Source organism: Streptomyces sp. N35 (genome assembly GCF_016464295.1).
GTDB lineage: Bacteria > Actinomycetota > Actinomycetes > Streptomycetales > Streptomycetaceae > Streptomyces.
Genome location: NZ_JAEIMH010000037.1, coordinates 1 through 55,553, shown reverse-complemented (window position 1 = coordinate 55,553; position 55,553 = coordinate 1). Strand labels below are relative to the sequence as shown.

Sequence of the window (55,553 nt, the reverse complement as noted above, 5' to 3'; positions counted from 1 at the left end):
CCGCGCAGGCACGCGAGGCCGAGGCCGGCTGAGCCGGACTCCGCTTACTCCGGGGCCCGCACGGTGAGCTGGGCCCCGGGGCTGAACTTCTCGAGCAGTTCGGCCAGTTCCGCGCCGGCCTGCTCCAATTCCGTACGGCTCATCGGCGCGAGGGATTCCAGCAGGAAGATCGCGCCGGTGGACTCCTCGGTCAGCCGCGTACGCGGCCCCTGGCGCCAGTTCCAGCGCCGGCAGGTGACGCCTTCATCGTCGCACCAGACGATCTCGCCGGAATCCGGGTGCTCGACGATCCGCTCGCCACCCGCGACCGTCACGAAGTCCTCGTCGCCCGTGGCCCTCACGAGACGCATCCCGCCCTTGATCCGCGCCAGGTCCTCGCCGCCGACCGGGATGAGGTGGGCGACGCTGACCGCGTTGTAGAGATCGACGAGCAGATTGATCCTCGGCAGCCCGCCGTCGGCGAGCGCCCTCTTGGCCGGCGCTTCCGCGGAGTTGCGGGTGCGTGACGGCTTGGACCCGAAGGCCGTGTACGCCGCCCGCCAGGCCGTCATGTGCGGGTCCTCGTGCGGCGCCTTGCCGTCGAGCCGCTCGGCGAGCCGTCGTGCGGCTTCGTCGAGCAGGGCCGAACTCGCTTCGGTGGACGGCCCGTTGACCAGGCCGTGCGCCTCGATGGCGAGATGCGTGAACCCGGGCACGAGGGCGCGCACCTCGTCCGACACGGTGAGCTGGAGCGTCATGGTCCGCCTTGGATCGTGAGCCTGGGCGCGGTCACAGCGCCTCCGGGAGCGTCTTCCACAGGTACGGCCGGTCGGGGGCAGCCTTGAGGGCCGCGAGAACAGCCGGGTGCGGTTCACTGAACAGTACCGGATAGTCCACCTCAGTGAACTCCGCGCGCGGTGTCCACTCCAGCCGCTCCCCGTCGGCCGAGAACTCGGCGCCCAGTCCGGGCCTGTTTCCGCGCGGGTCCTGCCGATGCCAGGCACCGTCGAGCCGCACGGCGATCAATCCGTGCACGACGAAGCCGGTGTCGGGGGTGTCGCCGAGCGTCAGACGCTGATACGCGAACGCGGCAGGGATGGAGGCAGCCCGCAGCAGGGCGACCAGGGCATGGGACTTGGCGTGACAGATACCGGTGCGCTTCTCCAGTACGTCGGATGCGCGCCAGGTGACGCGGAGATCACCCACGTCGTTCGAGTGCGGAATGGTGTCGCGTACGAACTCATAGGCCGCCTTGGCGTATGAGTATGCATCAGTGTGGTCTTCACGAAGCCGGGCCACCGTCGCACGGACCAGCGGATGCTCATGGTCGATGACCTCGTCGACAGCGAGGTACGCGGAGAGTTCGGGGTTCTGCTGGATCAACTCCATGATCCGAAGCGTAGGTATGCAGCCGGGCGTAGTCAATGCATTTACGCCCGGCTGCATACCCATGCACCCCTATTCGTGCAGGCTGCTGTCTGGTCTCAGCGCGCCATCTCTTCCTTGAGCGCCGCGAGGAAGGAGTCCACGTCGTCCTCCGTGGTGTCGAAGGCGCACATCCAGCGGACGTCGCCGGCGGCCTCGTCCCAGAAGTAGAAGCGGTAGCGGTCCATCAGGCGCCGGCTGACATCGTGCGGCAGCCGGGCGAAGACCGCGTTGGCCTGGACTTCATGCAGGATCTCGACACCGTGCACGGCGCGCACACCCTCGGCCAGGCGCTGCGCCATCTCGTTGGCGTGGCGTGCGTTGCGCAGCCACAGGTCCTTGGCGAGCAGCGCCTCCAACTGCACGGAGACGAAACGCATCTTGGACGCGAGCTGCATGGACAGCTTGCGCAGATGCTTCATATGGCTGACCGCGTCCGGGTTCAGGACCACGACCGCCTCGCCGAAGAGCATGCCGTTCTTCGTGCCGCCGAGGGAGAGGACATCGACGCCGGCCTGCGAGGTGAAGGTGCGCATCGGGACGTCGAGGGAGGCGGCCGCGTTGGCCAGCCGGGCACCGTCCAGGTGCACCTTCATGCCCCGCTCGTGGGCGTGGTCGCAGATCGCGCGGATCTCCTCGGGCGTGTACAGAGTGCCGAGTTCGGTGTTCTGCGTGATCGAGACGACCTGCGGCATCGCCCGGTGCTCGTCGTCCCAGCCGAACGCCTCCCGGTCGATGAGCTCGGGGGTGAGCTTGCCGTCGGGCGTCGGGACGGTGAGCAGCTTCAGCCCGCCGACCCGCTCGGGCGCACCGCATTCGTCGACGTTGATGTGCGCGCTCTGCGCGCAGATCACCGCACCCCAGCGGTCGGTGAGCGCCTGCAGCGCCGTGACATTGGCGCCGGTGCCGTTGAACACCGGGAAGGCCCCGGCGCTCGCGCGGAGGTGGCCGGGGACCAGCTGCTGCAGATGCGCGGTGTAGTCGTCCTCGCCGTAGGCGCCCTGGTGGCCGCCGTTGGCGAGGGCGTGGGCCGCGAGGACCTCGGGGTGCGCACCCGCGTAGTTGTCGCTCGCGAAGCCGCGTATCTCGGGATCGTGGTGGCGCTTGGCGTCCGTTTTCGGAGGGTTCGCCGGGGTCACGGCTGCTCGGTCAACCACAGGCGCTTTCCGTTCACTTCCTGGGCGGGCCGCTCCCAGACTCCGGCGATGGCCTCGGCCAGCTCCTTGACGTCCGTGAAGCCCGCGAACTTCGCGTTCGGGCGCTCGGCGCGCATCGCGTCGTGCACCAACGCCTTCACGATCAGGATGACAGCCGCCGCCGACGGGCCCTGCTCGCCCCCCGCCTTGCGGAAGGCGTCACCGAGGGCCAGGGTCCAGGCTTCCGCGGCCGCCTTGGAGGCGGCGTACGCGGCGTTGCCCGCGGTGGGCTTGCTAGCGCCCGCCGCGCTGATCAGCACATAGCGGCCGAAGTCGCTGCGCAGCAGTCCGTCGTGGAAGGCGAGCGAGGTGTGCTGCACGGTGCGGATCAGGAGCTGGTCGAGGAACGCCCAGTCCGCGAGGTCGGTCTCCATGAACGACGAGCTGCCGCGCCAGCCGCCCACGAGGTGCACCAGACCGTCGATCCGGCCGAATTCCTTCTCGGTGCGCGCGGCCCAGTCCTTGGCCGCGTCGAGGTCGAGCAGGTCCACGGTGTCACCGGTGACCGTGGCACCGCCGTGCGCATAGCGCGCGGCATCCACGGCCTCCGCGAGGCGGCTTGCGTCCGCGTCGGAGGCCACGACGGTCGCGCCCGCCTCGGCGAGGCGCAGCAGCGTGGCGCGCCCGGCCGCTCCGGCGGCTCCCGCGACGGCGATCACGGCGCCATTGAGTGCTCCGTTACCGTTCATGGCCCTCACCTCCGGCCGATGGCTCACGCGGCCACCCGCTCAGCGCTCTCCGCGGTGATCCCCCGGGTCGAGGCGATCACGTTCTTGAGCTTCTTGGACAGCGCCTCATAGAACATGCTCAGCGGAAACTCGTCCGGAAGCACCTCGTCGACGAGCTTGCGCGGCGGCAGGCTGGTGTCAAGGGCGTCGGGACCCTTGGCCCAGCGCGAGCCCGGGTGCGGGGACAGATAGCGCGAGACGAGCTCGTACGCGGCGAACCAGTGCACCAGCTTCGGACGGTCGATGCCGGCCCGGTACAGGTCCTCGATCTCGCCGCACAGCTGGTTGGTGATCTGCGGGGCGCGCTGCCAGTCGATGTGCAGCTTGTTGTCGGTCCAGCGCACCACGTCGTGCTGGTGCAGGTACGCGAAGAGCAGCTGGCCGCCGAGGCCGTCGTAGTTGCGGACGCGCTCGCCGGTCACCGGGAAACGGAACATCCGGTCGAAGAGCACCGCGAACTGTACGTCGCGGGCCTGCGGGACACCTTCGGCCTCCAGCTTCACGGCCTCCTTGAAGGCGGTGAGGTCGCAGCGCAGCTCCTCGAGGCCGTACATCCAGAACGGCTGCCGCTGCTTGATCATGAAGGGGTCGAAGGGCAGATCACCGTGGCTGTGGGTGCGGTCGTGGACCATGTCCCACAGGACGAAAGCCTCCTGGCAACGGGCCTGGTCGCCGATCATCTCCTGGATGTCCGCGGGCAGTTCGAGGCCGAGGATGCCGACGGCGGCCTCGGTGACCCGGCGGAAGCGGGCGGCCTCACGGTCGCAGAAGATGCCGCCCCAGCTGAACCGCTCGGGGGCCTCGCGCACGGCGATGGTCTCCGGGAACAGGACCGCGGAGTTGGTGTCGTAACCCGAGGTGAAGTCCTCGAAGGTGATGCCGCAGAACAGCGGGTTGTCATAGCGGGTGCGCTCGAGCTCGGCGAGCCACTCCGGCCAGACCATCTTGAGGACGACGGCCTCGAAGTTGCGGTCCGGGTTGCCGTTCTGCGTGTACATCGGGAAGACGACCAGGTGCTGCAGACCGTCGGCGCGGTGGGCCGCGGGCTGGAAGGCCAGCAACGAGTCCAGGAAGTCCGGCACTTCGCAGCCGCCGTCGATCCAGCGGCGCAGGTCGCCGGTCAGGGCGGCCAGATACGCGGCGTCGTGCGGCAGCAGCGGGGCGAGCTGCTCGACGGCCGAAATCATCCGGTCCACCTGGGAGTTGACCTCGTCCTTCGAGGGCGCGCCCTCGGCGGTGAAGTCGACCGAACCGTCCGCGGACTGCCAGACCCTGAGCGTCTCGACCGCATCCTTGAGCATGGGCCAGGCCGGGTGGTCCACCACCCGGTCCACGGGAGGAACAGCTCCCCCGATTACGTCCTGCACAAGAATTTCCGTCATGCCACTTCCTCCACGGGAGAACCTCGCGTAAAGACACCGTATGCATGCGAGGTTCTCCACCACAAGGGGGGCCTCGGGAAATTATCCTGCGTCACCCCCGTGTCCACCGGAATTCTTCCTGTCCGTCACGGTCGAGGCGATCGCGGTCACGACGCCCGCCAGTGCGGTACGGGCGTCCTCGAGCACCTCGCCGAACCCGAAGAATCCGTGGAACGCCTGCGGAAAGTGCGCTTCCGTGACCGGTACGCCCGCCGCGCGCAGCGCCTGCGCGTAGGCGAGCCCCTCGTCGCAGAGCGGATCGCAGCCCGCGGTCACGACGTGCGCGGGCGGCAGACCGGCGAGCTCTCCATGGAGCGGCGAGATCCGCGGATCGGCCCGGTCGGCCGGCGCGATCGCCCCGACGTACTGCTCGTCGAACCACCGCATATGCGCTCGGGTAAGGAAATATCCGTCACCGTTCGTCTCGTACGAGGGCCACTCCCGCGACATGTCGACCACCGGGTACACGAGCACCTGCAGCGCCAGGGCCGGTCCGCCGCTGTCCCGGGCGGTCTGGGCGGTGACGGCGGAGAGATTGCCGCCCGCGCTGTCGCCCGCGACGACCAAGGCGTCCGGGTCACCGCCGAGTTCGGTCACGTGCTCGGCGGCCCAGAGCAGCGCGGCGTACGCGTCGTCGACAGCGGCCGGGAAGGGATGCTCGGGCGCGAGCCGGTAGTCCACCGAGACGACGGCCGCGCCCGCTCCGCGGCAGATGCCGCGCGCGGTGCCGTCGTGCGTGTCCAGATCGCAGACCGCGAAGCCGCCGCCGTGCAGGAAGACCACGGTGGGGCGGGGGCCCCGGGCCTCGACGGGGTCGGGCAGATAGATGCGTACGGGTATCTCGGGAGCGCCGGATGGACCGGGGATCGTGCGGTCCTCGACCGATCCCACCGCCGGCGGCTCCCACGGGGGCTTCGGGTTGGCGGCCAGGATGCCGCGGGCCTCCGCTGCATCCGTGACCGCGCCCCCGAGATCGGGGAAGACCGCGGACATCAGATCGGCCAGGGCGCGGGCCTCGGGGGTCAGGCGGTCCTGCCCCGGAACGGCTTCGGTACTCATCGGCTCTCCTCCAGGCGCTGCTCGCGCTGCTCGTCGCGCGGCGCACGCCGCTCGTCGCGGAAGTGCGGGATGACCTTCTCGCCCCACTGCCGGATGGTCTCCATGCAGGCTTCCTGGGGCACCGTGCCCATCTGGATCAGGCACATGATCTCGTCGGCGCCCGCGTCACGGAGCCGTTCGACGTAGACGATGGCGTCGTCGGCGGTGCCGTAGGCGTGGTCCGCGTTGAAGGTGGCCGTCGCGGTGGGGCGCACCGGGATGTGGTGCTCGTGCAGCCGTGCCACGACCTGTTCGGCGGCCTCGCGCATCGCAGCGGCCTCGTCGGCCCCTTCCACCACGGCCTCGTCCGGGATCCCCGCTCCGCCGTACCAGTGCCCGATGGACTGCGCGAAGAAGCGCTGCCCTCGGATGCCGATGCGCTGCGCCGTGGCGCGGTCGTCGAGCACGATCGTCGGACACAGTACGGAGAAGTGGTCGTTGACGACAGAGGAGACGAAGCGTCCGCCGTCGCGTCCGTCCACGGCGGCGTCGTAGGCCTGGCGCATCTCCTTGATGGACTCGGGTCCCGCGAACCCCATCACCAGGGCGCCGATGCCGAGTTCGGCCGCTTGACGGAGGGTTTCGGTACGGCTGCACGCGAGGAACAGCGGTGGGTGCGGGGTCTGGCGCGGGCGGGGCAGGATCGGGTGCGGGTCGATGTCGATCAGCTCGCCGTGGTATTCGAGTTCGTCCTCCTGCCAGGCCTTGCCGATGATCCTGAGCGCCTCCTCGACCTCCTGGGTGGTGCGGTCCTTGTCGACGCCGCACAGCGAGGTCTCCTGTGCGGTGCCGCCGCGCCCCGCGCCGAGGTCGAGCCGTCCGCCGGAGAGCAGATCGAGCATCGCGGCGCGTTCGGCGACGCGGGCGGGGTGGTTGAAGTTGAACGGCATGCAGACCACGCCGTGCCCGATGCGGATGGTGCTGGTCTTCGCGGCGACCCAGGTGAGGAAGATCTCCGGGGCGCTCATGTGCGCGTACCACTTGAGGGAGTGGTGTTCGACGGCCCATATCCGGTCGAAGCCCATCTCCTCGGCGTAGACGGCCTGTTCCACGCAGTCGCGGATCACCTGGTGCTCTCGCTCCACGGTCGGGTCGGCCAGCTGGGCCTCGAAGATCACGGAGAACTTCACGGTTCCTCCTGGGAGTTGGGGCTTGCGGGAAGCCGGGCACCATATGGCTAATAGCTATATGACTAGCCGTCAGGTCTCGAAGTGACAAGGGATACGGCACAGGCATTGCATCCGGCGTCACGCCCCTCTTGAATGCGCGCATGGCTGATCAGCACACATCCGCCCCGCCCCCTGCGGACCGCGCCCTGCCGGCGACCGCCTGGGCGGTGCTCGGGCTGCTCTCGTTCCCGGGCGAGCGGACGGGCTACGAGCTGAAGAAGTGGGCCGACGCCTCGCTGCGGTTCTTCTACTGGTCCCCGGCGATCAGCCAGATCTACGCGGAACTCAGGCGGCTGGAGTCCCTGGGCTACGTCACCTCGCGGCGTTCCGGTCCCGAGGAACCGCGGACGAAGCGCACGTACGCGATCACCGCCTCGGGACGCGGCGCACTGGCCGACTGGGCCGGCTCCGCTCAGGACGCGGGCGCCGCGGTGCTCAAGCATCCGCTGCTGCTGCGGGTCTGGCTCGGGCATCTGACCTCGCCGGAGCATCTGCGCGAGCTCGTGGTCGAGCACATCGCCCGTACCAAGGGCGAGTTGAAGGAAGTCGTGGACGCGAGCGCGCAGGCCGAGGGCGTCGAGGCGTGGACGCATCCGCAGATAGCGCTGCGGTGGAGCGAGCGGCGTCTGAAGTCCGAGCTCGAGCTGGCCGAGGCGATGCTGGCGGACCTGGACGAGCTCCCGTCGTAACGCCGCCGCGTCCCGGAGGAGCCCCCTCATGAACCGGAGGAGCCCCCTCATAAAGCTGCCGCGTCAAAGCTTCCAGGACTCGCCCACGCGCGAGTGACAAGGATTCGCCGCGCGGGGTCGTGCAGCGCTAGGACAGAGGGTCCCGACCCGCTCTCCGACGGAGTTGCCGACCTGTGAGTACCCGTGCCGTTCTTGTCGCCGCCGTGATCACCGGCCTCATCCTGGGCATCGCCGGAGCGCGAGCGGACGCCTCCGTTTCGCCCCGCGCATCCGGGTACATGTCTGTAACGGGCCGTTAGGCTGCGGGCTGCCGTGTGGGGCGTGGGACCGCAACCACGCGGACGAGTACAGACAGCTTGAGAGCCGCCCGTCGACGGAAGCGAGTGAACCTTGAACTTCGTCACCATCGGTCATCGCGGAATCATGGGTGTGGAACCCGAGAACACTCTCCGCTCCTTCATCGCCGCGCAGCGTTCCGGGCTCGATGCCATCGAGCTCGATCTGCATCTGAGCAAGGACGGCGCACTGGTCGTCATGCACGACGCCGACGTGGACCGCACCACGGACGGCCGCGGCCCGATCGCCGAGAAGACCCTGGCCGAACTGCGCGAGCTCGACGCGGGCCAAGGTGAGCGCGTCCCCGTGTTCGAGGAGGTCCTCGACGCGGTGCGGGCTCCGCTGCAGGCCGAGATCAAGGACGTAGCGGCCGCACGGGCACTCGCCGAGGTGATGCACCGGCGTGATCTGATCGGGCGCGTCGAGGTCAGTTCGTTCCACGACGAGGCCGTCGCGGAGATCGCCAAGCTTGTTCCCGGGGTACGCACGGTACTGATCGCCAGCCGCTACGGCCCCGACGTGGTGGACCGTGCCGTCGCCGTCGGCGCCCAGTCGGTCGCCCTGAACATCCGCCGCGTCACGCTCGAGACGGTGGAGCTGGCCCGCAAGGCGGATCTGCGGGTGATCGGCTGGGTGGTCAACACCCAGGACCACCTGCGACTGGTGCGCGCACTGCAACTCGACGGCGCGACGACGGACTACCCGGACATCAAACGGACGGGCCGTTTCACCGCCTGAGCAGGAGCCCGGCCGTCACCGCCGCTCCAGGCCATCAGGCGAGCGGCTTCACCAGGAGTTCGAACTTCAGGTCCGGCCGGAGCGGCACACCGAAGCGCTCATCGCCGTACGGGAAGGGAGTGAACGTGCCCGTACGGCGATAGCCGCGCCGCTCGTACCAGGCGATGAGGTCCTCACGCTGGGCGATCACCGTCATGTGCATCTCGCGCACCCGCCACTCCTCGCGCGCGAACCGCTCCGCCTCGGCGAGCACGGCCTTGCCGAGGCCCCCGCCCTGCAGCCCGGGCCGTACGGAGAACATGCCGAAGTACGCGGCGTCGCCCCGGTTCTCGAGCTGGCAGCAGGCCACGAGCTCCTCCCCGCGCAAGGCGACGACCAGCCGGCTGCCCGCCGCGTCGATGACATCCCGGACCCCGTCGGGGTCGGTGCGCTGACCGTCGAGCAGATCCGCCTCGGTCGTCCAGCCCGAACGGCTCGCGTCCCCGCGGTACGAGGATTCGATCAGCGCGACGAGCGGGTCGATGTCGGCGTGGGTGGCATCGCGGAAGGTGAGTTCACCGGCGGCGGGGCGGGCGTCCATCGGGTGCGCCTTTCACGGGTTCGGATCCATGCGTGGTCGGGCGTGAGCGTAACCCGCGCGCGCTAGCCTCGACGAGCATGGTCCATGTACTGAGCAGCCGTGTGCTTCTGCGTCCCACCGACCCGGAGCGCAGCCGCGCGTTCTACGGGGACGCGCTGGGTCTGGAGATCTATCGCGAGTTCGGCACCGGGGCCGAGCGCGGGACCGTGTACTTCCTCGGCGGCGGATTCCTGGAGGTGTCCGGTCGTGCGGACGAGCCGCCCGCCCCGGGGATGCGGCTGTGGATCCAGGTCGCCGATGTCACGGCGGCGCACGAGGAACTCCGCGGCAAGGACGTGCGGGTGCTGCGCGAGCCGAAGCGGGAGCCGTGGGGCCTGATCGAGATGTGGGTCGCCGATCCCGACGGGGTGCGGATCGCGATGGTGGAGGTGCCGGCGGAGCATCCGCTGAGGTACCGGCCGTGACCGGTGCCACCGCTGAGGTACCGGCCGTGACCAGTGGCACGCTGAGGCACCGGCCGTGACCGGTGCTACGCGCCGCCCGCGAACGTCCAGTCCTCAGGCAGCTCGCCCTGCTCGATCGTGAACGTGGCCAGGAAGTACTCCGCCTGACCGCAGTTCACGTTCTCGGCGCCGGTGAGGTCCGCCGATACGACGCCGTCGTGCACCTCCAAGCGGGCCCCGGTGTTCTGGCAGCCGGGCAGGACGAAGGCCAGGCCGGTGTCGCCCTCGGACGGCCGGGCGGTCAACTCCTCGCGCGCCTGCGGCAGATGGGCCGCCTGCGCCGCCTCGAGTGCCGCGTACATACGGTCCGTGTCGCCCTCGGGGCCGAGGCGCGTGGGCCGCAGGTTCTCCCGCAACGGTGCCTGGAGGGGGCCCAGCTCGACGAATCCGGTACGCGTCCCCGGACCGTCGCCCCCGTCGAGGAACCCGCACCCGCACAGAACGAGCGCGAGGGCCGCCGCAGGGAGCGTGCGTGTCAGTGAGCGCATGCAGAGTTGACGCGGACGGGCGCGAGAACGGTTCCGATCGCGCGGGCCCACGGCCAACACGTGGCGTCTTGGTCTACACCAATCACCGTCCTCCCCGTATCCTCGTCCGTGGCCAGTAGCACCTCCCCCCACCCACGTTGCGTGCTGGCACGGGCGATACCGCCGCACACTGCCCCGAGCAGCCGGGTACCCCCATCGTCGCCTCGCCTCCAAGGAGGATCACGGTGAACGTTCGCACCAGAACCTCGGCGATCATCGGCACCATCTGCCTCGCCGCTTCTTTAGCCCTCTCCACGGCCTCCGCCGAGGAGCCCGCCGCTCCGGCCCAGGCACCACCGGTCGCTCTCACCGAAGTGGCCAAGGCCCAGAATCCGATCGCCGGCACCGCCGGTCCTGGCGGCACCCTCTGGGTGGCCGAACGCGCGGGAACCGTAAGGGTCCTGGGCAAGCAAGGGCTCGGCAAGACCGTGCTCGACATCTCCGAGGAGACCACCACCGACGGCGAACGCGGCCTCCTCGGCATCGCGTTCAGCCCCCGGTTCACGCACTTCTACATCTCGTACACGAATCTCGAAGGCACCAGCACCGTCGACGAGTTCGCCGTGCGCCGCGGCAGGATCGTGCCGGACACCCGGCGCACCGTCCTCACCCAGGTCCAGCCGTACGCGAACCACAACGGCGGTGACATCCGGTTCGGCCCCGACGGCTATCTGTACATCGCGCTCGGCGACGGCGGCGCGGGCGGCGACCCGCACGGCAACGGACAGAACCTCGACACCTTGCTCGGCAAGCTGCTGCGGATCGATCCGCGGGGCGGCACGCCGTATGCGATCCCGCCGGACAACCCGTTCGTCGGCGACCCCGCCGCCAGGGACGAGATCTGGGCGTACGGACTGCGCAATCCTTGGCGGTTCTCCTTCGACGCCGACAAGGGCGATCTGCTCATCGGCGACGTCGGCCAGAGCGACTGGGAGGAGATCGACTGGGCCCCGGCGAGCAGCAAGGGCGGGGAGAACTACGGCTGGTCGCAGATGGAGGGCACGCATCCCTTCCGCGGCGGCACGGAGCCCGCGAACCATGTGCCGCCGGTTCACGAGTACGACCGCACCGGACTCGGCTGCTCGGTGACCGGCGGGTTCGTGTACCGGGGCGAGGCCATCAAGGCCCTGAAGGGGCAGTACGTGTTCAGCGACTACTGCGACGGCACGCTGCGCACCCTGCGGATCGAGAACGGCAAGGTGACCGGTGTCGGTGACCTCGGTGTCAGCGGCGGGGAGGTCATCTCGTTCGCGGAAGGCTGCGACGGCGAGCTGTACGTGCTCGCGCAGAGCGGCAGCGTGTTCCGCGTCGATCCGGCCTGACCTCTGGACCGGCGCTCGGGGACGCGTCGCCCGTGGGCGGCGCGTCCCGTCAGCGGTTGAGCAGCAGCAGCCGCTCTGCGGACGAGCAGGACTCCTCAGGGCCGAGCAGGACCGCTCAGCGGTCGAGCAGTTCCGCGAGCCGTGTCAGGAAGACCGTCTGCGCCTTCACCAGCTTCGCCGGTGCCTCGTCGAGGGGCCACCAGGCGACCTTGTCCAGCTCCGGGAACTCCTGCATCCGACCGGAGCCTTTGGGCCACTCCATCGAGAAGGTGCCCGGCACGACGCACGCCGGGTCGAGGTCCGCCCCCACCGCCCAGACCGTGACGATCTTGCCGTTCGCCTGCCGCGTCTCCCCCAGCGCTTCATACGGTCCCGTGGGCGGCGGCACCCCGAGCTCCTCCTGGAACTCCCTGCGCGCCGCGTCCATCGGGGCCTCGTCCGGTCCGTACTCGCCCTTGGGAATGGACCAGGCCCCGGCATCGTGCCGGGCCCAGAAGGGTCCGCCCATATGCCCCAGGAGGACCTCGGTCCGCCCTGCCGTGCCGCGGTGGAGCAGCAGGCCTGCGCTGCGCTTCTCGGTCATCGCCTCAGTAAAACAGCCGGTCGCGGTCACCGCCGCAGCTTCGCCTCCAGCCATCGCACGCCGAAGGCCGTGAGGTCGCGCGCGTCGAACACCTGACTCACTGCCGCCCCGACGTGCCCTTTCACTCCACCACCTGCGGCGAGGAAGTCATCGGCGATGACCTCGAAGGCGTCCCGCTCCCCGCCGACCACAGGTACGTAGTCGAAGGCGCCCTCGGACGAGTCGATGTCGTGGAAGCGACGCCAGACCCTGCGGCCGTCGACAGCGATCGGCTGCTCGTAGTCCACGAAGCGCTTGCCTGGCGCCTCGGCCAGCGCCTCCGCGTGGTGCAGCAGCGTCAGGGAGTCCAGCGGGGCGCCCAACAGCAGGACCTTTCCGCCGAGTTCGACCAGACGCGCGAGCGGGGTGTCAGGGCCGTGCGGGTCGTCCCACGGGTGGTCGTCCATCAGCCGGTGCGCCGCCGCACCGAGCGCGGCGAAACTCGCGTCGGGGTGGCGGCTGCGCACGGCGCCCGGCTGCAGGCGCAGCGCTTCGGGCAGCCTGCCGTACGAGTGGTCGGCCTCGGAGCGTTCCGGGTCGAAGGCCGGATGCCCGGCGCGGATCTCCTCCTGCCACTCGGCCGGCCAGGTGGTCCACTCGTACGGCGGCGCGTCGTTCCAGCCGCAGGTCACCATCAACGTGCCCTGTCCGCCCACGACTTCACACAGGGCGTCGATGACCGTCTGCGAGCCGCCGGTGACATAGCCGAGGGCGGAGAGCCGCGTATGGAACATCACGGTGTCGCCGGCGCACAGTCCGAGCGCGCTCAGGTCGCGCACGAGGCGGGTGCGGGTGACCGGGCCTCGGGAGCGTTCCAGAAGGGTGAGTTCGTCCACGGCCACAACGTAGCCGTACGGTCTGTCGCGGGCGAACGCTTACGCCGCCCGGTGCGGGCGAGCGCTCACGCGGTCCAGTCCGGGCGCCGCCCCAGGTACTTCAACAGCTCCTCCACCGCGTCGTCACCCGGCTGCGCCGGCACGACCGGGGCGAAGGCGAAGGCCCGCAGCGGCTCGACGAACTGCCGGGCCGCGTCCAGGAGTTCGGCCGCGAGCTCGACGGTCAGCGGTGACTCCTGGCCGGTGGCGACCGCGATGTCCCAGGCGTGCACTGCGGCGTCCAGCGCGCACGCGTTCGCCCCGAGCGCCGCGGTCATCTTGTTCGGCGGCAGCGGTACGGCAACTTCCGCCTGGTCCACGGGAATCCGCGACCACGCCGTGGCGGCCGCGCGCACCGCCGCCTCGGCCACCGCCGCCGGCTCGTCACCCAGTTTCCCGGAGGGCGCGAACGGGTCCTCGGCCGGACCTGAGCCCTCGCCGAGGAAGGCGGCGTAGCCGAGTTGGTCACCTGCCGCGTGCTGCAGGACCTGGGCGGCGTTCCACTCGCTGCACGGCGTGGGCCGGTCCCAGTCGCCCGGGGCGACGCCGCGGACCGCGGAGAGCAGAGCTTCGTGGGACTGGGCGAGGACGGGCCAGTTCGTGGATGCGCTCATGGTGCCACCTCTCCGATTCCGGGCAGGAGAGGTCACCTTGGCAGAAAGGCGACGTCCGGACAACGGATGCGCGCGAGTGCTCCGTCAGTCGAACGCGTCCGTCAGGCAGTCCGTCCGGCAGGCGCCGGCCTCGAAGCGTTCCCGCAGGGCCTGCGCCGCCAGTTCGCGCGGAACGGGGTGGTGGCCGAACTGGGCGGACATGACGCGGATGACGTCGTCGACGCGGATGATGGCCGGTTCGTCAGGGGCGGCCTGGCGCCGGGCCGCCACGATCGCCATATCGGCCGCTCTGCGCAGGCGTTGGGCGAAGAGACGTTCCTGCGCGAGCCGCGCACGGAGCGGATCGAACGGCCGGCGGAGCCTGCCCCGCCAGAGCAGGCCGAACAGCATGAGCACGACCCCGGTCGCCACGACCAGCAAGCCGATCGGATCCGTCGCCACCGCTTCCCCCACCACCGCTCACACCCGCGCCCCGCTCCAGGGCTCCCCCATTGCGCTCCCCTGTGTACACCCGTGCGCCGCGTACGACCCCACGACTGCGGGCATCGACCTCACGACACCGTCGAACGGGGAGGTGCCCGGTGCACGGACCGGCGTCGGCAGGCTGGCTGCTCGTCGCGTTATGTCTGGCGATGGGGGCGTACTGCCTGCTGCGGATGCGCAGTTCACTGGACGAGCAGCGCACGGGCGCGGGCGGTGAGGCGCTGATGGGGTTCGCGATGGCACTGATGGCGGTCCCCGCCGCGGTCCTCACGCCGCCTGCCGAGCTGTGGTGGGCGTATGTCGCCGTCTTCGGTGCGGCGGCCGCGTACGAAGTGATACGGGCGCGCAGAGCCGCGCACCATGTGCACCACCTGGTCGGTGCGCTGGCGATGGTCTACATGTCCTTGGCCATGGCCTCCGGCGGCGGACATCACGGCTCGGCGGGGGTGCCGCTGCTGACCGGCGCGCTGCTCGTGTACTACGCCGCGTATGTGCTGCGCTCGGGACTGCGGCTGATGCCTGCGGGGACCGGCGGGGCGTCGGTCGCGGTGACGGTCACGGGGTGGGGCGACCGGACCGAGCTGGCGATGGCGTGCCGGCTGTCGATGGGGATCGCGATGTTCGCGATGCTGCTGACGATGTGAGGCGGTGCGTGACGGAGGGCGCGGGCGGTCACAACGGACCTTTCCGGCATACGGTTCGTGGCGTCCGTCACTTGCCTGTGTGGCCCGTACCGCCCGGTAGCGAGCCCAAATAGGCTGAGCGGCATGATGGTCCCTGCCGCCCTGCTGGTGCTCGGCGCGCTCACCGCCGTTCTGGCACCCCGTCTGCTCGCCCGCGCCAAATGGCCGGAGCGTGAGCCGGTCGTGGCGCTGTGGATGTGGCAGTGCGTGATCGCGGCGGTGCTCCTGTGCTGCCTGCTTTCGATGCTGCTCAGCGCCGCGGGAGCCTGGCAGCAGGTACGCGGACACGTCTTCGCACCCGCTCCGCACGGCGTCGTCGAGGCGTACGCGCTCGGGGCGGGCGGCCCGTGGGCGGCCACCGTCGCCGTACTCCTGGCCTGCGGGGGCCTGTGGTCGGGGGCGATGCTGACCCGCGAGGTGCTGCGCGCCCGGTCCCGTCGCCGCACCGCCCGTGACGAACTGCGCTCGCGCGCCCCCCTGCTGCCCGGCGAGGAGCCGGGCGCCGACCGGCTCGTGGTGATCGAGGGCGAGCGACCCGACGCCTGGTGGCTGCCGGGCACGGCGCCCCAACTGGCCATCACCACGGCCGCGTTGCGCCGCCTCAAGGGCCGCCAACTAGATGCCGTACTCGCGCATGAGCAGGGGCACGCCGCGGCGCGGCACGACTGGCTGCTGCACTGCTCGTCGGCGCTGGCGCATGGATTTCCGCAGGTGCCGGTGTTCGCGGCGTTCCAGGACGAGATGCACCGCCTCGTCGAGCTCGCCGCCGACGACGTGGCCTCCCGCCGCTTCGGCCGGCTGACCATCGCCCTCGCCCTCGTCGAACTCAACGAAGACCGTGGCGTGTTCGGCCCGTGCCCCACCGCGCACGCCCAGGTCCCGCAGCGCGTGAACCGGCTCCTGTCGGCCAAGCCCCGGCTCACCGCGGGCCGCCGGCTGCGGCTGACCGCGGCGGGAGCGCTGGTGCCGGCGGTTCCGCTGCTTGTGGCGTTCGTACCGGGCCTCAGCGCGCTGGGGTAGCCCGTAACGGGGTACTCGGGCAAAGATCGTCCCATGTCACGTCTTCACAGTCGCCCCAGCAGGCCCGCCGCACTCGCGGGCCTCTTCGGCGCGCTCGCGGCCGTCCTGCTCGTGCTCGTCGTGTTCGCCTGGCCGCCGTTGCGCTCCTTCGACACCGGGATCGCGCGCACCCTGCACCGGTGGGCGCATTCCTTCGACGGTGTGACACAGGTCAACCGCGTGCTGTCCGACTGGGTCTGGGATCCCTGGACGATGCGGGCACTGTGCGCCGTCGTCGTGGTGGGCCTGTGGGTGCGCGGCGCGCGGCGCTTCGCGGTGCTGCTCGCCGTCACCTGCACGGTGGGCACGCTCGCCCAGCAGGCCCTGAAGTCGCTGGTCGACAAGGACCGGCCCCAGTGGCAGCAGCCCCTGGACAGTGCGCACTACGCGGCGTTCCCGTCCGGTCATGCCATGACGGCGACGGTCGCGTGCGGACTGCTGCTCTGGCTGCTGCGGCGGTACGGGGTCACAGGCGCCGTATGGGGTGCGGCCGTCGCCCTCGCCTCGGTCTCGGTGATCGGTGTCGGTCTCACACGGCTCTGGCTGGGCGTGCACTGGCCGACCGATGTCCTGGGCGGCTGGCTGCTCGGCATGCTGACCGTCGCCGTCGCCGTGTGTGTGCATCAGCGCGTGGAAGCCCGGGTTGACCCCACCGTCGCCGGCGACCGAGGATCGTCCGTATGACGATCAAGGGTGTGCTCTTCGACTTCTCCGGGACCCTGCTGCGGATCGAGACCACCGACTCATGGCTGCGGGCCTGCCTGGATGAGGCCGGCATGGAGCTCTCCGAGGCCGAATTCCGGCGGTACGCTGACGAGTTGGACCATATCGGCGCGCTGCCCGGCGGCACCCCCACCCCGCGCGTACCGGACCACCTGCGGGACATCTGGGCGGTGCGCGACACGAGCGCGGAGAATCACCGGGACGCGTACACAGGCCTCTCGGGTGTCGTGGAGCTCCCCTCCCCCGCGCTGCACGGCGCGCTCTACGACCGGCACATGACACCGCCGGCATGGGGCCCCTACCCGGACACCGCGCCGGTCCTCCAAGGGCTGCGCGAGCGCGGTGTCCGTGTCGGCGTGGTCAGCAACATCGGCTGGGACCTGCGGCCGGTGTTCCGCGAGCACGGCCTCGATCCGTATATCGACACCTACGTCCTGTCGTACGAGCACGGCATCCAAAAGCCCGACCCGCGCCTGTTCGCGGTCGCCTTGGAGCAGCTCGCGGTGGCGCCCGAGGACACCTTGATGGTCGGTGACGACCGCCGTGCCGACGGCGGTGCCGCCCAACTCGGCTGCGCGGTGCACTTCGTCGACCATCTGCCCGCGCACGAGCGCCCCGGCCAGCTGCTGCCCGTACTCGATCTGGTCGACGGCCGGGCGGGCTGACTCGACCTGGCCACGGCCGGGCCCGGATGAAACCCGCGAGGCTCTTTGGTCCCGGCCGCCGCTCGCGCCCTGCTGGGCCTCTGGCCCAACGGAGCCCGCCGCGCGAGGCCCTAAGGTGGTGGGCATGCCTCCCGAAACCGCCACTGGTTCCGTGCGGTCTGCTGAACTCAACGAGCAGATCCGCGCGTTGTGGATGCGCGCGGGCGGACGCCTGGACGAGCAACAGCGCGCAGAGTACGAGCGGTTGGTGACCGCTTGGGCGGCCGCCGTCCAGGCCGATGTGACCGAAACGGTCTGACCCGGGCGAACTCCCGCCCCGGCAAAGGCGGACTCCGCTCACGCTCGTGGAGACGTCATGGAGACGGCGTACGGCGATCCGACGTTTACCGGGGGCGGCGAGGCGAACATCACAACACCGGCCCCTGTGCGCATCGCAGACCTCAACTATGCAGGTCAGAGCCGGTTCTACAGCTCTCGTACAGGTGGAAATCACAGAGTTTTCTCAGCGCGTTGTCATACCCGGCCCCTAAGCTCGTTCACATGTCCTCCACTCCACGTCCGCGCCCCACTCGGTCCGCCGAAGAGCTCAATGAGCAGATACGGCGGCTGATGCTGTGCTCCGGCGGCCGCCTGAGCGAGGAGCAGCGCAAGGAGTACGCGGGGCTGGTCGTCGAGTGGTCCGAGGCAGTACGCGACGGAGTGCTCGAAGCGGTCTGACACACCTGCCCTGGGGGCTTTCCCCCAGGAGAAGTTCCTGGTCAACCGGGTGTTCCACAGGATCCACGGACTCTAACGTCGAAGTATCGGCACCATCGGAGGCGCCGCTGCACAGGAGTCCCCATGCGTAAGACCGCCCTCGTTCCGGGCCTGATCGTCGGCACCTATCTGATCGTCCGCGCCGTCGCCGAACCTTTCGTGATCGACTTCGGCGACCCCTCCTCGTACGCCGCGGACTGGGGCGGACCGAGTCTGATCGGCGTACTCGCGGTGCACTGTCTGCCGGGGGTGCTCTCGGCGTGGCTGATGGTCCGCATGGCCCGTCGCCGCTTCGGCCGCAGCTCGGTGAGCTCCGGCCACGGCTCCGTACAAGCGGGCTCGCGCGGCCGGTAGCCGCCCGCCCGGCGCGGGACAAGACTGGGCGCGACCGGCACCGTAGCGAGGGGAGCTACGCCATGACCCGATGGACGTCCGCCGACATACCCTCCCAAACCGGACGCACCTTCCTTGTCACCGGAGGCAGCAGCGGCCTCGGCGCAGAGGTGGTCCGCGCTCTGTGCTCGGCCGGCGCGGAAGTGGTCCTCACCTGCAGGGACGAGGACAGGGGCCGGGCGGTGGCGGTGTCCGTCGACGGTCCGGCGCCCGAGGTCCGCCGTCTCGACCTGGCGGACCTGAAGTCGGTGCGCACCTTCGCCGAGACCCTGGCACATCCCGTGGACGTGCTCATCAACAACGCCGGTGTCATGGCGGTCCCGTACTCCGTGACAGCGGACGGCTTCGAACAGCACATCGGCACCAACCACTTGGGGCACTTCGCCCTCACCGGTCTCCTCCTCGACCGCGTACGCGGCCGGATCGTCACCGTCTCCAGCGGTCTGCACCGGCTCGGCCGCATCCACCTCGAAGATCTCCACTACGAGCACCGCCGCTACCAGCGCTGGCTCGCCTACGCCCAGTCCAAACTGGCCAACCTGCTCTTCGCGCACGAACTCCAGCGTCGCCTGCCCGCCGACGGCCCCCTGTCGGTGGCGGCCCACCCCGGTGTCGCGGGGACCGAGGGCCAGCGCGTCGACACCTCGCTCCAGGGCAAGTTCCTGGCCGGCGGCCGCGCCCAGCCCCCGGCCATGGGTGCACTGCCTTTGCTGTACGCGGCGACGGCGCCGGGTGTCGAAGGGGGCAGCTGCATCGGGCCGGACGGTCTGTTCCAGCGCAACGGATATCCGAAGGCCGTTGGTACCAGCGGGCGTTCGCGCGATGCCGAGGTGGCGCAGCGGCTGTGGGAACGGTCGGAGCGGGCGACCGGGGTGCGGTACTAGCTTCTCCTCGTCAGCCTGACCGTTCCAGAGCCGCTCGCTGCGCGGCGCTCAGGCGATCCGCCCTCGGCTCGAGGCAGTAGTCGCCGGTCGCGAGGGTGCGCAGGGCGAGCGGATCGGCGAGCGCCGGTTCGCCCTCGATCGCGTGGAGCGCTGCGGCGACCCGCTCGCGCGGCCAGTCCAGCCCGCTCACCAGCGCGTCCGCCGTGAGCGGCCGGCCCGCGTGCACCAGTGCGGCGACCACCGTCAGGGCGTCGTACACGACGGGCTCGGCCAGGCCGCTGCCGCTCATGTGCTCGCTGAGCCGGGCGAAGAACCGGCCCATCCTGTCGAACCGGTCGCCGGCGGGTGTGCCGGCGCCGAAGATCTCGATGCCGCGCCGCGCAGCCGTCGCGATTCGCCCGTGCGCATCGGTGTCGGCCTGCCAGGCGCTCAGCCAGACCTTGTCGTCGACGACGTACCGCTTACGACGTGTGGTGCGGTCGGCCTTGCGCGCGACCAGTTCCATGGCTTCCAGGGAGCTGACGGACTTCGAGACCGACGCCGGGCTGACCTGCAGCTGCCGCACCAGCTCGGCCGATGTCAGACCGTCGGCGTCGGCGGTGAGCAGACAGACGAACACCCGGGCGGTCATCCGCGGCATCCCGGTCGCGGCGAGGAGGCTCGCGAACTCGTCGACGAATGCCCGTACGTCATCGGCCTGTTGAGCATCGGCCACCGGTTCGGACGGTCCGGCCGGCCGGCGGCGTCGGGCGCGTTGCCCGGCGGACTCCCGCGCGTGGTCGGCGAGATAGGCGCCGCTCGGCGCACCGTTGCGGGCCACCTCACGGCTGACTGTGGACGTCGGCCGGCCCAGGCGGCGCCCGATCTCGGCGTAGGTGAGCCCCTCGGCAAGCCAGTCCGCGATCTGCCGGCGGTCGTCGTCCGTCAGCCTGCCACCCGGCACCGGCCCACCTCCTGCTTTGCTTTCACCACAGTACATCGCAACGGCTCTTCACCAGAGTTGCATTCACGCGCATTTCTGTTGCAACGATTCCCTGTGATCTCGCAGTTTTCCCTTCTTTTCCTTTGATGATCCTCGAAACGCAACGTAGCTTTTCACATCTGGAAAGTTAAGGCGAAGGGAACCGCGATGTATGTGATGGCCGTGTCGACCGTGTCCGACGACAGCAAGTTCTGGAGCGCCCTGAAGCGGGCGCACGCCAAGCTGCCGAAGGGCTCGCAGTGGAAGCTCGCCGTGGCCGGCCGCGACGGGGGCAAGGCGGTGAACGTGATCACGTACGGATCCGTCGACGGGCTCCGGGAGTTCTTCGAGGCACACGTCGGCGACCACGCGACGACGGAGTACTTCGAGGCGGACGCCGCCAACGCCATAGGCCTCGCCCGATGACCCTGGACATCGCACGCCTGCGGGCCCGCGTCACCGACCTCCTTGCGCAGTACGGAATTCCGAGCGCAGCGATCGGAGTGCTGCACGCGGGGCAGACGACCGAACTGGCCGTCGGCGTACGGAACGTCGAAACACAGGAGCCCGTCGCGACGGACACCGTCTACCAGTGCGGTTCCATGACCAAGACGTGGACCGCCCTGGCCGTGATGCAGCTGGTCGACGAGGGCAAGCTCGACCTGGACGTACCGGTGCGGGCCTACCTACCCGGATTCGAGGTGGCCGATCCAGAGGCCGCCGCCGAAGTGACCCCACGGCACCTGCTGTGCCACACGAGCGGTATCGAGGAGGCGTATGGCGATCCCGGGGAGGATCCCGATGTCTACGAGCGCATGGTCGCGGCCATCGCCGACGCACCCCAGGTCTTCCCGCTCGGCAGCACCCACGGCTACAGCGCCGCCCTCGGCTACGCGATCCTCGCGCGGATCCTGGAGGTTCAGGACGCCAAGCCGTGGGACGAGGTGATGCGGGACCGCCTGTTCGCACCCATGGGCCTGACCGGCACGAGCAGTTGGCACGAGCAGGTGGACACGTCCCGTGCCGCGACCGGGCACCTGCTCCGTTCCCTGGCCGAAGGCCCCATCGTCACACCGGTCGACCACCTGCCGCGGGCCTTCGGCCCCGGCGGCACCGTCACCACGACCGCACGGGACGTACTCGCCCTGGCGCACGTCCTGCTCCACGACGGCGTGGCACCCGACGGGCGGCGGATCGTGACGGCCGACAGCGTCCGGGAGATGCTGCGCTCGAGGGTGCCCGTACCCGACCCCTACATGTACGGGCCCGAGTGGGGGCTCGGTCTGATCGTCTGCGACTGGCACGGGGAGACCGTCTACGCGACCGACGGCAGCACGATCGGCCAGCACGCCCGGCTGCGCCTGCTGCCGGGCGCCGACACGGCGATCGTGCTGCTGACCAACGGCGGTCCGCGGGACGCCTTCTGCCGCGAGGTGTTCGACGAGATCCTGACCGGACTCGGGCTGCCCACCGTCCCTGAGCTGCCAGCGCCCGATCCCACGCTCGCGCTCGATCTGTCGCGATACGAAGGTGTCTACGAACGCCCTGGTACACGCTTCGAGGTGGCGGCCGACAGCGGAAAGCTCTGGCTCACTTCGACCCTCGACCCGATGCATGCGGACTTCCTCGGGAAGCCTGAGCGCATTCGCTACGAGCTGCGCCCGGTCAGCGAGACCCACTTCCTGATGCCGCCGTCGGACCCCCTGGAGGACACGCAGACGGTCGCCCTCTACGACTTCACGGACGGCAACGCCCGCTACCTCCACACCAATTGCCGTGTGCATCCACGGGTGGTGTGACTCAGGCGGGGGGCGTGACTCAGGCGGCGGGGGCGTGACTCGGGCAGCGGTGGTGTGACTGAGGCGGCGGGTGGTGTGACTCAGGCGGGGGTGGAGTGGCTCAGGCAGCGGGTGGTGTGATTCAGGCGCCAGCAGCCCGTTCCGGGGCAAGGACCGCCCAGACCTGCTTGTCGTAGCGGACCCCTTCGTAAGGCCAGGCCTCCCGCCGCACCCCCTCCAGCGTCATGCCGAGGCGCTTGGCCACCGACGCGCTGCGCTCGTTGTCGGCGCGGCAGTGCCATTCGGCGCGGTGCAGCCCCCGGACCGTGAACGCCCAGTCGAGCAGGGCGTCGCAGGCCGCCGTCACCAGACCACGCCCCTCGGCGGAGGGCTCCAGCCAGCATCCGACCTCGCAGGAGCCGGCGGCCGCACTGAAGTCGGTGAACATCACGCCGCCCACCAGTACGTCGCTCAGCCAGATCCCGTACAGGCGGGCCCCGTCGGCGGCCTGACGCTCCGCGTACCGCGCGAGCGTGGCCCGCGCACCGTCGAGATCGTCCGTGACGAACGACGCTCCCACCCACGGGCGGATGTGCTCGCGAGCGCGGGCCATGTGCGCGGCGAACTCCTCGGCATGCCAGATCTCCAGCGGCGCGAGCCGGGCGCCGTCGCGCAAGGCCAGCGAGAACATCGGGCCTCCCCATTCTCGGTGAGCACGTGTTCGCGCTCATTCACATAACAGTTGTTACGTCAATGTAGCGTGGCCCCATGCCACGTACCAAGGGAGATCACGAAGCCCGCCGCCGCGACGTCTCCGCGGCGGTCTGGCAGGTCATGGCGACGCGAGGTTTCGCCGGGCTGACCCTGCGTGCCGTGGCCGCCGAGCTGGGTGCCACCACGGGGCTGCTGACGCACTACTTTCCGACCAAGCGCGCTCTGGTTGCCTACGCCCTGAATCTGCTCGAGGAGCGGACCCTCGCGCGCCCACGGCGCACGTCGGGCACGGGGTTGCCCTCGGTCAGGGACGCGCTCCTGGACATCCTGCCGCTGACGCCCGAGGCCACCGACAGCAACCGGATCTGGGTCTCGTCCTGGGATGCGGCACTGTCCGATCCGGAGCTGAGTGCGGAGTACGCCCGTAAGTACGCGGACAGCCGCGACAGGCTGCGCGAGCGTGTGCTCGCGGCGCAGGAGCTCGGCGAGCTGCCTCCCGCCGATGCCTCGCAGATCGCGTCAGCGGCGCAGGCCTTCGTCCTCGGCCTGGTCGTCCAGGCCCTCTTCGACCCGGCTGCCTACCCGCCGGACCGTCAAGTGGAGCTGCTCGACGCCTACTTGTCCGGCCTCGGCGGAACCACCGACCGGACTCAGTGCGGCTTGGGAGGTTCCTGATCGTCCGGCGTCTCCCAGGAATCCGCACGCGGCTGCGGCTGCGGCGGCGGTGCGGTCCTCTTGGCGGCGAGGCGTCGCCCGTACCAGAAGGCCAGCAGCAGGACGACGACGACCACCACACCGATGAGGGTCATCAACCAGGACGTCGAGCTTGCGGCGAGGAGCATGGAGAACACCTCCCGGTTCCCACGGAGATTCCTCTCCCCAGTCTCGTCCCACCACCCCGCCACCGCACACCGAGCCACCCCGCGCTTACGGCTCGTACTACCCCTGACCAGCGCAAAGCTCTTTCGATCCGGACGATCATCCGTGCCAGGGAAGCGCGAGGCCATCACCTTCGGTGCGCGGCACGAGGTGCAGGTGCAGATGGAACACGGACTGCGTGGCGGCCGCGCCTCGACTAGTGATCAGGTTGATGTGGCACGGCGACCCTCGCACGAGCTCGGCGGCTCGACGCATCGTCGCGGCGGAGACCTCCGGGTCGGACGCGAAATCCGCCACGTGCGTGCGGGGAACGACGAGTGTGTGGTCCCGGGTGACGGCGTTCAGCGGCCGGAAGGCGACGGCGTCATCCCACTCGGCGACCATCTGCGCGGACGCACGCCCTGCGACGATCTCGCAGAACGGACAGGGCTCGGACATGGGCCGCTCCTGGTGGTCACCACACGTCATCGTCGGGGACGTGCCGCTTGACGCGCTCATCGTTGGCGATCTCCTCCGGGAGGCGCGTATTCGAGTGGACCGTCGCTTCCAGAACTTGATCCACAGTCAGTCCGAGTGCGCTGGACAAGTCAGCGTCGTGAAGTTTGGCGCCGACCTCGGACGCCGTGATCACACCAGCCACATCAAGATCATCACACCGTGACCAGGTGAGATGGAACGGGAAACCTCACTCGGAAAGACGGAGGTCTCCAGCCCAACTGTCGCAACGAACCCGGCCGGAGGCGAAACTGACCTCGAGTGCGACGCGGCCGGTCCGGGGCTCGAACTCTTCCCTCACCGCCAGGACATCTTCGCCGAGGTGGGAAGCGAACGGCGTCCGATCACCGACCGGAGCTACCTCGATGCGCCCCCAGCTGTCCATGTCGTAGCCCTCGTGCGGGCTCGCGGATTCCGCGATCAGGCACCAGTCCGAGCCGGTTGTGATGTGCACGGAGCCGCCTTGGCCGTCGATCAGCCACACGTCCAGCGGGTCTCCCGCTTCCTCGTCTCCGCTCCGATACCACGCGGCGAAGACCTCCTCCAGCCGACGCCCGACCAGGATTTCAGGACGTACGCCAGACCCGTGCAACGGACACCAGTTCGGCTTCTCGGACTCCACGCAACGACCGTACCGTCAGTCAACGTCCCAGCTCACACACCTGAACGGGACAGGCCTCAGCGACCAAAGGCCACTGTCCATACGATGCCTGCCGCGATGATCGCAAAGCCCAACACGCATCCCATGGCCGATGCCCGCTCACCGGCAGCTAATGCTGCTCGTAATGCAGTTGGGCACGGGAGACCGATCCCGGCCAAGGGCTCACTCCGCGACGTCCGGGTCGTTGTCGAGCCATTGGGCGCGCACGGTCCAGAGGATCCCATGGGCTGCTCACGTCGCCGAGGTACACGTCGGTCGCAAGCGGCCTGTTGCAAGTAGCCTTGCCCTGCGCGCTACACAGGGTGTCGCCGCGCTGCGACACCTGTGCGGCCCGTCATGACCTGGCAGCGAACGATCATGCCCCCTGTGAACCCCAGTGCATGAGTCACAGGGAACCGGCAGGTCAGACACACGAAAGCCGTCCGTCCGGACGATCCCCCGCGTCGCCCGGGCGGACGGCAGCACTGGACCGCCCCGGTCAGGAACAGAGGGGTCCGTTCAGTGCACGCTGAGTATAGTTGGCTGCGAGCCAGTCAACACAGGAGTTTGCGATTGTCCCCGCGCAGCGCATCGGTCAACGAGGAGTTGCGCCGGCGTTCCCGTGAGCGGCTGCTGCAGGCGACGGTGGAGCTCGTGGGCGAGCGCGGATTCGAGGCGACGACGCTCGGGGACATCACCGACCGGGCCGGATGCGCGCGCGGTCTTGTCTCGTACTACTTCCCCGGCAAGCGGCAGTTGCTGCAGTCGGCGGTGCACCGGCTGATGCATCTGACCCTGCAGGCGGCGCTGGAGCGCGAGCCGCGCGCGAGCGACGGCGATGAGCTGCTCGCCCGGGCCATCGACGCGATCCTGGGCCTGACGGTCGACCGGCCGCTGCTGATGCGGACGCACATGGCCGGGATTCTGCAGGCCGAGGGTTTCGTGCAGTGCCCCGAACAGCGACGGCTCGCCGAACTGCTGCGCGACACCTGCGTACGGCATGGATCGCTCGATGTGGACCGTGATTACCCGCTGCTGCGGGCGCAGTTGATGGGCGCGGTGTTCGCGCTGCTCATTCCCGGAGCTCCGATGCCGATCGCTCGGCTGCGGGCGGAACTGTTCCACCGCTACGGTCTCGCGTGGGAGCTCGGCGTTCCGCCGGACGGTCTCCCGTCCGACGGAACACACGGGATGACTCAGTCGTCCCAGCGGTCGAAGTAGTCGGGCTGCGTCTGGACGTTGAGCTCGTCCAGACGAATCCGCTTCGCCGGGTCGGTACGACGGTCGTTGATCTTCAGGACGTCGAAGCCCTTGGCGATGTCGTTCGAGTAGACATAGCCGTTGTAGTAGTACGCAGACCAGGAACCGCCGGTCTGCAGGGTCGTGGTGCTGAGCGGACCGCGCTCGAAGTAGCCGATCTCCTTCGGCTTGCTCGAGTCGGTGAAGTCCCAGACCGAGACGCCGCCCTGGTACCAGGCCTGCACCATCAGGTCCTTGCCCTTGACCGGGATCAGCGAGCCGTTGTGCGCGACACAGTTCTCGGTGTCGGCCTGGTGGCGGTCGATCTTGAAGTACGACTTGAACACGAGCTTGCGCTTGTCGCCCTTGCCCACGATGTCGTAGATGCCGTTCGCACCGCGCTTGGGGCCGACGGCCGCGTTGCACGTCGCACCGGAGCCGCCGCCGAGCTCGTCGGTGAAGACGATCTTGTTGGCCTTCTGATTGAAGGTCGCCGAGTGCCAGAACGCGAAGTTCACGTTGTCCTGGACCTGGTCGATGATCTTCGGCTCCTCCGGGTCCTCGATGTCGATGAGGACACCGTCACCCATGCACGCACCCGCCGCGAGGTCCTTGGAGGGCAGCACGGTGATGTCGTGGCAGCCGGTGGTCTTGGAGACACCCGGGTTGGTGGGCGCACCGGGGTTACCGCCACCGTCAGGTCCCGAACCGGGGAACAGCACGGGGAAGTCGATGACCTTGGCCTGCTCGGGGGCCTTGCGCGGCACCTTGATGATCGAGATGCCGTCGTGCGGCGGCTGGCAGTCCGGGAACGTCGCGCTCGGCGAGTACGAGGACACGTACACGTAGACGTTCCTGCGCTCCGGCACCAGCGTGTGGGTGTGCGAGCCGCACGCGGTCTCGACCGAGGCCACGTACTCGGGCTTGCGCTTGTCGCTGATGTCGAAGATCTTCATGCCCTCCCACGACGACTTCTCGGTCGCGGGCTGCGACGTGCTGGCGCACGAGTCGTCGCTGCGCGAGGAGTCGGTCGACAGGAAGAGCAGGTCGCCGGAGACCGAGATGTCGTTCTGGCTGCCGGGACACAGGACCTGAGCCACCGTCGCCGGCTTCTTCGGGTTCGAGATGTCGAAGATCCGGAAGCCGTCGTAGTTGCCGGCGAAGGCGTACTTCCCCTGGAACGCGAGGTCCGAGTTGGTACCCGGCAGCACGTCCTTGGGGATGTTGGTGATGTGTTCGATGTTGTCGGAGTGGACGATCTCGTCCTGGCCGGGGATCTCGCCGTTGGATATCGCGGCACGGGTGTCCGCGGCATCGCTCTTGGAGACGCCCTTCGGCGATGCGGGCGCATCGCCCGGGTCCGGAGTCGCGCCGGCCTGACCTGCGGTCAGGAGCGTGGCGACGAGTCCGAAGGCGGCGGCTGCGACGCCGAGGCGTCTGTGCCGGGCACGGGGTCGGTTCTGTTGGGTCACACTGTCCTCCCAAGTCGCCGTTCATAGTTGAACGGTTCACGGACAACCGCAGTATCGTGCCCGTCATGCTCATCTCAACAGATGGCAACGCACTTGTAATAGAAGTTTTTGATCTTCGGCGATCGCACTCGTGCTAGGACGGACGCCAACGATCCACTTGCTTCAGGAGGTTGCCGTGCTGCTTCGTCACAGATCCCCGCGCGGACGGGCACTTGCCGCCGCGGTGGCGCTCGCCGGTGCACTGGTGCTCGCCGGCTGCGACTCCGGCGACGGCGAGGACAAGGCCAAGTCCGCCGGTCAGGACGGTGCTTCGGTGATCGCTCCGGGCAAGCCGGGCGAGAAGGCGGAGGAGATATCGCCCGAGGAGGCCAAGAAGCGGGGCGAGGACGACACTCCGAACTCGGCGGACTTCACGTACGCGCAGATGATGATCGAGCACCACAAACAAGCACTCGACATGACAGAACTCGCCCCGGACCGGGCGAAGTCGGAAAAAATCAAGCAGCTCGCCGACCGTATCCACGCGGCCCAGGGCCCCGAGATCGAGGCGATGGAGGCGTGGGTCAAGAACAACGGCGGCCCGCGCGACACGGGCGGACACGATCACGGCACGATGCCCGGGATGGCGAGCGAGACGCAGCTGAAGACGCTGCGCGCGGCGAAGGGCGCGGCCTTCGACGAGCTCTTCATCAAGCTGATGGTCACCCATCACAGCGGCGCCGTCATCATGGCCGAAGAGGTGCTCTCGGGTGGCAACAACGTGCAGGTCGAGGAGATGGCCGCCGATGTGATGGCCCAGCAGACCGCCGAGATCGACCGGATGCGCGAGCTGCCCTAGAGGGCCGGACCCCGTAGCGCCGTCGGCCACACGCCGAGCTGCCGGACACCCGTCGAGCTGTCAGAGCCCCTTGGAGCTGCCGGACTCTCGCTCAGCGGCGGTTGTGCCGGGGCGCGAGATAGCCCGCGTCGCGGGCGCCGGCGATCAGGCGCAATGACTTGCGGCGGCTGCGGCCGGTCGCGTGCATCACGGCGAGCACCGGATCGTGGCCCGCCGCCTGAGCGGCCCGGTACGCGTCGGCGACGAAGCGGATCATGTCGCCACCGCGGTGCGAGGGCCTCTGTGCCCTGCGGTGCGGCTGCGGCGACGCGGGCCGGTCGGGCGGTTCAGGGGCGGGCGTCACCACGCCGTGCCGTTCGGCGACGGCGCCGCGGGCAGCGCCGAGCGGACCTTCCAGCCACTGCGTCAGCGTCGCGAACCCCGCGAGCGGCAGCGGCGGTTGGGCCCTCATGTCCTCGATGGCGATCCCCGATTCACCGGCCACCGCGAGCACTTCGACATGCGAACCGTCACCGAAGGTCACCCGGACGTTGAACCAGGGCGGCAGGGAGCCGCCCGCACCCTGCGCCTCCCACGCGCCTCCCGCCTCGTACGACGCGAGCTGCCGCCCCGTGGACGCACTGCCGTGCCCTTGGAGTTCCCACACCGGCCAAACCGGTTCCGCGGCCTCCCCTCCGCCGCCCGCCGGGTCGCCGATCCCCGCGTCGCCGCCTTCCGGTCCAGCGCTCCCCCACTGATCGCCATTCGGTCGATTCTGCTCAAATTCTGCATCAAATGATCCATAGAGCACATCAACACCGTAACCGCATAATCACTCATGGTCATCGACGGCACGCGAGCGTTCGCCCCGACGCACTCCCGGCACACGCGCGCATCTCCCCTTCGGCCGTACGGGAGTGCGATGCTGAAGGCACCCCGCGGGAGGAGCCCCATCGTGCTTCATGTCGCTGTCGTCGGATCGGGACCGAGCGGGGTCTACTGCGCCCAGTCGCTCATCCAGCAGGACCGGGTGCCGGTACGGGTCGATGTGCTCGACCGGCTGCCGTGCCCGTACGGTCTGGTCCGCTACGGCGTCGCCCCCGACCACGAGAAGATCAAGTCGCTGCAGAACAATCTGCGGGTGGTGCTGCAGGACGAACGGGTCCGTTTCCTCGGCGCCGTCGAGGTGGGGCCGGGCGGGATCGCACCGCAGGAGCTGCTGCGGCTGTACGACGCGGTCGTGTACTGCGTGGGTGCCGCGACCGACCGTCAGCTGGGTGTCCCGGGTGAGGATCTGCGGGGGAGCTGGTCGGCCACCGAGTTCGTGTCCTGGTACAGCGCCCACCCCGACGCGCACTGGAACGGCGCGCTGAGCGCGGCCCGTTCGGCCGTGGTGATCGGCGTGGGCAATGTCGCCGTCGACGTCACCCGGATCCTCGCCCGCGGCGCCGACGAGCTGACCGGGACCGATATGCCGGGCGCCGCACTGGCCGCGCTGGCGGACAGCCGGGTGCGCGATGTGCACATGGTGGGCCGGCGCGGCCCCTCGCAGGCGAAGTTCACCACCAAGGAACTGCGGGAGCTCGGCTCGCTCGCGGATGCGGAAGTGGTCGTGGATCCGGCCGAGTTGGCGCTCGACCCGCTCTACGCCGACCCGTCGGGGCTGCCCGGGGTGAACCGGCGCAACGTCGAGGCACTGCGCGCCTTCGCCGAACGGCCGGCGCAGGGACGCGGACGGCGGATCCATCTGCGGTTCTTCCTGCGCCCGGTGGAGCTGCTCGAGGAAGGCGGCACGGTGCGCGCGGTGCGTTTCGAGCGGACGCTGCCGGACGGGCAGGGCGGGGTGACGGGTTCGGGGTCGTACGAGGAGATCGAGGCGCAGCTGGTGCTGCGGTCCGTGGGCTATCGCGGAGTGCCGCTGGACGGGCTGCCGTTCGACGAGCGCACCAGCACGGTGCCGCATGCGGCGGGGCGGGTGCTGCGGGCCGGTGAGCGGTCTCCGGGTGAGTACGTCGCCGGATGGATCAAGCGGGGACCGACCGGGGTGATCGGCACCAACCGGCCCTGCGCCAAGGAGACGGTGACCTCGCTCCTCGAGGACGCTCCCGGTCTCGTGCGCGCGAGGGGCGCGGACGACTCCGTACAACTGCCGGAGCGCCGCGACCCGTTGGAGGGGCTGAGGTCGGCCGGACTGCGGCCCGTGGAGTGGTCCGGATGGCAGGCGATCGAGCAGGCCGAGGCGGCGCTCGGGGCCTCGCTCGGGCGGGGTCCTGTGAAGATCGGCGAGTGGGATGCCCTGCTTGCGGCGGCTCGGGCGGAACGCGCCCTGGGAAACGCGCAGGCCACTTCCTGAACTCGCCCTCCTGGGTCTGGCGATCGCCGACACAGCGCGGCAACATCCGCGTAATCAACAAACTGTTCAGGCCGCTTACGGTCTCGTGCATCCCCCACTGCGCCCGGACTGCGCTTGAACAGTCGTGTCCCCTCTCCCAGTACAGGAGTGCCCGATGGCCTCTGCTCCCCCTGCCGGCTCCCCCGCCCCGGCGACCGAGAAGCATCCCGTCGATCAGGTGCCGCCCACCGGCAAGCTGATCGCGTTCGGTCTGCAGCATGTGCTCGCGATGTACGCGGGCGCGGTGGCGGTGCCGCTGATCGTCGGCGGCGCGATGAAGCTGCCGCCTGCCGACCTCGCGTATCTGATCACCGCGGACTTGTTGGTGTGCGGGATCGCGACACTGCTGCAGTGCGTGGGTGTCTGGCGGTTCGGTGTGCGGCTGCCGATCATGCAGGGCTGTACGTTCGCCGCCGTGTCGCCGATGGTGCTGATCGGCACGCAGGGCGGTGGACTGCCCGCCATCTACGGTGCCGTGATCATTTCAGGTCTCGCGATGGTGCTGCTCGCGCCGGTCTTCGGACGCCTGCTCAGGTTCTTTCCGCCGCTGGTCACGGGCACGGTCATTCTGATCATCGGCGTGACGCTGCTGCCCGTGGCCGGCCGCTGGGTCGCCGGAGGCGCGGGTTCACCGGAGTTCGGTGCGCCGAAGAACGTCGGGCTCGCGGCCTTCGTCCTCGTGGTCGTCGTGGCGGTGCAGCGCTTCGGGCCCGCCTTCCTCAGCCGGATCGCGGTGCTCGTCGGCATCCTGGTGGGGACGCTGGTGGCGATACCCCTCGACTTCACGGACTTCGACGGGGTGGGCCGGGCCGACTGGCTCGGCATCAGCACACCGTTCCACTTCGGTGCGCCGACCTTCGAGGCCGCGGCCGTGGTGTCGATGCTGGTGGTCGCGCTGGTCATCATGACCGAGACCACCGGCGACATGATCGCCGTGGGTGAGATGACCGGCCGCAAGGTCGGTCCGCGCAACCTGGCGGACGGACTGCGCGCCGACGGTCTGTCCACGGTGCTCGGCGGTGTCTTCAACACCTTCCCGTACACCGCGTTCGCGCAGAACGTGGGCCTCGTCGGGATGACCCGGGTGCGCAGCCGCTGGGTCGTCGCCTGCTCGGGCGTGATCCTCGTACTGCTCGGTCTGCTGCCGAAGCTCGGGGCGCTCGTCGCCGCGATCCCGGCACCCGTCCTCGGCGGTGCGGGCCTGGTGATGTTCGGAACGGTGGCCGCCACCGGTCTGCGCACGCTCGCGACCGTGGACTTCCGCGGCAACCACAACCTCACGGTCGTCGCCGTGTCGGTGGCCGTGGGCATGCTGCCGGTCGGCGTGCCGGAGATCTACGAGAAGTTCCCCGACTGGTTCCAGACGGTCATGCACAGCGGCATCAGCGCGGGCTGCCTGACCGCCATCGCCCTGAACCTGCTGTTCAACCATCTGCCGGGCAGCAAGGACGCCCCGGCCGAGGGTGCGGCCGGGGCGTCGGACGCGGGCTCAGCCGTCGGCGAGCCGCCGCTCCTGCCGGGCAGCCGCGTCGAGAACGCTGTCGAGAAGGCCGGGGAAGAGCGCGGCTAGATCGTCACGGCGCAGCCCGTTCATCTTCGCGGTGCCGCGGTAGACCTGCTGGATCACTCCACTCTCGCGCAGCACCCGGAAGTGGTGCGTGGTCGTGGACTTGGTGACCGGCAGATCGAAGTACGAGCAAGACAACTCGCCCTCCGCCTCGGCCAGTTCCCGTACGACCTGCATGCGCATCGGATCGGACAGGGCATGCAGCACGGACTCCAGACGGATCTCCTCGCGCGCGGGGTGGGCGAGTTCTCGGCTGCTCGTGGCGGTGGTCACGCTGCCTCCTGATCCGGTGCGCCCGCATGGAGACGGACGCTGTGAATTCATTGTACGAGAGGTCTCGTAGTTTGACATCTCTCGTAGTACGGTGAGTATCGTACGAGGCAGTCGAACGGCTCCGGTCTTCGGCTGCCCGTCCGAACGCCTTTGCCGCCTTTGCCGCTGCCTTTGTCCAAGGAGACTCGCCATGAGCGCACTGTTCGAGCCCTACACCCTGCGGTCGCTGACCGTGCCCAACCGGCTCTGGATGGCGCCGATGTGCCAGTACTCGGCGGAGGCCTTCGGGCCGAACGCGGGCGTCGCGAACGACTGGCACTTCCAGCACTACGGTGCCCGCGCGGCCGGCGGCACCGGTCTCATCCTCCTCGAAGCCACCGCCGTCTCCCCCGAGGGCCGGATCAGCCCGTACGACCTGGGCATCTGGAACGAGACCCAGGTCGCGGCGCTGCGCCGGATCGTGGACTTCCTGAAGTCGCAGAACACCGTTCCCGGCATCCAGATCGCCCACGCGGGCCGCAAGGCCTCCACCGCCCAGCCGTGGAACGGGGGCAAGCAGGTCGACGAGTCCGCGCACGGCTGGCAGCCGCTCGCGCCGAGCGCGGTGCCGTTCGCGGAGGGCGACCGGACGCCCGTCGAGCTGAGCGTGGAGCAGATCAAGGAGATCGTCGGGCAGTTCCGGGCCGCCGCGGTGCGCGCCCTGGAAGCGGGCTTCGAGGTCGTCGAAGTGCACGGCGCCCACGGCTATTTGATCGGCGAGTTCCTCTCCCCGCACGCCAACAAGCGCACCGACTCCTACGGCGGCTCCTTCGACAACCGCACCCGCTTCGCGCTCGAAGTCGTCGATGCCGTACGCGAAGTATGGCCCGAGGACAAGCCGCTGTTCTTCCGCATCTCCGCCACCGACTGGCTGGACGAGGGCGGCTGGACCGCCGACGACACCGTGCGCTTCGCCTCGGTGCTCAAGGAGCACGGCGTCGACCTCCTCGACGTGTCCACCGGCGGCCTCGCACCCAAGGTCAGCATCCCCGTCGGACCCTCGTACCAGGTGCCGTTCGCGACCCGCGTCAAGGAAGAGGCCGGACTGCCGGTGGCCGCGGTGGGCCTGATCACCGAGGTCGAACAGGCCGAGAAGATCGTGGCCAACGGCGAGGCGGACGCGGTGCTGCTGGGCCGTGAGCTCCTGCGCAACCCCTCGTTCGCACGGCTCGCGGCGCGCGAGCTGGGTGGCGAGGTGCATGTGCCCGACCAGTACCACCGCTCCGTCTGAACCGTGTGAAGCCGGAGAGGGCACGCCCCCTCCGGCTTCCCGGAATGTCAAGGTCGCACGACAAGAGCCGGCGCTCGCGGCGAACCTCAACTGACCCCGGCGCCATGGCGGTTGCGCTGCCGCACCGCTCTGACGACGACGCCGAGAACCACCAAACCCGCCCCGGCGCCGAGCGCTGGCCAGGTGGAGCCCGCGGATTCGGCCTTGGCCGCTGCCCGCACCCCTGGGCCCGGCCGCGGGACGGCTTGATTCAGCGAGCCGACGGGCCGGATGCGTGACGCGGCTCCGAAGCCCCAGTCCAACAGGGCCCGCGCCTCCTCGTAGACGGCGAAGCCGCCACCTTCCTGCGGATTCATCACCGTCACGACCAGCGTGCGGCCACCGCGCTCCGCGGCGGCGATCAGCGTGTGGCCCGCGTTGCTCGTATAGCCGTTCTTGATCCCGATCAGTCCCGGGTACGCGGCCACACCGTCGGCGCCCGTCAGCAGCCGATTGGTGCTGTAGATGTCGAACGCCCAGCCGCCCAGGGGAAACTTCGCGGTCGCCATGGCGGCATAGCGGGCGAATTCCGGGTGATTCAGGCCGACACGCCCGAAGAGCGCAAGATCGTACGCAGAGGAGACCTGACCAGGCGCGTCGTAGCCGTCCGGAGACACGACCCGGGTGTCCCGCGCGCCCAACGCCCGGGCCTTCGCCTGCATCTGCGCCGCGGTGTGCCGCCAGCCACCGTTCATCCTCGCCAGCACATGCACCGCATCGTTGCCCGAACTGAGGAACACACCCCGCCACAGGTCAGCGGCACGGTAGGTGTATCCCGGCCGGACGCCGACGCGGCTGCTGCCCTCACCGACGCCCGCAAGATCGGCCTCGGACACCTTGTGACGCACAGGGCCGGGAAGATGCGGCAGCGCGGTCACCGCGAACAGAGTCTTGAGGGTGCTGGCCGGAGGCAGCTTGCGGTGCGCGTTCTTGGCGGCCAGCACATCACCGGTACGAGCATCCGCCACAAGCCACGACAGGGCCGACACCTCGTCCGGCATCTCGGGCACACCCGGGCCCGGGCGCCATTGGATGCCCTTGCGGTACAGCACCGAGGGATCCGTCGACGCAGCCCGCGGGGGCTTCGCCTCACCCTTCGGGCCCGCCGCCGACGCCGGGCCGAGCAGCAGCCCGCCGGGGGCGCACGCGATCACGACGGCCAAGAGGAAACGCGCAGTTGAGCTGACGGTCATTCAGTCAACTTAGGAAGCAGCCGACTTGGGTCGGCGCACGGCTGGCCGGTCGACGCCGCGCGACACCCGGATGCCGCACTCCGGCGCAACGATCGTCCGACGCAACGAGAGGGCAGCCCTCGCACACTCAGATACGAGCCACATAGACCGTGTTGGACGCCATGCCCTCTTGCAGGGGGTTCGCGAACTCCACGACTCGGGCCTCCGCCTTCCGGAATGCCGCCGCCAGCCGCGCGGTGAACTCGCTGTCCGGCGGATCGTTCGACCACAAGGCGAACACACCGTCCGGACGGAGTTGGGCGGCAAGGCCCCGCAGCCCGGCGGGCTGGTAGAGCGCGGCGTGCCGGGGGTGCAGTACATGGCGGGGTGAATGGTCGACGTCCAGGAGGATGGCGTCGAAGCGGCGGCCGGGCCGCGCGGGATCGAGGCCGTGCACCTCGCCGGCCAGCGCGAAGAAGTCGCCGTGCACCAGGCGGCAACGGGGATCCGCGGCGAGGCCCGCGCCAAGTGGCACCAGCCCTTGCTGGTGCCACTCGATGACTTCGGCGAGGGCATCGATGACGATGAGCGAGCGCACCCGGGGATCGTCCAGTGCCGCCCGAGCCGTGTAGCCGAGGCCCAGTCCCCCCACAGCAACGTCGAGTGCGTCGCCCTGAAGGTGCTCCAGGCCGAGCCGGGTGAGGGCGATCTCGCCCTCGGTGAAGAGGCTGGACATCAGGAACTCGTCGCCGAGCTTGACCTCGTGGATGTCCCGGCCGGTCGCCGGGTCCCGGCGGCGGCGCAGGCAGAGGTCTCCCATCGGGGTGGGGCGCCAGTCGAGCTCCTCGATGCGTTTGCTCATCACGCTGCCTCTCTTGAGCCTGTCATGCGTGTCAGGCCTCGATGATGACGGGATAACGAGCGGTCTGCGCCGGTGGGTACGGAAGGCCCGGATCGCTCCGGACACCTGCCGGCCCTCCATAGTCCCCGGTCCAAGGACCGACCCCGGTCGCGACCATGTGATGAGGCGGCCGGGGTGGCGCGTCGCCTATGTTCAAGGAGCGCGCTGCGGGCGTACGGAGATACGCGTATGCAGCGGGGGCGGAACGCGTACGAGAGGCGAAGGCATGAGCGAGCAGAAGCAGACGGCATCCGTGTGGCAGGGCGAGGAATTGGACCTCGACGCCTATCTGGAGCGGATCGGGTTCGAGGGACCGCGGGACGCCACCTTGGAGACCCTGGGCCGGCTCCAGCGCGGCCACACCACGTCGATCCCGTTCGAGAACGTGCATGCGGTGCTCGGCCGCCCTCTGCCCCTCGACCTGGCCTCCGTGCAGGAGCGTCTGGTGCGCCGGCGGCGTGGTGGCTACTGCTTCGAGCACGTCGTCCTGTTCGCGGCCGCCCTGGAGCGTCTCGGGTTCGACTTCACCGGGATCACCGGGCGCATCACGCTCGGTGCCCCCAAAGTGACGCCCGCCACCCATGCCATGGTCGTCGTACGCTTCCCCGACGACCCGCGAATCTGGCTGTGCGACGTGGGGTTCGGGAGCGGGCCGACCGCGCCGATCGAACTCGCCGACGGCGCCACGCTGGAGGCCGACGGCTGGAGTTACCGCCTGGAGCGGCGCCCCGGAGCGCTCGCCGACACGTGGTCGCTGCACCAGCTCGGACCCGACGGCTGGTTCGACCGCAACACCTTCGTCCTCGTGCAGCAGTACCCGATCGACTACCGGGTCGGCAGCCACTACGTCGGCAGCCACCCGCGCTCTCCGTTCGTCACGCGGCTGTTCGCCCAGCGCTACACCGGACCGGAGCACCACCAACTCGACGGCACCACCTGGAAGATGACCACACCCGACGGCGTGAGCATCGAGAAGGAGGTGGAGCCCGCGCAGATCGGCGCGCTGCTCGCCGAGACCTTCGACCTCGCGCTCGACGAGGACGAACTGGCCGCCGTCCTGCGGGAATCCGGGCTGCGGTGACGGTTCGCCGGTTCAACGCAGGGTGAACCCCGGGCCCTCCGTCTCGAGAAGCACGCTCCGGCCTGCCCGGCGGACAGCCGCGGGCGCCAGGTGCGCGAGCACCGGTAAGGCGTGGTGCCAGCCTGCGGGGGTAAGCGCCTGCGCCAGCAACGCCCTGGCCCGGATAAGGTCGGGGCCCGACGGGGGCGGCAGGAGCTGGGTGGCCAGGCCCCGGAACAGGGGAAGGACGTCGTAGCGGTCCTCGTAGAGAGGGACCGCTGCGGATCCGGTCGGCAGACAGGCGGCGTACGCGGCGAGATGGGCGAGGACCTCCGAGCGCTCGACCTCGTTGCGAGCCTGCCGCGCCTGTTGCAGCGCCGCAGCGTGGTCGCCGAGCGCCGCGTACGCGAGCGCGGCCGTCCCGGCGCGCGAAGCGGGCAGTACCTCCCCCCGGTGTTCCGCGGCGAAGGGGTCGAGGTATGCGCGAACGGCGTACTCGGGGTCGTCCCCGAGCTCGAGGAAACCGGCCACCATGATGTCGACCCAGTGCGGGAAGGACCTTCTCATCCGCGCCCACTCCCGCTGGTGCGGGTCGGCATGGAAGCGATACGTACCGCGGGAGCGCCCGTCCAGCACCTCCCGTACCGCCGTGGCCCGTTGCTCGTCGTGGCGGCCGATGGAGACGAGCAGTGCGGCGATGATGGCGTCGTCCACCGCGTGTTCGGCCACCTCGGAGAGAGCGAGGTCCGCCAGGTGGCCCGCCACGCTCGGGGAATGCGGCCACAGCAGCGCGAGCGCATGGATCCTGGCGTGGGGGATGTCGTCCGAGACGGGCGAGAGCTTCGTCGCGTACGTCTCGATCACCTCCGGCACCCGCTGGACCGCACCGGCGCGCGCAAGGGCCTGGACGGCGGCGGTGAAGACACCCGGGGTCCTGCCGACCGATTCGACCTCGGACAGCGTGGAGACGGCGCACTCCGCAAGCCGCAGGGCCCTCTGCGAGTCCGCCGGCTGCACGGCCAGGGACACGGCGGCCCAGCCCCGGGTGCGGACGGCTGTGTCGGGGAGCGCGGCCACCAGCCGTTCGGCTTCGTCGACGCACCCTGACGACGCCATCGCGCCCGCCAGGTCGGCGAACTGGTCCTGCTGATAGAGCGAAAGTGTCCATCTCGCGCCAGGGAACCCGTTCACCGCCCGGTGGAGCAGTCCCAGCGCCCGCTCCGGGTCGTCCGCCGCGTGGTGGACGGCCAGCGCGGACAGCGCTTCGGCGGCGATCTTGCGCGGCACCCCCGGTTCCGTGGCCAGCCACGCCTCGGCCTCCTCGCTCCGCCCGGACTCGGCGAGCAGACCGGCGACCGTCCCCGCACTCCCGCCCGCATAGATGTCCAGGGTGTCGCTGCTCCAGGAGGGAGCGAGCGAGCGCCAGGCGGCCGCGGTCTCGCCTTCGCGGGCCCATCCCATGGCGAGCGTTCTGGAGATCGAACCCCACTCGGACATCTGGTCGACCCAACCGGCCGAGGCGACGTCGGGTTCCCTGCGCGAGGCGAGCCGTCGAGCCTCCTCCATTCCACCGGCTGCCACGAGTGCGTACACCGCGCCGGACGCACCGCCGATCCCGCCCTGCCCGCGCGGGTCGTCCCACGCCGCCAGGGCACGGAGGGTGAGGGCCCGGGCGACCTCGGGGCGCGCCGTGCGCAGAGCCTCCGCGGCGATCGGCAACAGGCGCAGGTCCCTCGGGTGTTGATCCACCCATGCCAGCAGCGCGTCATGCAGCCGGTCCCGTTCGCCGGGCGCGTCACAGTCCGCCCAGGCCTGGGCAAGGTCCGCCAGAAGGTGCGCCCGGGACGGCGCGAAACCCCTGTCGCCCAGGGCCTCCTCGGCCGCACGCAGCAGCCCTGACAGCGCTTCCGCGTCCCGTACGGCGCCGGCCGCCAAGGCAAGGGCCCGCGTGTACCCCGACACATCGTTGAAGTTCACCGGCCGGGGCAGCTCGGAGAGGAGACGGACCGCATCCTCCCGCCGGCCGGCTCCCGCCAGAACGGCGGCATGAACGCCCTTCGCGTTCCACCAGGAGTCCAGCGCGGCCTCCGCGTCACGTCCCGTCAGCTCGCCCTCGACGAGCCCCACCGCCTCCTGGGCCAGACTCACCGCGCGCCGCTCCCCCGCCCTGCTCAGGACGCGGGCCAGCTTGGCCAGGGCGATCCCCCGGTTCAGGGGGTGGAAGACGCTGCGGGCCAGCCCCACGGCGAGGCGGACCTTCCCCAACTGCCCGTAGGCGGCCGGCACGTCCAGGTGCAGTTCCTCGTTGCGGCGGGCCACCAGGTCGCCCGCCACCGCCAGCGCCGCCAACGCCTCCAGGTCATCGGCGCCGAGTCCCCGTACCGTCTCGTGCACCGCGGCGATCTCCGCGAGGCAGGCCGCGTCGCTCTCCGTGTGCGCGTGCAGCCGTGCGTGCCGTCGTGGGTCCGTGACGAGGCGGACCGCCAGGCGGATGCCCTCGGGGCTCTGCGGGGAGGCGGCCATCCGACCGTACGGCTGCAGCAGATAGCCAGGAGTGTCGGCGGGCCATCCAGCCTCGGCGTACCCGGCGGCCCAGGCGTGCAGCCGCTCCAGGTACGGGGCGAGATCCTGTCCGAACTCCTGCTGTGCGACAGCGAGGAGGGTCTGGTGGGAGAACACGTAGCCGCGTTCCCTGAGGTCGGGCGTCTCCTGGTCGCCGTATCCGCGATCCCCGAGGGAAGCCGTCCCCTCGTCGCCCCGGTCCCCGACAAAAGCCGTCCCCTCGTCGCCCCGGTCCCCGAGAGAGGCCATCTCTTCGTCGCCGTATCCGCTGGTCCTAGAGGACGCCGCCTCCTCGGCGGGCGGATCCACGGAGCCGCCGCTCAACCGCAGGATGCGCCCGAAGCCGCTGTCCAGAAGCGGGCGCAGGGTGAACTCCGGCTCCTGCGTCAGCGCACGCAGGTCCTCGACCTTCAGCGGCCCGCGCGCCGCGGCCAGGAGACCGACCAGGTCTCGTTCCGCGCGACTGCCGGACAGAGCCCGGCGGAGCTCGTGCCTGGCCTCGTGCTCCGTGTGCAGCGCCGCCGCGTTGGGCGCCAGGTTCAGGACGGGGCATGCGCGTAACGGGTGTCCGCCCCTGACATCCGCCGGGACACCCGGGCCCGGGCGGCTCGTGACCAGGACGCGGACGCCGGGCGGCAGACGCTCCGGGAGCACGGAGGCGATGCTCGGTCCGGTGCCACCCGGTGTGAGGGACTGGTCCTCGTCGAGGCCGTCCACGATCAGGACGAGGGTGCCGCCTTCCCGCCGCACGCGTTCCGCCGCACGGCGCAACAGCAGACTGCGCTCCCCGTTGCGCGCGGGCGAGGCGTCACGGCTCACCGGTTCCTGCCCGGCGACGGCGGCGAGTTGGTCGATGACGGCCTCGGCGTAGGCGCCGCTGTCGGCCTGGCCCGCGTAGCGCGCGGTGACGAAGAACCAGACCGGCACCACACCACGCGGAGGATGCAGGGCGAACCAGGCGGTCAGTGCGGTCTTGCCCGCCCAGGGCGGGCCCTGGACCCAGAGATACGGTTCGGTGCCGCCGCAGAAATCGACGAGGGCGGCGAGCTCGGACTTCCGGTCCACGAGCTCCTGCGGCGCGAAGTCGGCGAGTTGTGCCCGGTAGGACGCCTGGAGCAGATCGCGAGGGGGCGTGGGCAGGACGTCCGGCAGTGCGTGCGGACGCAGTTCGCCCTGCACCGCCGTTTCCAGGGACGTGAGTTCGTTGGGCGTCAGGGTCTCGGCCCAGCGGTCCACCCGGCCCGCCGCGATACGGCCCGGGCCATCGGCCAGGTGGTGGCGGCTGACCATGCCGATCAGGCGCCCGTCGCTGAAGACGGCGGCGCCCGACATCCCCTCCCAGCTGTCCCGGCCGGGATCAGGGTCTGCCGCGGGCGGTGCGTCGACGCTGAGGTCGAGCGTTCCCTCCCGCCGATTGGACAGAGCGGCGCAGGTCGCCTGGATGTGTTCCGCGTCCCTGAAGCTCGAACCGTCCCTGTCCGTGCGGAGCTTGAAGCGCGGGAACCCCACGGCGGTGCAGCGCACCACGGCGTCGTGCTCACCGAGGCGGCCGTACGGGGTGGCGGCGGCGCTCCCGGTTCCGGCGTCCGGGATCGCGAGTACGGCGACGTCGATGCCCTCGTGCTGCCACTCCACCGCTGCCGTGACGACCTGTTCACCAGGACGATCGGCCTCGAAGCGCACCCGGATGCCCGCCGCCCCTGCGATCACATGGGCGGCCGTGAGCACCCGGCCGGGCGCGACCAAGTAGCCGGAGCCGCGCCGCCCTCGGCTGCCGTCGGCCGGCGCGGCCAGGACCTCGGCCACCCGCTCCATCCTCAGCAACCGGTCACCTCAGGTGCGAGCGGTCCGGGCCCGTGCGGCATCCGCGCCCGCTCACCGCTCGCCGTCCACTTCCTCACCGCCGATGAGGAGGGAGCGCGTCCCCGCCCCGCCGGGCGCCACAGCCACGGGCTGCAGCGTGACGGTGACCCGCTGGGTCTGGGCCTGGGCGTACTTCCCGTTCGCGCCGGCGTCCACGACCCACAGGCGGACCTTGGCGTCCGCGCCCGCCTCCCGGCTGACGGCGACCGTCGCCTCCAGCTCGACAGGGCCGAGTTCGAAGCGCACCGCGTCGCCCGCGCCGTCGGCCAGGGCCACCGCCAGCTGGTGCCTCAACTCGCGGATCATGTCCGACAGTTCAATCACGTGCCGCCCCCTCGCGTCCCCTGCAGCGGGACCCAGATCCTACAAGGGCGGCACCTTGTCGACCTCGGGGGACCTCGCGAGGTGAGCGCGAGATCTTGACGTACTGCCGTGGCGCCCCAAGAATGACCGCTCTCTGACAACGTTGTCGTACGGGAAGGTCGCACCTCTCGATGTCCCAGCAAGCCTGGATTCCCACCCGCCGTCACGCACTGCGGATGCTCGGCGCGTCCGGCGCCTTGGCGGCCTTCCCCCTCGCTCTCGGCACGGGCGCGTCCGCCGCCTCGGCCAGCACGGCGGCCCGGGCGGACGAGGACCCGGTGGCGGGGACCTACTACCGCGTACTCCTGGATCACACCCGCTGGTCCGAGACCCAGTGGGACGAGGCCCAAGGCCGCTACACCGCAAAGGACTTCGGCTTCGCCGTCGTGCTCGGCAACGCCGTCCTGCTGACCCGCGGCGCCTACGACGCCGAGCGTGCCGGGGTCGACCGGGACACCCTGCGCGCCCGCACACTCGCCACGCTGAAGCACTTCGCGGCCTCGAACCGGCTCACGGGCGGCACCGTTTGGGGCCGCAAGCTGTTCTTCGACACCACGTTCCAGTCGTACTTCGTCCTTGCCGCACGCCTGCTGTGGGACGAGCTCGACGAGACGACCCGCCGCGACGTCGACACCATCGTCCGCGAACAGGCCCGCTACACCGAGGCGTTGGGCACCGAGGACGACCCCGACTCCGGCGACTGGGGCCCCAACGGGCTGACCGGCGGCTTCAAGGGCGACACCAAGCTGGAGGAGATGGGGATCTACGCCCAGGCCCTGGCCCCGGCGCTGGCCTGGGCGCATGACGACCCCCGGTCCGAGGCGTGGCGGGCCGCGTTCGGGCGCTGGAGCCGCAACGAAGCCGGCCTGCCGGCCGCCGATCTGGCGAATCCCGCCAAGGTGGACGGGGTGGCGATCAGCCGGAACACCGCCCAGAACCTGTACGACACCTTCATCGTGGAGAACCACGGCTCGTTCGGCCCGCACTACCAGGAAGAGCTCTGGCGCACCTCTGGGCGCAACGCCGTCCACTTCCTCACCGCGGGACGGCCCCTGCCCGAGGTCATCACGGCTCAGCCCAACGCCGTTCCGCTGTGGCGCACCCTGCTCGGCGTGATGAGCGACGCCGGCGAACCCCTGATGCCGATGGTCGCCGACCGCGAGCACCTCTACGGCCGCGATGTCATTCCGCTCGCGTTCCTTGCCCAGGTCATGGGTGACCGCACCGCCGCCGCCTGTGAACTCTCCCTGGCCGAACGGCTCGTGGCGTACCAGGCGTACCCGCCGCAGCACCGCATCGCGAAGTTCTCGGGCGAGCCCAAGTACGAGCCCGAGGCGCGCGCCGAGCTGGCCATCAGCTATCTGCTGCACGAGTGGCGTGCCCGCTCGGGGCGCGGCCCCGTACTGCCGCTGACGCAGGAGGAGCTCTTCGCGCAGGCGAGCGGCGTCCGCGACCACGGGTCGGGCCCCGGGCTGCTCTCGCACCAGTCGCCCGGCGCGTGGGCCGGCGTCGTCAGCAAGCCGGACTTCGTGAAGTTCGCCTGGCAGCCGGCGCACGACGACTGGCTCTTCGCGCTCAGCGGCAGGACGCCGATGTTCCTGCCGACCACCGGGGCGAAGGTCACCGCAAGGAGCGTGACCGCCTACACGCGGCTGCGGGACGGCTTCGACGGGAGCGCGAGTGTCCTGACGCTGGAGAGCGGTCATGCGGGATTCACCACGCTGCCCTCGGGCGCCGTGGTGTACGCGACCTCCGGTGTGGCGGCGGGTGAGGGGCACCTTGAGGTGCCCAACCTGACCATGCCCGGGGTGCCCGGCCACGACGGCAGCCGCACCTCCCGTGCCGCGGAGGGCAGCGCGACGGTCGCCGCCAAGGACGCGACGCGGGCGGCCGCCGCCGCGCGTGTCGACGAACTGACCTTCTCCCGTGGCGAGTTCCGCCATCTGCGGATGCTCGGCGTGCGGCCCGATCCGTCGTACGGCTACTCGCTCTACGCCTTCGAGATACGCGACGGCGCCTCGGGCGGCGACCTGGCACGTGCGGGCACGGCCTCCGCCTCCTCCGCCGATCCGGGCAGGGAGGCTTCACGGGCGGTGGACGGTGACGGCGCGAGCCGCTGGGCGGTGTCGCGGGCCGACCGTCCGCGCGCGGACAGCTGGATCGCGGTCGACCTCGGCGCTTCCCTGCCGGTGGACCGGGTCACGCTGCGGTGGGAGTCGGCGGCGGGCCGCGCGTACCGGCTGCAGGGTTCCGCCGACGGGCAGGAGTGGACCGACCTCGTCGTCTGGCCGCGGCCGGACCTCACCAGCCGTGGCGGCTGGCTGGACGTCGACGGCCGCGCGGGGCTCGTCGTACGGGGCGGCTCCCACCCGCTCTCCGTGTACGGAGACACCGTCGTCCTCTCCGACGGGCCGGCCGAGGGTCTGCTGGTCGAAGCGCTGCCGGGGGCAACCCCGGACGAGCTGCGTGCCGCGGCCGCCCGCAAGACGCCCACCACCGGCGACCCCCGGGTCAGGGCTGCGCTCACCGAGGACCATCTGAGCCTGTTCAACCTCTCCTCCGCCGCGGTGTCCACGACGGTCGTGCTTCCGCGGTCCTCCGCGGCGCCGGTCCGTCTCTACGACGGCGTGCAGACCCTCACCGCTTCGGGCACGGAGTACCGCGCCGAACTCGCCGCGGCCTCGGCCGTGTTGGCGCCGCCGCGCATGCAGCTGTCCGGCCGCGGCCTGCCGGCCGGGCTGCGCGCCGAGGTGACGGACGGCCGGACCGTCCGCCTCAGCGGTCCTCCCTGCCGTATCACCGTCTCGGCGCAGGGCAGGAGCGTCGCCGCCACGGTTCACGCGGGACGCACCACCACGGTCACCGTGCCGCGCGCGATGGCCTATCCGCTCGCGGACCTCGCGCTCGGCCGCACCACCTTCCCCACCGCTCCCCTGCCGCCCGGTATGACGGACCCGCAGGCCGCGGTCGACGGGGACGAGGCGACCGCGTGGACTCCCGGCCCCGACGGCCGCATGGTGGTCGACCTGGGCTCGCCCCGGCGCATCGGCGAGATCCGCGCCCGGTGGCGAGAGGGCCGAGTGCCTGCCGCATACGTGGAGTTCAGCCTGGACGGCCTTGACTACACCGACGCGGGGAGGATGTCCGACCGCGGCTCCCTGCGCACGGACCACACGGCGCGCTACGTGGCGCTGCGCGTCGGCCACACGAGCGGCCGCGCCGCGGCTCTGACCAGCCTCACGGTCACGGCCGCCTGACCGTACATCTCAGGGGCGCCGGCTTCGGCCTGCGCCCCTGAGGCATGCGCACCCCTGAGGCATACGCGCCCCTGAAGGGCATGCATCAATTTCCTTGCTGATCAGACGCGTTGAGGGTCGCGGGCAACTGGCCGCAGTCGCCGCAGGCCTCGCCGCGGCGGAGTTCCACGATCCTTTGGACAGGCGGGCGAGCATCACGGGGCCGGGCAGGCAGGTGGGGCGGCCGTGCGGCACCCGCTCCGTTCGCCGTGCCGTAACGGGACGGGTCCGACACCTCCCGTTCACCCTTACCGGCGGGGAATGTTCGGTTCCGAGAGCACGCTGCGGGTGTGAGACGAATCGCAGGAATCATCCTCGCGGTGCTGCTGATCGGTGGCGTGGTGGCCGCCGTCGTGGCAGGCCGGGCAGAGGAACGGAGCACGGCAACGAAGACCGTGCGCGCAGTGATCGGATCGGAGAAGGCCGAGTTCTTCGCTGATCCGGATGTGGTGGACGCCCTCGCCGCCAAGGGCTACACCGTGAAGGCCGAGACCTCCGGGTCCTGGGCCATGGAGGGGCTCGACCTCGAGGGATACGACCTCGCGCTGCCGTCGAGCCAGGCGCCCGCCGTCGAGCTCGCCGGCAAGTACAAGGTGACGGGGACGCTGCCGCGCCCCTTCTACTCGCCCCTGGTCGTCGTGGCGCACAAGAACGCCGCCGGAGTGCTCGCGGCGAACGGTCTGGCCACGCTGGACGAGGCCCATCGGGGCACCCTGAAGATGGCCGGCTATCTCGACGCGGCGCGCAAGGACCGCACGTGGCAGCAGCTCAAGGGGAGTGAGAAGTACGGGGAGTTGACGGGCACGCTCTATCTGTCCAGCACCGATCCCGCATCCTCGAACTCCGGCGCCCTGTATCTCGCGGCCGCGTCCTACGTGGAGAACGGCGGCAAGGTCGTCGCCGGCGACGCAGAGGTCAAGCGCACCGCCCCGCTGCTGCGCAAGCTGGTCAGCGTGCAGGGAGCACAGCAGTCCAGCAGCGACGCCGTGTTCCGGGACTTCGTCAGCGGCTCCGGCAATCCGCTCGTGGTCGTGTACGAGTCCCAGGTCGCCTCGCTCCTGCGGGAGGGGCAGCAGCCGGATGACCTGGTCGTCCTCTACCCGGACACCACGGTCAACAGCGACCACACCGTCGTGCCGCTGACCGAGGACGGCAAGGCGGTCGCCGAACTCCTCTCCCAGGACGCGACGTTGCGCGACCTGGAGGTCCGTCACGGGTTCCGTCCGCATGGCGGCCCGCCCGAGTTCGCGGCCGGAGCCACGTATCTGAAGCAGGAACTGACCGGCGTCCACCAAGCGGCCGTGCCCACCTCCGAGGTGCTGCGCGAGCTGGCGCGGCGGGCGAAGGGATAGGGGGAGCACAGCACATGCCCAGCAACACGGCCGGCGACACGACCGGCAACAACGACACCTTCGTCCTGACCCCGCCCCAGCCCGTGGCCGCCGTGCCGCGCGAGAGGGCCGGCGGACTCGTACCCGTCGACGACGGCGTACGCACGGACATGGCCGACAAGGCCGCCGCCTATGTCGAGGGGCTCGCGGCGCTCGACGCCCGCTCCCCCGAGTTCGCCGGCAAGGTCGGTGAGATCACCTCGCTCGGCGCCGGCGAGATGCGTACGGCGGCCGCACAGTCCAACCGGATGCTCGAGCGGACCATCCGGAGCCTGCCGGACCAGGGCGGTGACGCCCAGTCGCAGGTCGCGGGTTCGCTCGTGGAACTGCGGCGGGTGGTCGAGGACCTGGACCCGCGGGACCTGGCCGCGTCCAAGGGACGCAAGTTCCTGTCCCGCCTTCCCGGCGGCAACAAGCTGCGCGATCACGTCGCCAAGTACGCCTCCGCGCAAGGGACCCTCAACAAGATCGTGGGCTCCCTGCGCGGCGGACAGGACGAGCTGCGGCGCGACAACGCCGCCCTGGGGACCGAGCGCGTGCGGCTGTGGGAGAGCATGGGCAAGCTCCAGGAGTACGTGGTCCTGACCGAGGCCCTCGACGAGGCGGTCGAACAGCACATCGCCCAGGTGCCGGACCCGCAGCAGGCCGACTCCCTGCGCGCCGACATCCTCTTCCCGGTCCGGCAGAAGCACCAGGACCTGCTCACGCAGCTCGCCGTGTGCGCGCAGGGCTACCTCGCCATGGATGTCGTACGCCGCAACAACGAGGAACTCATCAAGGGCGTCGACCGCGCCGCGACCACGACCGTCTCCGCGCTGCGGATCTCCGTCATGCTGGCGTCCGCGCTGGACAGCCAGAAGAAGGTCATCGAGCAGGTCAACGCGCTGCGCGGGACGACCGAGGACCTCATCCGGGGCAATGCCGAGATGCTCGCCACCCAGAGCGGCGAGATCCAGCGCATCGCCGCCGACCCGGCGGTGGGGGCGGAGACGCTGCGCAGTGCGTTCCAGCAGATCTACCGCACGCTCGACGCCATCGACACGTACAAGGTGCAGGCGACCGAGGCGATGGCGACGACCGTGGAGAACCTGACCGCCGAACTGCAGCACGCGAGCGGCTACTTGGAGCGCAGCCGGTCGCGGGGCGCGCTGGAAGGCGGACTCGGATGACTTGGCTGAGCAGACACCGCACAAGGCGGCTTCTCGCCCCCACGCTCGCCGCACTGGCACTCCTGACAGCCTGTACGGCACAGGACCCGCCTGACGGCAAGCGGGACGACAACGCCCCGCGGCCCGGCACCGTGCGTGTCCTCGCCTCCAGCGAGCTCGGTGACATGACCGAGGTGCTCGACGAGATCGCCGACGACACCGGCATCGAGGTCCGGCCCACCTACATGGGCACCCTCGACGCGGTGGACCTCGTGGCGAAGGGCGAGGCGGACGGGCAGTACGACGCACTGTGGCTGTCCTCCAACGACTATCTGCGGCTGCGGCCGCAAGCGGCGCGGAAGGTCGTGTCCGAGACGCCGATCATGTCGAGCCCCGTCGCCATCGGCGTGAGGTCCGCCTCGCTGGCCGAGCTGGGCTGGCAGCCCGCGGACGTGACCTGGTCGCAGGTCGAACAGGCCGTCCAGGACGGCAGGTTGACCTACGGCATGACGGACCCGGCCCGCTCCCACTCCGGTTTCGCCACGCTCGTCTCCGTCGCGTCGGCGCTGTCCGGCGCCCAGTCCGCGCTCACCGACGCCGACGTCGCCAAGGCCACGCCCCGGCTGAAGGAGTTCTTCACCGGTCAGAAGCTGACCTCTGGGTCATCGGGCTGGCTGGCGACGGCGTACAAGCGGCGCGGGAACGTCGACGCGCTGCTCAACTACGAGTCCGTCCTGACCGGCATCCCGGGCCTGACCGTGATCCGCCCCAAGGACGGTGTCGTCACCGCCGACTACCCGCTGTCCTCCCTCGCGTCGAGCGACAGCGCGGCCCGCGAGGACGTCCGCCGCCTCACCGAGGCGTTGCGCGGCGAGGACGTACAGCGGCTGATCACCGAGCGCACCCGGCGCCGTCCGGTCGTCGCGTCCGTCCCGGTCGCATCCGGTCTCGACACCGGCCGCCGCCGTGAACTGCCGTTCCCCGGCAGCCTTTCCGTCGCCGATGGCCTGCTCGACGCGTACGAGAACGAGCTGCGCCGACCCTCCCGTACGGTCTACGTCCTCGACACGTCCGGCTCGATGAAGGGCGACCGCCTCGCCCAGCTGAAGCGGGCTCTCACCGCGCTCACCGGGGACTTCCGCGAGCGCGAGGAGGTCACGCTGATGCCGTTCGGCTCGGGTGTGAAGAGCGTGCGCACCCATGTCGTGGAGCCGGCCGACCCGAAGTCCGGGCTCGACGGCATCCGCAAGGACACCGGGGCGCTCAGCGCTCAGGGTGACACCGCGATCTACACCTCGCTGCGGAAGGCGTACGAGCATCTGGGCCCCGGACGGGACACGTTCACGTCGATCGTGCTGATGACGGATGGCGAGAACACCACGGGAGCCGACGCCGCCGCCTTCCGCAGGTTCTACGAGGGCCTGAACGGGGCGGCGCGGGAGACACCGGTGTTCCCCATCCTCTTCGGCGACTCCAGCAAGGCCGAGCTGCAGGGCATCGCCGACCTGACCGGGGGCCGGCTCTTCGACGCCCAGGAGGGCTCCCTTGACGGCGCTTTCGAGGAGATCCGTGGCTACCAATAGGTTCGGCGGAGTCCGCGGACTCCTGGGGTATCTGGAGTCCCGTAAGAACATCGCGGGCAGCGCGGGCGGGCTCCTCGGCCTCGTGCTCACCTTCACCGCAGTGGCCGGGCCGTACTGGCCCGTCGTGGTGGCCGGGCTCTACGGGGCCGGCGCTCTGATCGCCCCGCCGGAGCGGCCGGCGCCACCCGACTTCCCTGACCCGTCGGCCCAACTCGACGAGGTACGCGGTGACTTCGAGAAACTGCGCGCGTATCTGACGGACGTGGAGCTGTCGGTGACGGCGGCCGCCCGGCTACGGGAACTCACCGACGTGCTCACCGCACTGCTCGACCGTGGCTGGGTCGAGGAGTTGCTGGCACACGATCCGGAGAGCGTGCATGTGCTCTCGCGGATCGTACGGCGCGATCTTCCCGAAGCCGTCGACACCTTCGCACGCACCCGCTGGTGGGATCGGATGGGGCCGGGATCCGAATCCCCCGAACTGCATCTGGAGCGTCAGCTCGGGCTGCTCAGGAAGGAGACCGAGCAACTGGCCGCCGGACTGCGCGAGACGGAGGCCCGCCGACAGGAGACCCACACCCGGTATCTGGAGGAGCGGCGCGGATCCTCCTGACACCGCAGCGCTCACCCGTGTCAGGACGTACCGCCCCGGCTCATGGGGCGCCCCCGTGCATCTGCGCGCCCCTGCGGGCGACTTCGGCGTAGCACGGCGGGCCGGATACAGTGCGCCACCCGACACGAGAGGTGGCCCGTGGAACAGAGCGGATGTGTACCCCAGCAGCGCACGGACGAGTTTCCCGCAGCGGAACTCCTGGCTGCGGAGCGCCGGTTGAGACATGCCGTACGGGCGGGCGATCTGGCGGGGTTACGCAGCCTGTTCCATCCGCAGCTCGTGTCCGTGCGCCCCGACGGCCGCTGCCACGGCGCCGAGCACGAGGCCACCGCACTGGGCACGGGCAGGCTGGACGTCGAGGTGATCGAACCCGAGGAGACCGTGGCGACCGTGGTCGGCGCGACGGGGGTGACACGGACGGTGCTCTTCGCCCGCGGGCACTGCGACGACGTGCCGTTCGAGGCACGGGTGCTGTGCACGCGGACTTGGGTGCATGAGGAGGCAACCGGGTGGCAGGTCCTCGCCACCCGTGTGGGTGAGGTGGAACCGGAGGCGTGAAGCACGCCTCCGGCGCTTCACCAGTCGCCGTCGGAGACGGGCTTGCCCGGGGCGTCTCCCAGCGGCTTGATCTGCCCGGGATGCGGCTGCTGCCAGGGCTCGTGGTCGTCGCCGAGCCACTCCCCCACCGGCTTGACTCCTTCGAGGGTGTCGGTGGGCGCCACGTCCTTGCCGTCCTCGTCGTAGTAGTCGAACCAGGGCAGGCCCGCCCGCGTGTACGCGGCCCGGTCGACGGGCGAGGGCGGAGGAGCCTCGCCGGTGATGCGGCGCCATTCGGGCGGGGTGACGAGATGGACGAAGACCCGGGCGGCGGGCGTCTTGGACCAGTCGGACCCCGGACGGTCGTCCTTGTAGACCTCCTGGCGCATGGAACCGCCGACGCCGAGGCCCATCGCGGGAGCCGCGCGCGGAGCCGCTGCGGCGGGTGCTGCCATCTGGGGTGCCATGGCCATGGGAGCCGCACCGGGTGCGGCCGGCATCGCCCCGTATCCCGCTCCCGTGGCACGCATCCGCGCCGCACGCTCGACAGCCAACCGCCGCTGCTCCTCGCGCCACCTCTCCAGCGCCTCGTCGTTCAGCGTGAACGTCTGCAGTTGTACGCCGCCCCAGTGCTCCTCACCGGTCACCTGACCCTCGACGGTCGCGCCCAGTCCGAGGGGTACGGCGACGAACTGGCGGACCGTGCCCTTCCCCGAGTTGATGCCGTCGAGCCAGGGCTGGCGGGGCAGCACCACATAGTTCTGCGGGTGGCGCTTCAGCTTGTCGCGCCAGGGCTTTCCGGAGACGGCACACACCTTGCCGACGCCCACCTGGAGCGCGGCGGGCTCCGAACTCCCCGAGAAACTCAGCCACATGGCCTCGCGGAGGTACACGGGCAGCAGCACGCCGCCCCGCTGCAGCCATTCCGCGGGGACCGTCTCGGGAAAGTCCTCCACGCGCCGCAGCGGAAAGGCACCCAGCCCCGGAGGCAGCCCATGCGTGCCCGTCTCCGGCAGCCGCAGCGTCCGCATGAACTGCACGCTGACCCCGCCGGGCAGCCGCAACCTGTCCCCGTCGATCCGTACCGCTTCAGAAGCCACCATGCTCTCCCCTCGCATCGGTGATGCCGACGCTTGGAGAACGCACCCCGGGCGCCTGCCGGTTCCGGCTTCCGGCTTCCGGTTCGCGTGGGCGGCCAGGTGTCAGGCGGCCGTGTGCAGCCGGTGCAGCCCTTCGATGGCGAGCCGGTACCCGTCCGTCCCGAAGCCGACGACGATGCCGGCCGCCGCGGGCGAGAGGTAGGAGTGGTGGCGGAAGGGCTCACGGGCGTGCACGTTCGAGATGTGCACCTCGATGACGCGCAGGCCGGTGCCCTTGATCGCGTCGTGCAGCGCTACGGAGGTGTGCGTGTAGGCACCCGCGTTGAAGACCGCGCCGATCAGGTCCCCGGACTTCTGCCGCTCCCCCGCCTCGTGGATCCAGTCGATCAGCTGCCCCTCGTGGTTGGACTGCCGGCAGTCGGCGGCGTGACCGAGGGACGCGGCCGTCTCCTGGCAGAGCGCCTCGACGTCCTTGAGCGTCTGCGCGCCGTAGATGCCCGGCTCGCGGGTGCCGAGGAGGTTGAGGTTGGGGCCGTTGAGGACCAGTACGGAAGCCATGCGCACAGCCTAATCCTGTGCGGCGTGCGGCCAGGGGTTAGCGTCGGACCATGGTCACTTTCGCCCAGGCCGTCGCCGCGGGAACGCTGGTCCTCGACGGCGGTCTGTCGAACCAGCTGGAGGCCGACGGACACGACCTGAGCGACTCCCTGTGGTCGGCGCGCCTGCTCGCCGAACGGCCGGACGCGGTGCGCGCGGCGCATCTCGCGTACTTCCTGGCGGGCGCCGACGTGGCGACCACCGCCTCGTACCAGGCGACGTACGAGGGCTTCGCCTCCCGCGGGACCGACGCCCGGCGCACCACGGAACTCCTCGCCCTCAGCGTGCGGTTGGCGCGCGAGGCGGCCGAGCAGGGTCGTACGGAAGGTGTACGCGACCCTCTGTGGGTGGCCGCCTCAGCGGGGCCATACGGAGCGATGCTCGCGGACGGGTCCGAGTACCGGGGGCGGTACGGGCTGAGCGTGGACGACCTGGAGCGGTTCCATCGGCCGCGCCTGGAGGTCCTGGCGGCCGCAGGGCCGGATGTGCTGGCGCTGGAAACCGTGCCGGACGCGGACGAGGCTCTGGCGCTCGTACGGGCCGTGCGGGGGCTCGGGGTGCCCGCCTGGCTGTCGTTCAGCGTCACCGGCGGGCTGACGCGCGCGGGTCAGCCCCTGGAGGAGGCGTTCGCGCTCGCCGCCGAGGCCGACGAGGTGATCGCGGTCGGGGTCAACTGCTGCAGCCCGCAGGATGCCGACGCCGCAGTGCCGCTCGCCGCGCGGATCACGGGCAAGCCCGTCGTGGTGTACCCCAACAGCGGCGAGCAGTGGGACGCCGTACGGCGTTCGTGGTGGGGGCCCGTGACGTTCAGCGCCGAGGGCCGGGCGGCCCGTTGGGTACGGGACGGGGCCCGGCTCGTCGGCGGGTGCTGCCGGGTCGGCCCGGAGGGTATCGCGGCGCTGGCCGCGCAGGTACGTGCGTAGCGGGAACGCTCAGCCGTCGCGCCGGTACGCGAAGAGCGGGAGAGCTGCCGTCGCACCGGTTCCGGAATACCGCGAAACCAGCAGGTCCGGCCCGGTTCGGGCGCTGTTGTCAGTACCTGGGTGCAGACTGTGCGCACGTCGTGGACAACGAAGTCGACCGACCTGACGGAGGTGGCCTGAGATGGCCGAGGTACTTCTGACCGTGGGCACCCGCAAAGGACTCTTCATCGGACGTCGCCGCGCCGGCGTCTGGGAGTTCGGCGGGCCGCACTTCAACGCGGAGGCGATCTACTCGATCGCGATCGACACCCGGCGCGGGACTCCGCGGCTCCTTGTCGGCGGGGACAGCGCGCACTGGGGTCCGAGCGTCTTCCACTCCGACGACCTCGGCGCGTCCTGGACCGAGCCCGCGAAGCCGGCCGTCAAGTTCCCCAAGGACACCGGGGCTTCGCTGGAGCGCGTCTGGCAGCTGCACCCGTCGGCGGCCGAGGAGGACGTGGTGTGGGCGGGCACCGAGCCGGCCGCGCTGTACCGCTCGGAGGACCGCGGCGAGAGCTTCGAGCTCGTACGGCCGCTGTGGGAGCACCCGACGCGCTCCAAGTGGGAGCCGGGCGGCGGCGGTGAGGGGCTGCACACGATCCTCACCGACGCCCGCGATCCCGGGGCGATCACGGTGGCCGTGTCGACGGCCGGGGTGTTCCGCACGCAGGACGGCGGGCAGAGCTGGGCGCCGTCCAACTCCGGTGTGTCCGCGGTGTTCCTGCCCGATCCGAACCCGGAGTTCGGTCAGTGCGTGCACAAGGTGACGCGGGACGCGGTCGATCCGGACCGCCTGTATCTGCAGAACCACTGGGGTGTGTTCCGCAGCGACGACGCGGGCGCCAAGTGGGTCGACATCGGATCCGGCCTTCCGTCCGACTTCGGTTTCGCGGCCGCCGCGCACCCGCACCGGGGCGATACGGCGTATGTGTTCCCGATCAACGCGGACGCGGACCGGGTCCCGGCCGGTCGCCGTTGTCGCGTGTACCGGACCACTGACGCGGGCGCCTCGTGGGAGCCGTTGACGGCGGGTCTTCCCGAAGGCGATCACTACGGGACCGTGCTGCGGGACGCGCTGTGCACCGATGATCTGGACCCCGCGGGGGTGTACTTCGGCAATCGCAACGGCGAGGTGTTCGCGAGTGCGGACGACGGCGATTCGTGGCAGCAGGTCGCCTCGCATCTGCCGGACGTGCTGTGCGTGCGGGCGGCGGCGATCGGCTGAGCGGCGGCCCGGGGCGGAGGCGGCGCACGCGCTCGGTGGGGGCCCGGCGCACGACCGCCGGCTCCGCCCCCGGGCTTTGCTCCCGACCGCGGTTGATCGGCGCGTGCGTTACGCCACTAAGGTGAGCGCGTGGCTGCACGACCATTGAACGAGATCGTCGAACCCGGCTGGGCCAAAGCACTGGAGCCCGTGGCCGAACGGATCGCCGCGATGGGCGACTTCCTGCGCGCGGAAATCGGCGCGGGACGTACCTATCTGCCGGCGGGACCTCACGTGCTGCGGGCTTTCCAGCAGCCGTTCGACGAGGTGAAGGTGCTGATCGTCGGGCAGGATCCCTACCCGACGCCGGGGCACGCCGTGGGCTTGAGCTTCTCGGTCGCGCCCGAGGTGCGGCCGCTGCCCGGCAGCCTGATCAACATCTACCGCGAGATGAACGCCGACCTCGGCCTCCCGCAGCCGTCCAACGGTGACCTGACACCGTGGACCCGGCAGGGCGTGCTGCTGCTCAACAGGGCGCTGACCACGGCGCCCCGCCGGCCCGCCGCCCACCGCGGCAAGGGCTGGGAAGAGGTCACCGAGCAGGCGATCCGTGCGCTGGCCGCGCGCGGACGTCCGCTGGTGTCGGTCCTGTGGGGCCGCGACGCCCGCAATCTGCGGCCGCTGCTCGGGCAGTTGCCGGCCGTGGAGTCCGCGCATCCCTCCCCCATGTCCGCCGACCGCGGCTTCTTCGGCTCGCGGCCGTTCAGCCGGGTCAACGACCTGCTCACCCAGCAGGGCGCCCCACCAGTCGACTGGCGGCTGCCGTGACCAACTCCCCTGACACCAGGCCCGGTTGGGTGCTCGGCGTGGACTCCGGCGGGTCCGGGCTGCGCGTCGCGCTCGCTCCCGTCCCGTCGGCCACCGACCGGGACCCCGCCCCGGCCTCCGCCACGGACCGCGCCGACACGGCCGTGTCCCGGCAGCCCGTCCGCACCGGACCGGGCGGCATCGACGCGGGGCACCTCATGGAACAGCTGGTGCCCATGGCCAAGGCCCTGCTCGGCGAGGCGGGCGGCGACGGGGAGATCCAGGCCGTGGCCATCGGCGCCGCCGGCATGGCCACCCTCGGCGACCAGCTGCGCGCCCGGCTGCCCCACCCGCTCGCCAAGGCTTTCGGCGGAAGCAGGCTCGCCCCGG

The 55,553-nt window shown here is 70.5% G+C and carries 59 protein-coding genes and 1 pseudogene (1 of these 60 running past the window's edge); 32 read left to right on the top strand and 28 right to left on the bottom strand.

The window, feature by feature from the left end; all coding sequences use genetic code 11:
* Nucleotides 1-32 carry the 3' end of a 1-acyl-sn-glycerol-3-phosphate acyltransferase gene (locus JAO81_RS21170; protein WP_199549472.1) on the top strand. 697 nt of this gene lie to the left of the window's left edge, so 32 of the gene's 729 nt are visible here — the last part of the coding sequence; its start codon lies off the left edge, out of view; its stop codon occupies nt 30-32.
* A gap of 12 nt (nt 33-44) precedes the next feature.
* On the opposite strand, the gene JAO81_RS21165 is transcribed toward JAO81_RS21170, so the two are convergent.
* The 7 genes from JAO81_RS21165 to JAO81_RS21135 form a co-directional block, all read right to left on the bottom strand.
* A complete protein-coding gene (locus JAO81_RS21165) occupies nt 45-737 on the bottom strand; it encodes a B3/4 domain-containing protein (RefSeq protein WP_199549471.1) in 693 nt (230 codons plus the stop codon).
* 31 nt (nt 738-768) lie between these two features.
* Nucleotides 769-1,368 carry a transglutaminase family protein gene (locus tag JAO81_RS21160; RefSeq protein WP_199549470.1) on the bottom strand — a complete coding sequence of 200 codons (600 nt, stop codon included), beginning with the start codon at nt 1,366-1,368 and terminating at the stop codon, nt 769-771.
* A gap of 95 nt (nt 1,369-1,463) precedes the next feature.
* Nucleotides 1,464-2,543, bottom strand: coding sequence for a low specificity L-threonine aldolase (locus tag JAO81_RS21155; protein ID WP_374194323.1), 1,080 nt, complete (start codon nt 2,541-2,543; stop codon nt 1,464-1,466).
* A complete protein-coding gene (locus tag JAO81_RS21150) occupies nt 2,540-3,289 on the bottom strand; it encodes an SDR family oxidoreductase (RefSeq protein WP_199549468.1) in 750 nt (249 codons plus the stop codon). The genes JAO81_RS21155 and JAO81_RS21150 overlap by 4 nt, the downstream gene beginning before the upstream one ends.
* Before the next feature lie 23 nt (nt 3,290-3,312).
* Nucleotides 3,313-4,710 carry a DUF6421 family protein gene (locus JAO81_RS21145; protein WP_199549467.1) on the bottom strand — a complete coding sequence of 466 codons (1,398 nt, stop codon included), beginning with the start codon at nt 4,708-4,710 and terminating at the stop codon, nt 3,313-3,315.
* An 81-nt stretch (nt 4,711-4,791) separates the two neighbouring features.
* Nucleotides 4,792-5,808 (bottom strand): alpha/beta hydrolase, encoded by a 1,017-nt coding sequence (locus JAO81_RS21140; protein ID WP_199549466.1) that lies wholly within the window; start codon nt 5,806-5,808, stop codon nt 4,792-4,794.
* Complete coding sequence (locus tag JAO81_RS21135; protein WP_199549465.1) at nt 5,805-6,977, bottom strand: LLM class flavin-dependent oxidoreductase; 1,173 nt, start codon at nt 6,975-6,977, stop codon at nt 5,805-5,807. The genes JAO81_RS21140 and JAO81_RS21135 overlap by 4 nt, the downstream gene beginning before the upstream one ends.
* A 140-nt stretch (nt 6,978-7,117) precedes the next feature.
* Between JAO81_RS21135 and JAO81_RS21130 the strand changes: the two genes are divergently transcribed.
* Both JAO81_RS21130 and JAO81_RS21125 read left to right on the top strand, forming a co-directional pair.
* Nucleotides 7,118-7,705, top strand: a complete 588-nt coding sequence (locus JAO81_RS21130) for a PadR family transcriptional regulator (protein WP_199549464.1) — start codon at nt 7,118-7,120, stop codon at nt 7,703-7,705.
* Nucleotides 7,706-8,095: 390 nt separating this feature from the next.
* Entirely contained in the window at nt 8,096-8,779 is a 684-nt protein-coding gene (locus tag JAO81_RS21125) for a glycerophosphodiester phosphodiesterase family protein (protein ID WP_199549463.1), read from the top strand.
* 34 nt (nt 8,780-8,813) lie between these two features.
* Here the strand turns inward: JAO81_RS21125 and JAO81_RS21120 are convergent, their stop codons facing one another.
* On the bottom strand, nt 8,814-9,359 hold the full coding sequence (locus JAO81_RS21120; RefSeq protein ID WP_199549462.1) for a GNAT family N-acetyltransferase: 546 nt from the start codon (nt 9,357-9,359) through the stop codon (nt 8,814-8,816).
* 77 nt (nt 9,360-9,436) lie between these two features.
* On the opposite strand from JAO81_RS21120, the gene JAO81_RS21115 reads away from it, so the two are divergent.
* Complete coding sequence (locus tag JAO81_RS21115) at nt 9,437-9,823, top strand: VOC family protein (protein ID WP_199549461.1); 387 nt, start codon at nt 9,437-9,439, stop codon at nt 9,821-9,823.
* Between the two features lie 65 nt (nt 9,824-9,888).
* Here JAO81_RS21115 and JAO81_RS21110 read toward each other — a convergent pair whose 3' ends face one another.
* Nucleotides 9,889-10,350, bottom strand: a complete 462-nt coding sequence (locus JAO81_RS21110) for a hypothetical protein (protein WP_199549460.1) — start codon at nt 10,348-10,350, stop codon at nt 9,889-9,891.
* Between the two features lie 224 nt (nt 10,351-10,574).
* Between JAO81_RS21110 and JAO81_RS21105 the strand changes: the two genes are divergently transcribed.
* The gene (locus JAO81_RS21105; protein ID WP_199549459.1) at nt 10,575-11,711 is read left to right on the top strand and encodes a sorbosone dehydrogenase family protein; all 1,137 of its coding nucleotides are present in this window, start codon (nt 10,575-10,577) and stop codon (nt 11,709-11,711) included.
* A gap of 115 nt (nt 11,712-11,826) precedes the next feature.
* Here JAO81_RS21105 and JAO81_RS21100 read toward each other — a convergent pair whose 3' ends face one another.
* The 4 genes from JAO81_RS21100 to JAO81_RS21085 all read right to left on the bottom strand — a co-directional run bounded on the left by JAO81_RS21100 (nt 11,827) and on the right by JAO81_RS21085 (nt 14,263).
* Nucleotides 11,827-12,294: an NUDIX domain-containing protein gene (locus tag JAO81_RS21100; protein WP_199549458.1), complete on the bottom strand. Its 468-nt coding sequence runs from the start codon at nt 12,292-12,294 to the stop codon at nt 11,827-11,829.
* Between the two features lie 26 nt (nt 12,295-12,320).
* Entirely contained in the window at nt 12,321-13,169 is an 849-nt protein-coding gene (gene aac(3) / locus JAO81_RS21095; protein WP_199549457.1) for an aminoglycoside 3-N-acetyltransferase, read from the bottom strand.
* A 65-nt stretch (nt 13,170-13,234) separates the two neighbouring features.
* Complete coding sequence (locus JAO81_RS21090; RefSeq protein WP_199549456.1) at nt 13,235-13,822, bottom strand: TIGR03086 family metal-binding protein; 588 nt, start codon at nt 13,820-13,822, stop codon at nt 13,235-13,237.
* Nucleotides 13,823-13,906: 84 nt separating this feature from the next.
* Nucleotides 13,907-14,263, bottom strand: a complete 357-nt coding sequence (locus tag JAO81_RS21085; protein ID WP_199549455.1) for a hypothetical protein — start codon at nt 14,261-14,263, stop codon at nt 13,907-13,909.
* 140 nt (nt 14,264-14,403) lie between these two features.
* On the opposite strand from JAO81_RS21085, the gene JAO81_RS21080 reads away from it, so the two are divergent.
* From JAO81_RS21080 to JAO81_RS21045, 8 genes are all read left to right on the top strand, one after another.
* Nucleotides 14,404-14,949 carry a DUF5134 domain-containing protein gene (locus tag JAO81_RS21080; RefSeq protein ID WP_307813525.1) on the top strand — a complete coding sequence of 182 codons (546 nt, stop codon included), beginning with the start codon at nt 14,404-14,406 and terminating at the stop codon, nt 14,947-14,949.
* A 123-nt stretch (nt 14,950-15,072) separates the two neighbouring features.
* Nucleotides 15,073-16,008: a M56 family metallopeptidase gene (locus tag JAO81_RS21075; protein WP_199549454.1), complete on the top strand. Its 936-nt coding sequence runs from the start codon at nt 15,073-15,075 to the stop codon at nt 16,006-16,008.
* A 33-nt stretch (nt 16,009-16,041) separates the two neighbouring features.
* Nucleotides 16,042-16,731, top strand: coding sequence for a phosphatase PAP2 family protein (locus JAO81_RS21070; protein WP_199549453.1), 690 nt, complete (start codon nt 16,042-16,044; stop codon nt 16,729-16,731).
* 2 nt (nt 16,732-16,733) lie between these two features.
* The gene (locus JAO81_RS21065; RefSeq protein ID WP_199549495.1) at nt 16,734-17,435 is read left to right on the top strand and encodes an HAD family hydrolase; all 702 of its coding nucleotides are present in this window, start codon (nt 16,734-16,736) and stop codon (nt 17,433-17,435) included.
* Between the two features lie 124 nt (nt 17,436-17,559).
* A complete protein-coding gene (locus JAO81_RS21060) occupies nt 17,560-17,733 on the top strand; it encodes a hypothetical protein (protein WP_199549452.1) in 174 nt (57 codons plus the stop codon).
* Nucleotides 17,734-17,975: 242 nt separating this feature from the next.
* The gene (locus tag JAO81_RS21055) at nt 17,976-18,152 is read left to right on the top strand and encodes a hypothetical protein (RefSeq protein WP_199549451.1); all 177 of its coding nucleotides are present in this window, start codon (nt 17,976-17,978) and stop codon (nt 18,150-18,152) included.
* A gap of 123 nt (nt 18,153-18,275) precedes the next feature.
* A complete protein-coding gene (locus tag JAO81_RS21050; RefSeq protein WP_199549450.1) occupies nt 18,276-18,545 on the top strand; it encodes a hypothetical protein in 270 nt (89 codons plus the stop codon).
* Between the two features lie 62 nt (nt 18,546-18,607).
* On the top strand, nt 18,608-19,468 hold the full coding sequence (locus tag JAO81_RS21045) for an oxidoreductase (protein ID WP_199549449.1): 861 nt from the start codon (nt 18,608-18,610) through the stop codon (nt 19,466-19,468).
* Nucleotides 19,469-19,478: 10 nt separating this feature from the next.
* On the opposite strand, the gene JAO81_RS21040 is transcribed toward JAO81_RS21045, so the two are convergent.
* Nucleotides 19,479-20,411: a GbsR/MarR family transcriptional regulator gene (locus JAO81_RS21040; RefSeq protein WP_199549448.1), complete on the bottom strand. Its 933-nt coding sequence runs from the start codon at nt 20,409-20,411 to the stop codon at nt 19,479-19,481.
* 186 nt (nt 20,412-20,597) lie between these two features.
* Here JAO81_RS21040 and JAO81_RS21035 point away from each other — a divergent pair, with 186 nt between their 5' ends.
* Nucleotides 20,598-20,855 (top strand): hypothetical protein, encoded by a 258-nt coding sequence (locus JAO81_RS21035; protein WP_199549447.1) that lies wholly within the window; start codon nt 20,598-20,600, stop codon nt 20,853-20,855.
* Complete coding sequence (locus tag JAO81_RS21030) at nt 20,852-22,228, top strand: serine hydrolase (protein ID WP_199549446.1); 1,377 nt, start codon at nt 20,852-20,854, stop codon at nt 22,226-22,228. Before JAO81_RS21035 ends, JAO81_RS21030 begins: the two co-directional genes overlap by 4 nt.
* Before the next feature lie 121 nt (nt 22,229-22,349).
* Here JAO81_RS21030 and JAO81_RS21025 read toward each other — a convergent pair whose 3' ends face one another.
* Nucleotides 22,350-22,898 (bottom strand): GNAT family N-acetyltransferase, encoded by a 549-nt coding sequence (locus JAO81_RS21025; RefSeq protein ID WP_199549445.1) that lies wholly within the window; start codon nt 22,896-22,898, stop codon nt 22,350-22,352.
* Between the two features lie 77 nt (nt 22,899-22,975).
* On the opposite strand from JAO81_RS21025, the gene JAO81_RS21020 reads away from it, so the two are divergent.
* Nucleotides 22,976-23,596, top strand: a complete 621-nt coding sequence (locus JAO81_RS21020; RefSeq protein WP_199549444.1) for a TetR/AcrR family transcriptional regulator — start codon at nt 22,976-22,978, stop codon at nt 23,594-23,596.
* Here JAO81_RS21020 and JAO81_RS21015 read toward each other — a convergent pair.
* The 4 genes from JAO81_RS21015 to JAO81_RS21000 form a co-directional block, all read right to left on the bottom strand.
* On the bottom strand, nt 23,572-23,763 hold the full coding sequence (locus JAO81_RS21015) for a DUF6479 family protein (RefSeq protein ID WP_199549443.1): 192 nt from the start codon (nt 23,761-23,763) through the stop codon (nt 23,572-23,574). The genes JAO81_RS21020 and JAO81_RS21015 overlap by 25 nt on opposite strands.
* A gap of 136 nt (nt 23,764-23,899) precedes the next feature.
* Entirely contained in the window at nt 23,900-24,238 is a 339-nt protein-coding gene (locus JAO81_RS21010) for an HIT family protein (RefSeq protein WP_199549442.1), read from the bottom strand.
* Between the two features lie 16 nt (nt 24,239-24,254).
* Nucleotides 24,255-24,440 carry a hypothetical protein gene (locus tag JAO81_RS21005; RefSeq protein ID WP_199549441.1) on the bottom strand — a complete coding sequence of 62 codons (186 nt, stop codon included), beginning with the start codon at nt 24,438-24,440 and terminating at the stop codon, nt 24,255-24,257.
* 45 nt (nt 24,441-24,485) lie between these two features.
* Nucleotides 24,486-24,917 (bottom strand): hypothetical protein, encoded by a 432-nt coding sequence (locus tag JAO81_RS21000; RefSeq protein ID WP_199549440.1) that lies wholly within the window; start codon nt 24,915-24,917, stop codon nt 24,486-24,488.
* A 591-nt stretch (nt 24,918-25,508) separates the two neighbouring features.
* On the opposite strand from JAO81_RS21000, the gene JAO81_RS20995 reads away from it, so the two are divergent.
* The gene (locus JAO81_RS20995) at nt 25,509-26,156 is read left to right on the top strand and encodes a TetR/AcrR family transcriptional regulator (RefSeq protein ID WP_199549439.1); all 648 of its coding nucleotides are present in this window, start codon (nt 25,509-25,511) and stop codon (nt 26,154-26,156) included.
* Here the strand turns inward: JAO81_RS20995 and JAO81_RS20990 are convergent.
* Nucleotides 26,132-27,646, bottom strand: coding sequence for a hypothetical protein (locus tag JAO81_RS20990; RefSeq protein WP_199549438.1), 1,515 nt, complete (start codon nt 27,644-27,646; stop codon nt 26,132-26,134). The genes JAO81_RS20995 and JAO81_RS20990 overlap by 25 nt on opposite strands.
* 175 nt (nt 27,647-27,821) lie before the next feature.
* Between JAO81_RS20990 and JAO81_RS20985 the strand changes: the two genes are divergently transcribed.
* The gene (locus tag JAO81_RS20985) at nt 27,822-28,484 is read left to right on the top strand and encodes a DUF305 domain-containing protein (RefSeq protein WP_307813523.1); all 663 of its coding nucleotides are present in this window, start codon (nt 27,822-27,824) and stop codon (nt 28,482-28,484) included.
* Between the two features lie 91 nt (nt 28,485-28,575).
* Here the strand turns inward: JAO81_RS20985 and JAO81_RS20980 are convergent, their stop codons facing one another.
* Entirely contained in the window at nt 28,576-29,130 is a 555-nt protein-coding gene (locus JAO81_RS20980) for a DUF6214 family protein (protein ID WP_307813522.1), read from the bottom strand.
* A 288-nt stretch (nt 29,131-29,418) separates the two neighbouring features.
* On the opposite strand from JAO81_RS20980, the gene JAO81_RS20975 reads away from it, so the two are divergent.
* Both JAO81_RS20975 and JAO81_RS20970 read left to right on the top strand, forming a co-directional pair.
* A complete protein-coding gene (locus tag JAO81_RS20975; protein ID WP_199549436.1) occupies nt 29,419-30,816 on the top strand; it encodes an FAD-dependent oxidoreductase in 1,398 nt (465 codons plus the stop codon).
* Between the two features lie 154 nt (nt 30,817-30,970).
* Complete coding sequence (locus tag JAO81_RS20970) at nt 30,971-32,425, top strand: nucleobase:cation symporter-2 family protein (RefSeq protein WP_199549435.1); 1,455 nt, start codon at nt 30,971-30,973, stop codon at nt 32,423-32,425.
* Here JAO81_RS20970 and JAO81_RS20965 read toward each other — a convergent pair.
* A complete protein-coding gene (locus tag JAO81_RS20965) occupies nt 32,345-32,746 on the bottom strand; it encodes a helix-turn-helix transcriptional regulator (protein ID WP_199549434.1) in 402 nt (133 codons plus the stop codon). The genes JAO81_RS20970 and JAO81_RS20965 overlap by 81 nt on opposite strands.
* Before the next feature lie 139 nt (nt 32,747-32,885).
* Between JAO81_RS20965 and JAO81_RS20960 the strand changes: the two genes are divergently transcribed.
* Nucleotides 32,886-33,965, top strand: coding sequence for an NADH:flavin oxidoreductase/NADH oxidase (locus JAO81_RS20960; protein ID WP_199549433.1), 1,080 nt, complete (start codon nt 32,886-32,888; stop codon nt 33,963-33,965).
* 86 nt (nt 33,966-34,051) lie between these two features.
* Here the strand turns inward: JAO81_RS20960 and JAO81_RS20955 are convergent, their stop codons facing one another.
* Complete coding sequence (locus tag JAO81_RS20955) at nt 34,052-35,197, bottom strand: D-alanyl-D-alanine carboxypeptidase family protein (RefSeq protein WP_199549432.1); 1,146 nt, start codon at nt 35,195-35,197, stop codon at nt 34,052-34,054.
* A 127-nt stretch (nt 35,198-35,324) separates the two neighbouring features.
* Nucleotides 35,325-36,038, bottom strand: a complete 714-nt coding sequence (locus JAO81_RS20950) for a spermidine synthase (protein ID WP_199549431.1) — start codon at nt 36,036-36,038, stop codon at nt 35,325-35,327.
* A gap of 265 nt (nt 36,039-36,303) precedes the next feature.
* Between JAO81_RS20950 and JAO81_RS20945 the strand changes: the two genes are divergently transcribed.
* The gene (locus JAO81_RS20945; protein ID WP_199549430.1) at nt 36,304-37,158 is read left to right on the top strand and encodes an arylamine N-acetyltransferase; all 855 of its coding nucleotides are present in this window, start codon (nt 36,304-36,306) and stop codon (nt 37,156-37,158) included.
* 12 nt (nt 37,159-37,170) lie between these two features.
* Here JAO81_RS20945 and JAO81_RS20940 read toward each other — a convergent pair whose 3' ends face one another.
* Together JAO81_RS20940 and JAO81_RS20935 are read right to left on the bottom strand one after the other, a co-directional pair.
* On the bottom strand, nt 37,171-41,505 hold the full coding sequence (locus JAO81_RS20940; RefSeq protein ID WP_199549429.1) for a trypsin-like peptidase domain-containing protein: 4,335 nt from the start codon (nt 41,503-41,505) through the stop codon (nt 37,171-37,173).
* Nucleotides 41,506-41,574: 69 nt separating this feature from the next.
* Complete coding sequence (locus tag JAO81_RS20935; protein ID WP_199549428.1) at nt 41,575-41,886, bottom strand: trypco2 family protein; 312 nt, start codon at nt 41,884-41,886, stop codon at nt 41,575-41,577.
* Nucleotides 41,887-42,056: 170 nt separating this feature from the next.
* Between JAO81_RS20935 and JAO81_RS20930 the strand changes: the two genes are divergently transcribed.
* The 6 genes from JAO81_RS20930 to JAO81_RS20905 all read left to right on the top strand — a co-directional run bounded on the left by JAO81_RS20930 (nt 42,057) and on the right by JAO81_RS20905 (nt 50,514).
* The gene (locus JAO81_RS20930; protein WP_199549427.1) at nt 42,057-45,182 is read left to right on the top strand and encodes a discoidin domain-containing protein; all 3,126 of its coding nucleotides are present in this window, start codon (nt 42,057-42,059) and stop codon (nt 45,180-45,182) included.
* 329 nt (nt 45,183-45,511) lie between these two features.
* Complete coding sequence (locus JAO81_RS20925) at nt 45,512-46,573, top strand: hypothetical protein (protein ID WP_199549426.1); 1,062 nt, start codon at nt 45,512-45,514, stop codon at nt 46,571-46,573.
* A 14-nt stretch (nt 46,574-46,587) separates the two neighbouring features.
* Nucleotides 46,588-47,781 carry a toxic anion resistance protein gene (locus tag JAO81_RS20920; RefSeq protein WP_199549425.1) on the top strand — a complete coding sequence of 398 codons (1,194 nt, stop codon included), beginning with the start codon at nt 46,588-46,590 and terminating at the stop codon, nt 47,779-47,781.
* Complete coding sequence (locus JAO81_RS20915; RefSeq protein ID WP_199549424.1) at nt 47,778-49,343, top strand: substrate-binding domain-containing protein; 1,566 nt, start codon at nt 47,778-47,780, stop codon at nt 49,341-49,343. The genes JAO81_RS20920 and JAO81_RS20915 overlap by 4 nt, the downstream gene beginning before the upstream one ends.
* On the top strand, nt 49,330-49,956 hold the full coding sequence (locus JAO81_RS20910; protein ID WP_307813519.1) for a hypothetical protein: 627 nt from the start codon (nt 49,330-49,332) through the stop codon (nt 49,954-49,956). The genes JAO81_RS20915 and JAO81_RS20910 overlap by 14 nt, the downstream gene beginning before the upstream one ends.
* Nucleotides 49,957-50,094: 138 nt before the next feature.
* Nucleotides 50,095-50,514, top strand: coding sequence for a nuclear transport factor 2 family protein (locus JAO81_RS20905; protein ID WP_199549423.1), 420 nt, complete (start codon nt 50,095-50,097; stop codon nt 50,512-50,514).
* A gap of 17 nt (nt 50,515-50,531) precedes the next feature.
* On the opposite strand, the gene JAO81_RS20900 is transcribed toward JAO81_RS20905, so the two are convergent.
* Both JAO81_RS20900 and aroQ read right to left on the bottom strand, forming a co-directional pair.
* Entirely contained in the window at nt 50,532-51,593 is a 1,062-nt protein-coding gene (locus tag JAO81_RS20900; protein ID WP_199549492.1) for a hypothetical protein, read from the bottom strand.
* Between the two features lie 102 nt (nt 51,594-51,695).
* A complete protein-coding gene (gene aroQ, locus JAO81_RS20895) occupies nt 51,696-52,151 on the bottom strand; it encodes a type II 3-dehydroquinate dehydratase (protein ID WP_199549422.1) in 456 nt (151 codons plus the stop codon).
* A 50-nt stretch (nt 52,152-52,201) separates the two neighbouring features.
* Here aroQ and mmuM point away from each other — a divergent pair, with 50 nt between their 5' ends.
* The 4 genes and pseudogenes from mmuM to JAO81_RS20875 form a co-directional block, all read left to right on the top strand.
* Nucleotides 52,202-53,113, top strand: coding sequence for a homocysteine S-methyltransferase (gene mmuM, locus JAO81_RS20890; RefSeq protein WP_199549421.1), 912 nt, complete (start codon nt 52,202-52,204; stop codon nt 53,111-53,113).
* A gap of 181 nt (nt 53,114-53,294) precedes the next feature.
* Nucleotides 53,295-54,377, top strand: a complete 1,083-nt coding sequence (locus tag JAO81_RS20885) for a sialidase family protein (RefSeq protein ID WP_199549420.1) — start codon at nt 53,295-53,297, stop codon at nt 54,375-54,377.
* 129 nt (nt 54,378-54,506) lie between these two features.
* Nucleotides 54,507-55,184 carry a uracil-DNA glycosylase gene (locus JAO81_RS20880; protein ID WP_199549419.1) on the top strand — a complete coding sequence of 226 codons (678 nt, stop codon included), beginning with the start codon at nt 54,507-54,509 and terminating at the stop codon, nt 55,182-55,184.
* Nucleotides 55,181-55,553: pseudogene (locus JAO81_RS20875) on the top strand (ATPase); the annotation flags it as partial. The gene JAO81_RS20880 and the pseudogene JAO81_RS20875, both read left to right, overlap by 4 nt.

Bases quoted from the DNA above. Each gene is read 5' to 3' on its own strand.
- JAO81_RS21150 (WP_199549468.1), bottom strand. From the start codon at position 3,289: ATGAACGGTAACGGAGCACTCAATGGCGCCGTGATCGCCGTCGCGGGA.
- JAO81_RS21055 (WP_199549451.1), top strand. From the start codon at position 17,976: ATGTCCTCCACTCCACGTCCGCGCCCCACTCGGTCCGCCGAAGAGCTC.
- JAO81_RS21090 (WP_199549456.1), bottom strand. From the start codon at position 13,822: ATGAGCGCATCCACGAACTGGCCCGTCCTCGCCCAGTCCCACGAAGCT.
- JAO81_RS20965 (WP_199549434.1), bottom strand. From the start codon at position 32,746: ATGAATTCACAGCGTCCGTCTCCATGCGGGCGCACCGGATCAGGAGGC.
- aroQ (WP_199549422.1), bottom strand. From the start codon at position 52,151: ATGGCTTCCGTACTGGTCCTCAACGGCCCCAACCTCAACCTCCTCGGC.
- JAO81_RS21110 (WP_199549460.1), bottom strand. From the start codon at position 10,350: ATGCGCTCACTGACACGCACGCTCCCTGCGGCGGCCCTCGCGCTCGTT.
- JAO81_RS21130 (WP_199549464.1), top strand. From the start codon at position 7,118: ATGGCTGATCAGCACACATCCGCCCCGCCCCCTGCGGACCGCGCCCTG.
- JAO81_RS20960 (WP_199549433.1), top strand. From the start codon at position 32,886: ATGAGCGCACTGTTCGAGCCCTACACCCTGCGGTCGCTGACCGTGCCC.
- JAO81_RS21020 (WP_199549444.1), top strand. From the start codon at position 22,976: ATGCCACGTACCAAGGGAGATCACGAAGCCCGCCGCCGCGACGTCTCC.
- JAO81_RS21115 (WP_199549461.1), top strand. From the start codon at position 9,437: ATGGTCCATGTACTGAGCAGCCGTGTGCTTCTGCGTCCCACCGACCCG.
- JAO81_RS21010 (WP_199549442.1), bottom strand. From the start codon at position 24,238: ATGTCCGAGCCCTGTCCGTTCTGCGAGATCGTCGCAGGGCGTGCGTCC.
- JAO81_RS21160 (WP_199549470.1), bottom strand. From the start codon at position 1,368: ATGGAGTTGATCCAGCAGAACCCCGAACTCTCCGCGTACCTCGCTGTC.
- JAO81_RS20920 (WP_199549425.1), top strand. From the start codon at position 46,588: ATGCCCAGCAACACGGCCGGCGACACGACCGGCAACAACGACACCTTC.
- mmuM (WP_199549421.1), top strand. From the start codon at position 52,202: ATGGTCACTTTCGCCCAGGCCGTCGCCGCGGGAACGCTGGTCCTCGAC.
- JAO81_RS21140 (WP_199549466.1), bottom strand. From the start codon at position 5,808: ATGAGTACCGAAGCCGTTCCGGGGCAGGACCGCCTGACCCCCGAGGCC.
- JAO81_RS20945 (WP_199549430.1), top strand. From the start codon at position 36,304: ATGAGCGAGCAGAAGCAGACGGCATCCGTGTGGCAGGGCGAGGAATTG.
- JAO81_RS21025 (WP_199549445.1), bottom strand. From the start codon at position 22,898: ATGTTCTCGCTGGCCTTGCGCGACGGCGCCCGGCTCGCGCCGCTGGAG.
- JAO81_RS21100 (WP_199549458.1), bottom strand. From the start codon at position 12,294: ATGACCGAGAAGCGCAGCGCAGGCCTGCTGCTCCACCGCGGCACGGCA.
- JAO81_RS21145 (WP_199549467.1), bottom strand. From the start codon at position 4,710: ATGACGGAAATTCTTGTGCAGGACGTAATCGGGGGAGCTGTTCCTCCC.
- JAO81_RS21165 (WP_199549471.1), bottom strand. From the start codon at position 737: ATGACGCTCCAGCTCACCGTGTCGGACGAGGTGCGCGCCCTCGTGCCC.
- JAO81_RS20930 (WP_199549427.1), top strand. From the start codon at position 42,057: ATGTCCCAGCAAGCCTGGATTCCCACCCGCCGTCACGCACTGCGGATG.
- JAO81_RS21120 (WP_199549462.1), bottom strand. From the start codon at position 9,359: ATGGACGCCCGCCCCGCCGCCGGTGAACTCACCTTCCGCGATGCCACC.
- JAO81_RS21060 (WP_199549452.1), top strand. From the start codon at position 17,560: ATGCCTCCCGAAACCGCCACTGGTTCCGTGCGGTCTGCTGAACTCAAC.
- JAO81_RS21015 (WP_199549443.1), bottom strand. From the start codon at position 23,763: ATGCTCCTCGCCGCAAGCTCGACGTCCTGGTTGATGACCCTCATCGGT.
- JAO81_RS20915 (WP_199549424.1), top strand. From the start codon at position 47,778: ATGACTTGGCTGAGCAGACACCGCACAAGGCGGCTTCTCGCCCCCACG.
- JAO81_RS21070 (WP_199549453.1), top strand. From the start codon at position 16,042: ATGTCACGTCTTCACAGTCGCCCCAGCAGGCCCGCCGCACTCGCGGGC.
- JAO81_RS20950 (WP_199549431.1), bottom strand. From the start codon at position 36,038: ATGAGCAAACGCATCGAGGAGCTCGACTGGCGCCCCACCCCGATGGGA.
- JAO81_RS21075 (WP_199549454.1), top strand. From the start codon at position 15,073: ATGATGGTCCCTGCCGCCCTGCTGGTGCTCGGCGCGCTCACCGCCGTT.
- JAO81_RS21050 (WP_199549450.1), top strand. From the start codon at position 18,276: ATGCGTAAGACCGCCCTCGTTCCGGGCCTGATCGTCGGCACCTATCTG.
- JAO81_RS21035 (WP_199549447.1), top strand. From the start codon at position 20,598: ATGTATGTGATGGCCGTGTCGACCGTGTCCGACGACAGCAAGTTCTGG.
- JAO81_RS21030 (WP_199549446.1), top strand. From the start codon at position 20,852: ATGACCCTGGACATCGCACGCCTGCGGGCCCGCGTCACCGACCTCCTT.
- JAO81_RS20970 (WP_199549435.1), top strand. From the start codon at position 30,971: ATGGCCTCTGCTCCCCCTGCCGGCTCCCCCGCCCCGGCGACCGAGAAG.
- JAO81_RS20955 (WP_199549432.1), bottom strand. From the start codon at position 35,197: ATGACCGTCAGCTCAACTGCGCGTTTCCTCTTGGCCGTCGTGATCGCG.
- JAO81_RS20885 (WP_199549420.1), top strand. From the start codon at position 53,295: ATGGCCGAGGTACTTCTGACCGTGGGCACCCGCAAAGGACTCTTCATC.
- JAO81_RS21045 (WP_199549449.1), top strand. From the start codon at position 18,608: ATGACCCGATGGACGTCCGCCGACATACCCTCCCAAACCGGACGCACC.